This window comes from Psychrobacter sp. Sarcosine-02u-2 (assembly GCF_002836335.1).
Lineage (GTDB): Bacteria > Pseudomonadota > Gammaproteobacteria > Pseudomonadales > Moraxellaceae > Psychrobacter > Psychrobacter faecalis.
Map to the genome: position 1 here is coordinate 1 of NZ_PJBX01000158.1, position 57671 is coordinate 57671.

Below are 57671 nucleotides of genomic sequence, written 5' to 3' on the forward strand. Positions count from 1 at the left end.
CCACTTCTTCATAGTTTTTTTGGATCAAATCATACGCATTCGTTGGATTGATAATAGGAATAACAGGGATAATATATTCAAAGAATTTACTTCTCTCAGTATCAGTAAACATATCGTCTTTAATAGCATATAAGAAAACCACTCTATCTTCACAATACTTGTTTATCATAGAGTTGAGTTCGCGCAGCCTTACAAAAATTTCGTTATTATTGAACCGATCTAAATCTTCAATGAAGACAACATTTTTTCCAGTAGCTTCAAAAAAATATAAAATTTCATCTAAATGATCGTTAAGAATAGACTTTTCTTTTTCATTCTTTATATTAAATTCTGAGTTATGAAAGTTAAGCTTAATCTCAGATAATTCAAAAGAGACACTTAATAACTTATATAACAATAATATAAAGCATATCAAAAAGCACCAAAATGCTAATTTTGGTAGCCAATTAGGTAGGGAGTATATAGCTTCAATATAATCAACCTTATCAAAAAACACTAATCCACTTATAATTAGTATTATTACTAGCAAGGCTGTAACCTTATTCGTTAAAGCATTACCAGTAATTCGTTTAAATCTTGATAAGGGAATTTTATTTTGAGGTACAGCATAAAAGAACTGTTGTAGTATGCTTCTTTCTATAAGCTGAATCTGCTCAGGCGTTAACTCCTCTTCTATTTTCATATCACTGTTTTTTTCATCAGTAGTATTTGAGTCTTTGTCGTCTGAAAAAGTATCTTTATTGATCTGAAAAGAAGAAAGAGAAATATCTAAAAAATCCCATTGGCTATTTTCTTTATATTTTTTCTTAAAGGTATTTAAAATACTACTTTTTCCTGAACCATATATTCCTGTTACAGCTATATTGAAGACACTTTCTTCATTCAGTGCAGATATTAGTCTATTCTCATATTTTTCATAGCTCTCTTTTTCCTCTCCTTGATCTAGATTATTTAGAGGTGATAGAGAATGAACTTGATGCTCATTCTCTACTTTAGAATTATTGATTTTTTCTAATTTTATTCTATGGTTAAGTATTATTTTTTCCACTAATTGAATATCCTTTTTCAGGGTTTGCTATAGAATTTCAAAGAAAGGTTTAATTTCACTGCGTTACAAACTTAGCTTTACAAAAATACTAAGTCTAAACCCCACCCCTAAACGCCGCATAAACCCGATTTAATCCCTCACGCAACAGCGCCTCAGGACAAGCCACATTAATACGCATTTTCAAATGCCCCTCACGGCCATATTTAATCCCTGCATTGAGCTCAACTTTAGCAGCTCGCAGCTTGTTATACAGCGTCTGATTATCATCGCCGTACGCCGAGCAATCCAGCCAAATTAAATACGAGGCTTCTGGGCGCATAATCTTAATATCGGGCAAATGCTGCTTTAAAAAGCTAATGGTTAACTCTATATTGGCTTCAATATAATTAAGCGCCTGCTCAAGCCATTCATCGCCCTCTTCATAAGCGCTACGCATCACTTCATAAGCAAATAAATTGAGCTCATACTCGTCATTTAACTGCTGCTGCTGACTGATTTTTTTTATTAACGCATCGTCTTTAGCAAATATCATCGAGCCTTTAATACCTGCTACGTTAAAGGTTTTGGTCATCGAGGTTAGGCTGACCACTTTATGCTCGTAGCCTTTTGCGAGGGTTAAAAGAGGTGTAAAAGTATAACCACTCAAGGTTAAATCTTGATGAATCTCATCACTAACAATCGCCACATCATGCTTTTTGCAAAGTGCCAGTAACGCTTCAAGCTCCTGCCTCGTCCACACGCGCCCGCCCGGATTGTGCGGATTGCATAATAAATATAACTTAACCTTATGCTCGATTATCTTGGTTTCGATATCAGCCAAATCTAACTGATATTTACCGTCGACTTCTTTTAACGCTGACATCACAAGCGCGCGACCATTTTGCTCGACCTTGGTCATAAAAGGCGTATAAATGGGGTCATTAACCAGTACCGCATCGCCTACTTCAGTAAATACGTTCATCATCAGCGCTAAACTTGGCACGACGCCCGGCGAGAACAAGATATTTTCTTTATCTAGCTGTAAATTATAACGACTGCCATGCCAGCCAATAATCGCCTCGTACAATGCCTCAGTCGGCTTGGTATAGCCCAATATGCCATGCTGCGCGACTTGCTCAATCGCGTTTAAGATAGGCTGGGCGGCCTTAAAGTCCATGTCCGCGACCCACAGCGGGATGGTATCATCGCTATAATGCCATTTGACTGACCCTGTATCACGTCTATCTATTATTTCATCAAAATTGTATTGCACCATCAGTCTCCTAAAGCATAGATCTTTGAATTATTAACGCCCCTTAAACTCAGCCTCCCTTCTCTCTACCATCGCCATCGCACCCTCTTTCGCATCTTCTGAATGAAATAAATGTGGCAAATAGCTATGAATATTAGCCAATGCGGCGGCAGTTCCACTACGACTGACATCTTGTGCTGAGGACAGTAACCCTTGTACGCCAAGTGGTGCAGCTTTGCAAATCTCTTGCGCAATAGTCATTGCCCGCTCGTATTCTTCGCCATTCGGCACTACTTCACTGACCAGATTCAGCCTATCAGCGGTTTGCGCGTCAAAGGCTTTACCAGTCAGCAAATACGGCATGGCTTTTTGCCAACCTGCTGCCTGTATGAAACGTACCGTTGCACCGCCAAACGGCATGATACCGCGCTGTACCTCCATTTGTGCAAAGTTGCAGTTATCACTTGCGATGACCACATCACTGTTTAGCATCAGTTCAATGCCCGCGGTAAAGCACGTGCCTTTTACCGCAACGACGACAGGTTTGCTGCGTAATTTACCACCGATACCCCACGGGTCAATCTCATTATCATTAAAATCAAACGCACCTTTATCCCATTTATCCTGTAACTCCATTAAATCAAGCCCGGCGGTAAAGTGCTCGCCATGGGCAAATATGAGCGCACAGCGTAAGTTATCGTCACTTTCATAACACGTCAGTGCTTCGGATAACTGCTGAATCATATGACTATCAAAGGCGTTGCGTTTATCGGCGCGATTGAGCCCAATCAGGCAGATATAGCCGTCTGTTTCATAGGTGATGCGGTTATCGCTGCTGTGATTATTACTTTCCGTTGTCATATTTTTATCCTTTTAAAGGTATTATTGTCATCTGCTGCGCTTATAAAATAGCCGCTTTATGTTCATTTGGCTTAGTTTCAATATAGACACCCCTATGCTATAACGCAAGGACAGATATAAGCGCACAGGCAGATTGCTATTTTTTATTCGCTATAGGTAATTCGGTCGCAATGGATAAACAGATAGAGGGACGCGAAATCTGCTAAACTGGGTGATTATATTCAAACATTGCAGTCCGAAACTATGACCAGTAAGCCCATCACCAATACATCAAACGTCCGTAGAGCAAGTGCTAATAATCATCGCAACCGCTCACCTGAGACCGCCAAAAAACTCGGCAAGCTACATCCGCGCAATCCGCACCAAGGTCGCTATGACTTTGCGCTATTAACCCGTGCCCTGCCTGAATTGGCCAAGCACACCATCACCAACCCGAATGGCGAGCCGACCATTAACTTCTCTGATAGTGAAGCGGTACGCGTCCTGAATCAGGCGTTACTCGCTCATTATTATGGTGTTAAATTTTGGGATATTCCAGAAGGCTATCTCTGCCCGCCGATACCGGGTCGCGCAGATTACATCCATTATATTGCCGACTTATTGGCGCAAACCACGCACGTTAATGACGACAATACACCGCCGACTGGTAAAGAAATTCACGCCCTTGATATTGGTACCGGTGCCAGTGCCATTTATCCAATTATCGGTAGCCAAAGCTATGGCTGGCGTTTTACCGCGAGTGATATCGACCCTATTTCGGTCAATACCGCCGCGCTTATTTGCGAGTCTAACCCGAAGCTAAAAAGCGCCGTTAAAGTAAAGCTGCAACCTGAGCCTAAATTTATCTTTAAAAACATCATCGGTCGTCAAGATTACTTTGATGTGGTTATTTGCAACCCTCCGTTTCATGCGTCATTAGAAGAAGCGATGCAAGCCAATACCCGCAAGCAACACAACCTACAACGACATCGTGGTAAGAATGAAAACGAGCAAATCAGCCGCCATTCAACCAAGGCTGGAAATGCTGCGCAAAATCTAAACTTTGGCGGTCAGCATAAAGAGCTGTGGAGTGAGGGTGGCGAGATTGCCTTTTTGACCAAGATGATGAAAGAAAGCCAAGATTTTGCCGAGCATGTTGGCTGGTTTACCAGTTTAGTGTCAAAGTCAGAGAACGTGAAACCATTACAACTATTATTAAAACAGCTTGATGTTGCCCAAATGCGCATCATCGAGATGAGCCAAGGCCAAAAGAATACCCGTGTTCTAGCGTGGCGCTTTAATACTGACGAAGCGTAATTAATAAAAAATGACTGTCTAAAAAACATTTATTTAAAGTTTCACGTGAAACAAAAAAACACCGCTTTGATTATCAAAGCGGTGTTTTTTTATAGCGTAAAAGATAAAGGTTAATAAACTAGCTAAAGAACATCACCTTTAAGCCAATGAGTATAAGTACTAGCCCACCAAGCGCTTCCGCCTTATCTTCAAGATGCGTACCTGATTTCTTACCCAAATACACACCAAAGACGCTAAAAATAGCAGTGATAATAGCGATAATTAAACAGGCCAACCACGCATTAAGCGCCAACAAATTCAGCGTAAAGCCAGCTGCCATGGCATCAATACTGGTGGCGATCGCAAGGGTAAACATGGTGCGATGATTGATATTTTTCTTTAGGCTGTCATTTACAGATACTGTCTCACTATTTATATGCAGCGCTTTATCTACCGCCTCTTCTCCATCTCCTAAAAACACTTCATAAAGCATTTTGCTACCAAGACCGATAAGAATAAAACCACCAATCCAAGGTGCAGCCGCAGCCAACCAGCCTAATAAAGCTGCGCCCAATAAATAACCAATCAGTGGCATCACGCCCTGCGCAATACCGAAATACAAACCCGCATAAATCGCCAAACGCAGCACATAATGACGATGCTGTTTTTGTGATTTAGCCCCTAACCCAATCGCAACAGCAAACGCATCCATTGCAAGAGCAATGGCAAGTAATACAACTTCAATCATTTTATTCTTCGCTTATTTCTGCTTATTGTCATAAGTTTCACGTGAAACACTACATCAATCTAATCGTTTACCTTTTCCCAAAAACTACGCTTTTTACCATGCTTGTCTTTAAGGGTAATGACATATTCTTTATGGGTCGCAAGTTCACTGTAAGGCTTAGACGATTTACTAATAACCGTATCAAGTTTGGTTAGACGATCGAAGTAGCGAGCGGCGTGACCATAAGCTTTGCTGCGAGAGCTGTCTAGAATATCGTTAAGTAAAGTGCGATAAATAATAACTTGAAGTAAATCTGTCTTAGTTGGCAAATCTTTTAACATGCTTGTGAGATCTGTATAATGCACATCAGCAAACTGGGAATGACGGGCAACTGCGACCTCATTAGCAAGCTCAATCTCTCCTATTTCTAGCAGTAGCGATGTGGCCATAAATACATTTTCTTGTTGTTCTGCCAGCTCATAAGCTCTTTTTCGCCACTTAGATTGCTGAGAAGGACTGGCCACAGCCATGATAGCTTTTAGCCGCGAAGGGGTTGATTGTAGCTCAAACGCCTCGCCTAGCACCTCCATGAGCGCGTCGGTATCTTTTTGCATGTGATATATGTGACTCAGCCAATCCAAACGTCTGATCTTATCTAATAGACCATCGCTTTGCCACTCTTCATCTAAGTAGTGTAATGCCTTATCAAAAGCTCTTTGATTTAGCAGAAATGTTAGCAACTCTTCTAATCTTCGAGGATGAACCGGTCTAGTCTCTTGCATCTCAAAGAATATGGTTTCAAAAAAACCCACATCACCTAGCGCCCTTGTTAGGTTTTTTATGGCGATCTCAATTACCATTTTTTCATAGTTAATTGAAAAAGCATCATCACTTAAAGGGCTGTTTTGCCTTTCATTGAGCGTATCTTTAATTGCTTTTTTTGTTTGGATATTCTCACGCTCTTGTTGATAATCAGCGATCAATCCACGTATCTCAGTCTCAGATAACAGTTGATCAATATTTTCTAATAAACTATCTTTGGTACCATAATCATTATCGTCAGCCAGCACTTTTACTTTCTTTATCCAAGCTTGACTGAGTATATCGCGCTCATCAACAGGTATGTCTCGCTTTTCTTGCTCATAGCAAGTGCTAGCCACTGCTAGCCAAAATGACGTCAAACTCCTATAAATATCACCGATATAACCGTTGGAATCATCAGCACGTTCTAGGCTAGCATTAGTAGACTCTATAAATAACTCAAGTAACGTCAAGCACTCTCGTGGTTGCTCAGGATAAAGGCTCATTATATCGCTAGCTAAGTGCTGAAGCTCAGTAGCAAATTCACTAGATTCCCAGTAATCTACAAACTTCCTTCGTCTTCTAAGTCCTTTTAGTGTAGTGGTTAACTTTTTTATAAGTTTAGGTTTATTTGATTGTAATAGCAGACGCTCAATTTTTTTATCGAGCATTTTATCTATACCATACACCTCAGAGACAAAATCAATTAAGGTCTTTTTTGATAGTTGTGACAAATACTTCTTTTGTTCTGCGTTTAGCATAGTATTCCCTTCACTACTTTATTGATAATATTTCACATGAAAAAAGCCACCTTGCGAGCAAGATGACTTTATACCAATAAACAATTATATTCAAACTTCAAAACTATAACTTCAAGGACTATAAACTAAAAGCTAAATATCTAAATTAGACACGGTCAGCGCATTCTCTTCAATGAAAATGCGACGTGGCTCGACATGGTCACCCATTAGGCAGGTAAACATATGGTCAGCGGCAATCGCATCTTCAATTGTCACGCGTAACATACGGCGGTTTTCAGGATCCATGGTGGTATCCCAAAGCTGATCAGCGTTCATCTCGCCCAGCCCTTTATAACGCTGAATCGCCAAACCACGACGCGCCTCAAGCATCATTTGTTGCCAGAGATAATCAAAATCGCGTACTGGGATGTCTTTGGTCGTACCTGCGCTTGCTTCACGGCGGATAAAGGCGTCTTCTGCAAGCAAGGTATTCCATTCAGCGGATAAGCGCAGCAGCTTGGTATACTCGCCTGAATTGATAAAGCTGGCATCTAGCAGATAATGATGCGCCAGTTGATGCACATAAACAGTGATACGCGGTAACCACTGCGCTTTGGCAGATAAAGAATCACTGTCATCAGCAGACGTTTCACCTTCCTCAGGTTCCACCACTGCGGTCATACCCAATAAATCAGCAGCGGCAGCATCCATATTCTTTGGTTGCGGCGCATGAATATTGACCAGTTCAATCTCCGGACTTAAATCACTACCAAAGTGCTCAAGCTGCGTTTGTAATGACGTTTTCCACGCTTCCATCGCTGACTTATCATAAGTCATATCGGTGCTAAGCTTCGGCGTATGGGTCAATGCATCCAATAATACCGCTGGATAACGAATCTGCAAACGCGCTTTGATAAGCTGGGTTTGGTTATAATCATTGAGCAAGGTCTCAAGCGCTTGCCCAGTAATAGCAGGCGCATCAGCACTAATATGCAATTTAGTATTATCAATCGTCGAGGATAATAAATACGCTTTTAAGGCTTCATCATCTTTTAAATACAGCTCTTGACGACCTTTTTTTACTTTATAAAGTGGTGGCTGAGCGATATAAATATAACCGCGCTCAATCAATTCTGGCGTTTGACGGAAGAAAAAGGTCAACAGCAGCGTACGAATATGCGAGCCATCGACGTCCGCATCGGTCATGATGATGATTTTATGGTAGCGTACTTTGTCAGGATTATATTCATCCGGACCAATGCCGCAACCAAGCGCGGTAATCAAGTTACCAACTTCAGCAGAAGACAGCATTTTGTCAAAACGAGCACGCTCAACGTTAAGAATCTTACCTTTTAGTGGCAAAATTGCTTGAGTCTTACGGCTACGACCTTGCTTGGCTGAACCACCAGCAGAATCCCCTTCCACAATATAAAGCTCTGACAATGCTGGATCTTTTTCTTGGCAATCCGCCAATTTACCCGGCAGGCCTGCGATATCTAGCGTGGTTTTACGGCGGGTCATCTCGCGGGCTTTACGCGCCGCATCACGCGCACGCGCCGCATCAATGATCTTATTGGCAATTGCTTTACCGGCACTTGGGTTTTCAAGCAAATAGTCGTTAAACTTATCATGCATGGCCGATTCAACGGCAGATTTCACTTCGCTTGAAACCAGCTTATCTTTGGTCTGACTGGAAAACTTAGGATCCGGCACTTTTACCGAGACAATCGCTGTCAAACCTTCACGCGCATCATCACCCGTGGCAACGATTTTCTCTTTCTTAAATAAGTTTTCGCGATCCATATAGCTGTTAAGTCCGCGCGTCAAAGCTGAACGGAAGCCAGATAAATGCGTTCCGCCATCACGCTGCGGGATATTATTGGTAAAACACAATACTTTTTCGTTATAGGTGTCCGTCCACTGTAGCGCCACTTCGACACTGATACCGTCGTCTTGCTCACTAGTGAAATGAAAGACTTCATTGATACCGTCTTTGCCCGCATTAATGTAGCTGACAAATTCAGACAAGCCGCCCTTATGCTCAAACTCATGACGTTTATCGATGCGCTCATCGGTTAGGACAATGCGCACGCCAGAGTTTAAAAATGATAGCTCACGTAAGCGTTTGGCTAAAATATCGTACTCAAAAATGGTACCAGTAAAGACATCGTTACTCGGATAAAAACGGATTTGCGTACCGGTTTTATCGGTCGCTTCCATCTGCTGAATATCGGCATCAGGAACGCCATCGGTATAGGTTTGATGATAATGATAGCCTTCGCGCCAAATATTCATCTCAAGCTTTTTAGACAAAGCGTTTACAACTGAAACCCCAACGCCGTGTAGGCCGCCCGATACTTTATAGCTGTTGTCATCAAACTTACCACCAGCGTGCAGTACAGTCATAATAACCTGCGCTGCCGATACACCCTCTTCTGGATGGATATCCACAGGGACACCGCGACCGTTATCCATGACACTGACCGACTCGTCTTCATGGATAATGATATCAATTTGGTCGCAATGACCAGCCAGCGCCTCATCGATAGAGTTATCCACCACCTCAAAGACCATATGATGCAAGCCGGTACCATCATCGGTATCACCAATATACATACCCGGACGTACGCGCACCGCTTCTAGTCCGCGCAATACACGAATATCTTTGGAGCTATAATCAGAGGGCATTCCTTCAGGGACGGCAGCAGGCGCAGTAATCTCTACAGCGCTGCCGCTCATCAATTGTTCGTGGTCGGTAGGTAATGAATCACTCATGTGCATTCCTTAATCTAGCCATTATCAGCTATATGTCATCTGCTCACCACAATGGCAACGCTCGACGACGTTATCTTAAATTTAACGTTTTATGGTCAAAATATGTAGTTATAGAGTTAGCAAAAGTTTTATCAGAAGTCGCTTAAAAGAAGATAAAACAGTATTAAACAAGTGGACTTAAATACAGCCAATTTCTCAAAGACTGTTTTTAATATACGCTGTCATTTCTTTTACGCTTCATTAAAACAGCTTAGAGATAAGCATATATCTATCAAGCACTTAGAAGCTGAAAATTATCAAGAAACCCTTAAACAATACTGATAAAATTTTATAAGATAACTTGCTGAGAACAGGGCAAAAATAAAGCTCTATTTTAACATTTTTCTGGCGCTAAGTCACTGTTTACTGACAGTTTTCTCGGTATTAAGCAAGTATTTTAGAAAGGCCACTTTTCTACTAAACACATAAGCATAATAATGAAATTTTGCGGAAGATATGAAGCGTGGTTGATAAAAATGAAGCACAAACTTAGCGGATATTGACGAAACTATTTCTAAAAAACGTTTCTATAAAACATCTTTATAAAGACCTTAGGCTTCCTTGTTTCACATGAAACACGTTAGGTTCTGACCAATACTCATTCACCAACGGTAAGATATCTTCGGTTAAGCTAGTCATAAATACCTGACATGGCAGCTGCGCCAATGTCGACAATAGAATTTGTATCGCCCTAGCATCAAGTTCAGCGGTAATATCGTCTAGTAGCACTACTGGCGTGGCTCGCGCCTTATTATGGTCATTTGGCAAAATAACACTGCTATTGTCCTTTTCTATCGCATGGGTAGAAGTGTTTTCATTAAGCAATAACGGCAATTGCGATAAGCGTAGAGCGGTAATTAACAGTTTTTTCTCGCCGCGGGAGAGAACGTTAGCAGCCTGTTCTTTTATAGTCGGTAGTTTGGCCGCGGTGTCTGCTTTTTCTATGGTTTTTGATACTGCTCTCGCACTGCTGTCTGCTTCGTTGTTAGCATGCTCTGATAAATCACTAGAGCGCCAATGTACATGGATATCGGCGCGGTGATTACCTATCCGCGTGTAACCCAGCTGCAAATCCTGCTCCAAACGCTCGTTAAGCTGGATATCTAGCGGGATATTGGTATCGTAGCCAGCGTTATAGCTTAAGCTTAGTTGCTCAGCGTAGGTAGGCAATAGCTGCGTGACACTCTTCGCAAAGTAAGGCTGCCAGTCGCTAAAGACTCGCTCACGATAATGATGAATAAGCGCCGCATGACTAGCAAGCCCTTTGTCCCATGATTTTAATTCAGCAAGCTGCACTTGCGTTAGGTAACGACTCTTTTTTAGCAAACTATTGCGCTGTTTTAGCAAACGTTGATAGGCGATCCATTGCGGATGAAAACCCTGTTTCATGTGAAACACTAGCCAATCTAATAACTGTCTGCGACTGGCACTACCCTGCTCTAACATATCCATCGATGACGGATCTATCAGTAATGTGGGTAGCTGCTCGGTTAAGATGCTTTGGTTATAAACTGTGGTTTGATTTAGCCGTAGAACCGTCGTCGCATCGGCTTGCTTTTGAATAGCTAAGGTACTGCTATCATTGAGTCTAGCATGAACAATTACCGCATCTTGATGGTGCTGAATATAGCGTTTAGGCTGATGATGACGGAAGCTTTTACCTCTTGAAAGCAAAAATATCGCTTCAAGTAACGAGGTTTTGCCACTGCCATTTGCTCCGATAATAACGTTGCAAGCAGCAGTATTTACACTGATTTGGGTCAGATTACGCAAGTGTGAGATCTGTAGACGTTCAATCATAATAGTGACAGCCGCCTATATTACGCTTATTATTTAGCAAGCAAAAGTTTGTTATTTTTCATAAGATCACCAAATTATATACGCATGGGCATAATGACATATTGATGGAAGTCATCATTGAGCTGATTGACCAGTACCGAGGCATTAGATTGGCTCATATGCATTTGCAAATCACCTTGAATCACGCCCAAGACATCTTGCAGGTAGGCGGCGTTAAAGGACAGCTCCATCGGTTCGCCTTGATACTTTGCTTGTATCATCTCGACTGCCTCGTCTTGCTCAGCATTATTAGCACGAACTTCTACCATGCCATCACTGGCAAAATTAAACACCACACCGCGAGATTTCTCATTACTCAAAATCGCCACACGGCGCAACACATCTGTCATTTTTTCTTGGTTAAACAAAGCAAGCTTATCTGTATTACTTGGCATGACACGGCGATAATCCGGGAATTTACCATCGATAAGGCGCGCGGTAAAGGTCACCATTAAGTTATCACTCACCTGCCCTGTACTATCTACATCACCAAAGGGTAAGCTTACTTGTAAGAATTCACGGCCAAAGCTCAATGTCACAGCATTATCTTTATCGCCCAGCATCTTACCAAGCTCAGAAGCCAAACGCTCAAGCTCAATCACCGCTTTACGCGGCAAAATCGCTTGCATATCTAAGTCGCTACTGACATCAATGACACTACGCGCCAACGCCAGTCTATGACCGTCCGTCGCTACGGTGGTTAGCTGCTGCTGTGACACATCAAACAGCATACCGGTCAAATAATAACGCACATCTTGGATAGCCATTGCGAATTGAGTTTTATGAATCAAATCCGTCAAACGGCTACGACTGATGGTTAACGGTGTGATGTTTTCGGGGTTACCCAAGCTTGGATAATCCTCACTAGGTAGTGTACCCAAGGTAAAACGGCTCTTACCACTGGTTAATAGACAGCGCTCATTTTCTTGAGTGGTCAGATTGACCTGCGCTTGCGTGGGCAATGATTTACAGATATCTCTGAGCTTTGTGGCAGGTAAAGTGGTTGTACCTGCTTCAATACAGGCACCAGCAGGCAATTTTAACGTCGATGTCAGCTCTACTTCTAAGTCAGAGGCGGTCAAAATCAGCGCCGCCTCCGACAATTGCAGCTTAATATTGCCCAAGATAACCATGTTGTGGCGCTTATCAGCAGCCTTGGCAATCAAGTTAATGGCTTTTAGTAACGACTCTCGATTAATCGATAATTGCATGCTTAGTTACTCTTGTTTATTAGTTACTCTTATTAAAAGAATTTTGGTGGTGTGTCAAAAAGTATGCTGATTAAAATTTGAACAATTTTGAAGCCTTGAAAAGCCCTATAGAATCAGAGAACTTAGCATAGATTTCTTATTGACTTTTATCGCCAGCATACTTTTTAGAACACCACCAGAATTTTTATACGTTTTTAAATCATAGGATTTTAAAATAATGGCTTAATAATACCTTGTCTACTGATGATAATCCATACAGCTTCTGTCCGCTAAGCATTAAAATAATATAAATCATATCGACTCGTGACAACATTGTGACGCCATAAGCTTCTAACCCGCTTGCAACATTAAGGCAAGCGTTTTGTAATCCTTATCAAACGCGGGGTCAGCGGCGCGTAGCTCATTGACCTTATCACAAGCATGCATCACTGTCGTATGGTCGCGTCCACCAAATGACTGACCAATTTCAGGAAAGCTTTCACTGGTTAATTCGCGTGATAACGCCATCGCTATTTGCCGTGGTCTGGCAATGCTACGCGTACGTTTACGACCCATGATATCTTTGACGCTCACATCATAGTATTCGGCGACCACTTTACGAATATTATCCATATTTACCGCTTGCACGCGCATCGCAACGATGTCTTTTAGGGCGTATTGCACCATCTCAAGTGTAATGGGCGCGCCCGTCAAGTTGGCATTGGCAAACACCTGATTGAGAGCACCTTCTAATCGTCTAACATTAGAAACCACGTTTTGAGCAATGAATAGGGCACACTCTTTAGGCAGGCTCATACCGTACGATGCCGCTTTTCTTTGTAAAATTTGTACTCGAGTATCAATTTCAGGTGGGTCTACTGCAACCGTCAAGCCCCAAGAAAAGCGCGACCTGAAACGCTCGTCAAACTCCGTCATTTGCGATGGATGACGATCTGATGCCAAAATCAGTTGCTTATCACCGCTGGTAAAATCTGCAAATAAGGTCAAAAACTCATTGCTACTTTTTGTTTTGCCCGCTAATACATGAATATCATCTACAATTAATAAATCTACTTTTTTTATTTTCTTTTTAAAATCTTCTATTTTATTATTTCTTAATGAGTAAACTAACTGATTAATAAATTTTTCGGAAGTGAAATAATAAAAACTTAGATTATTTTTTAAATAGCGATGCGCTACAGAATGCATTAAATGCGTTTTTCCCAGACCAGAAGGTCCGTATATAAATAAAGGATTGTGCCGATTTTTTGATTGGCGTTTACCAAGCTCGTAACAGGCCTTATAAGCCAAGTTATTAGACTTACCAGTGACAAAGGTTTCAAAGGTGAAGTCAGGATTCAGATAGCTTAATGATTTGGCATCGGCAGACTCGATCAGTTCTGCATGACGCATATTGGCATCAATATCTGCTCTAGCAATATCATTATGCGTACTTTGAAAATTATAATCAGTAGGGGGAGGGGAGGGCTGGTCTTCTTCAAACAATGAGCCTGACTGGGCCAGATTACTATCAACCATCTCACGGCCAGCATTATCAACACGTACAATAACGGCTTCAATACTACCTTGGCTATGTTTAGCAACCAACTGCTCGATGTCGTGTAAATGATTCTTTTTGATATAGGTTACAAAGTAATCATTAGGAGCAAGAATAATCAAGCTATTGGCTTCTTGATGTGCAGATAACGGTCTCAACCACATCGTAAAGACATTATCTTTAACATGATAACGTAAGTCGTTTAGGCATTTATCCCAAATAGTTGCTGTATCAATCATGAAAAATACTAACCCCATAGTCCAAGGTAATCGGTCAAAAGAACGTCATTTTTATAGTGTAAATCTATCAACTTTAAGCCCCAGAAAGCCTCTTGTCTTAACAAAGATATCTTATGGTCACATGACTCAAAATCATACATCTAGTAGGGCGCTAATCTAACACAAACAGCCTGTGGATAATACCTCGTTTTTTGTGGATAAGACTGTGGATAGTTTTGTGGATAAGTATATATCATGAGTTATCCATATTCCACCCACAGGTTATCCACAACCTTACCCATAGCCTATCGTATTGATAAAAAAGTAAAAAAACAAGTTAACCACAGATAATACGACCCCCAATAACAACAATACTTATATATATTAATAGTTAATTATTATAGAGTTCGATACAAACTGTGGATAAGTTTTAAAAAATTGATTATTAAAATAGTTTTTCTAAAAGATAATTTGGGTCTACTGATATGAGTTTATTTATCTAAATCTCTTAGCTGCAAAACTCTCATTACCGATAAATATAAGAAAACTCACTCTGTTGTAAAATCATCTGTATAAAAACAGAGCAAATTAGTTCGTTGACCAAAATACTATGCGGTGGTATAATCCTCCGCTATTACGAATTTAGTCCATTATTTTGATAGGTGAGTTATGAAACGTACATTCCAACCAAGCGTGATCAAGCGTAAACGTACTCACGGTTTCCGTGCACGTATGGCAACCAAAAAAGGCCGCCAAGTCTTAGCTCGTCGCCGCGCTAAAGGACGTCATCGCCTTACTGTATAATTAATCAGTAGATTGCGATAAGCATGGCCGATAGTGCTTGTTGTGTTTCTATTATTTTATAGATTGCGATCGTCAAGCATCACAACTGTCACTCAGCCATATATTAAAAGCGCCCACATCGGCGCTTTTTTTGTCTCTATACTTTGTTATTCTTTCTACGTTATTATCTCTGCTAGTACTATTAGCTCTTATATTAGGTTGTATTATGCCCAATACCGTTTCAGCGCCCCCTAACGCTCGCTTTACCAAAGCGCAGCGCCTACTCACGCCTTCGTCCTTTCGCAAGGTATTTGACGCGCCTGAGCGTAAGCTTCATCAGAGCCATCTAATGGCGTTTGTGCGCCCCAATACCCATGAGCAGCCTCGAGTCGGTATGGCTATTACCAAACGTAAAGTACCGACGGCTGTCACACGAAATTTAATCAAACGCCATGTTCGTGAGCAATTTCGTATAAAAGCAAGTAATTTAGAAAATAAAGATATTGTATTTATTGTTAAAAAGTCTATGAAAGAATTAAATAACAAAGAAATAATAAATGAAATTAACAATATATTTAAAAAGATAGAAAAAAAATAAAATGAATTACTTATTAAAAACAGTAAATATATTTTTTTATAAGTTATTTTATCATTTTATTGTTTTTTATCAAAAAGTAATCAGTCCTATTTTATCTGCTCGCTGTCGTTATTATCCAACTTGCTCAAATTATGGTAAACAAGCTTTAGCATGGCATGGCGTTTGGTCAGGTGGTTGGCTGTTATTAAAACGTATCAGTAGCTGTCATCCATTAGGCGGACATGGCATTGATTTTGTGCCACTACCTTTATCTTCTTATCATTATCAATATATATCGCCTACGGCGACATCAGCTTATGATAAATCGCAAAGCTGGTATGTTTATAAAGACACTAAGAGCTATGTGGCTCGCCTAAATTATCTAATGAAGTCGATATAAACTCTATTATCGACTAAGCAGTTGTGGATATCTTTCAAGTTACCCCCAAGTTATCCACACGCTTGTATCATTTAGAGCGGTTTTTTAGTAAAATGATGAACATTTTATGTGATTGACTGCTGGTATGACTGCTAAGAAAAGGGTTTGATACTGTGTGGTGGTCATGACACATGCCTGATTTTTCATTCCCTAATTTTTAATCTAGGAAAGGTTTATGCAAAAGATATTTCGGGTGATGATCATCATTGCGATGCTAATCACCGCTTATCTGCTGATTTTAGCATGGCGAGATGATTATGCCGATGCACCAGCTGTAGACGCGGTACCAGAAACGTCAACATCGGTAGGTGCTGATATTCCTGCTACCACTGGCGCAGCAGGTGACATTCCAGCACAAACGCTACCAGTTGATGCGGGCGCTGTGGCAGAGGCACCTGCTACTAATACGGGTCTAATCACGGTCACAACCGATCGCTATGACATTAAAATCAATCCAGAAGGCGGGGATATCGTTTATGCGGCGTTAAAGCAATATGATGCCACACTCAATAGCGAAAAACCTTTTGTGTTGTTAGAAAATAATAGCGGTCGCGTTTATGTGGCGCAGTCTGGTCTTATCGGTCCAAACGGTATTGATACCGCCGAAGGTCGCGCCAAATATAGCCATACTGCCAATAATTATGTGATGGAAAAAGGTCAGCAAACGTTATCAGTGCCGCTTACCTATCAAAAAGATGGTGTAACGGTTACTAAGACCTTTACTTTCACCCAAGATAAATATCCGATTGATATCAGCTATCAAATTCAAAACGCTTCTACCAATCCTTGGCAAGGGCAGATGTTTGCGCAGTTAAAGCGTGACGATAGTAAAGACCCCGGCATGTCTGATAAAGGCGCGCTAAGCATGGCGACGTATTTGGGTGGCGCTTGGGGCACACCTGAAGATCCTTATAATAAATTAAAATTTGGTAAATTTAACGATGGTGAGTTGACTACGACCAGTGATGAAGGTTGGGTTGGTATCGTTCAGCATTACTTCGTTTCTGCTTGGACGCCTGAAAACTTTACGGGTAAGTTCTTTAGCCGCGAAACGGGCAATGACTACTTTATTGGTTTTAACAGCCAACCTGTTAATGTGGCACCAAACAAGCAAATTACCTTGAATGCAACTCTCTATGCTGGTCCAAAAGTACAGTCTGAGCTAAAAGAAGTGGCAGTAGGTCTGAATCAGACCGTCGATTATGGACTGCTCTGGCCAATATCAAAAATATTATTTGCGATTTTGGATGGTATTCATAAAGTTATCGGCAACTGGGGCTGGTCAATTATTCTATTGACGTTGTTGGTTAAAATCGCCTTGATGTGGGTTTCTAATAAAAGCTACTACTCAATGGCGAAAATGCGTGCTATCGCCCCAAGATTGGCGGCATTAAAAGAAGAGCACGGCGACGATCGCATGAAAATGTCGCAAGAAATGATGGCAATTTATAAAGAAGAGAAAGTCAATCCGATGGCGGGTTGTTTACCTATTCTGATGCAAATGCCTATTTTCTTAGCACTGTACTGGGTATTGGTTGAAAGTGTTGAGCTGCGTCATGCGCCTTGGATACTGTGGATTCAAGATTTATCAGCGATGGATCCATGGTTCATTTTACCGCTCTTAATGGGTGCGTCGATGTTTATCCAGCAGCAACTAAATCCGCAGCCCGCTGATCCAATGCAAGCGAAAGTGATGAAGTTTTTACCGATTATTTTCACCGCATTCATGCTGTTCTTCCCAGCAGGTTTGGTACTATACTGGACGGTGAACAACTTATTTAGTATGACCCAGCAGTACATCATCAACCGTAAGGTTGAAGAAGAACAAAAACGTCGTACCGTCAAAGTTCTGGATTAAATAAAGCCTAAATCTATAAAAACCATCGCTACGGCGGTGGTTTTTTTATGTGTTAAGCTTTATTTTTTCTATCCAATATAGTGAGTGAAAAGTAAGATCGATACATCACACACTGCTGATATCAATTTTTTTGCTTGCTGTGCCTACGCAGACAGAGGCTACAAAAAATTGATATCAGCAATACCGTAGCGTTTTTAGGATGTTTTGACTATAGCTACCGACTAAAATAGCTATATAACCATACTTTAGGATTTTAATAATCTACTCGTTGAAGTTTGCTTTGTCAGTACCTGCTAAGCCGTCTATAATGGGGTTTTTGCTTATTGAGAGTGATCGTGGATTCTTTAGAGATGGCACTAGCCGCCGATAATTTGGATGAGTCACCTAAAAATTCTAATATATCTGGCCTTCCGACCATTGCGGCGATTGCTACACCGCTTGGGCGTGGTGGCGTCGGGGTTATTCGTCTGTCAGGCGCGCGTGCTTACGCTATTGCTTGTCAGCTCACTGGTAAGTCGTCTTTCACGCCGCGTATGGCCAGTTTTTGCCGTTTCTATCAGGCTGATGGCACGACCATTGATGAAGGTTTGGTGCTGTACTTTAAAGGTCCGCACTCGTTTACTGGCGAAGATGTGATTGAGCTACAAGGTCATGGTGGCATGATTTTGCAAAATCAGCTGCTAGCGCGGGTGTTTGAATTGGGCGCAAAACAAGCGGGCGCAGGGGAGTTTTCTTACCGTGCTTTTGATAATGACAAATTGGATTTGGTACAAGCAGAAGCCATCGCGGATGCGATTGATGCTACCAGCGCCGCCGCTGCCAGTAGTGCGATTCGCTCACTTAGTGGTGAGTTTTCACAAAAAATTAATCAGCTACTTGAGCAATTGATTCATCTGCGCTTGCACGTCGAAGCGGCGATTGATTTCCCTGATGAAGAAGACGTTGATTTCTTATCTGATGGCGTTATTCAAGATAAGCTTGAACAAACACAAGCCAAAATACAGCAAGTGCTAGCGACTGCCAAGCAAGGTCAGCTATTACGCGACGGTATTCATGTAGTGCTTGCTGGCAGACCAAATGCGGGTAAATCAAGCTTGTTGAATCGCTTAGCAGGGCAAGAGCGTGCTATCGTGACCGACGTTGCTGGGACAACGCGCGATACCTTGCAAGAAACCGTCGTGCTTAACGGCTTGACGCTGCATCTAACCGATACCGCAGGCCTGCGCGAGACTGAAGATACGGTCGAGCGTATCGGTATTGAGCGTGCGCGTACGGCGATTATGCAGGCTGATATGCTGCTGATGGTTTATGACGTGACTCGTGACCTTGAAAGTGACAGCACGCCATTACAACTGGCTGAACAGCTATTTGGTGAGCTACCAGAAACCAAGCGCTTACTTATTATTGCCAATAAAAGCGATTTATTAAACGATAACAGCAGTAAAGAAAGAATCGCTACTTCACAAGCAGAAATAAAAAAACGTGGCTATGAGCAGGTCAATGTTTCATGTGAAACAGGCGCAGGAATTGATGATTTGGTCGAAACTTTATGTGCTAAAGTAGGTTTTCATCCGCCAGAAAATAGCTTAATCGCCCGTACACGTCATATTGATGCGCTGAGACGTACCGCTGATTCCTTAGCAGAAGCACATGAGCAGCTGACAGTGTTTAAAGCAGGTGAGTTGGTGGCAGAAAGCCTACGCCAAGCGCAGCAAAGTTTGGGAGAAATTACGGGTGAATTTAGCGCTGACGATTTATTAGGAAAAATCTTTGGTAGCTTTTGTATTGGCAAATAATGAGTAAAAGGCTGCCTCTTTATCTGCATAGTAAAACTATCATTTTTTAGAAAGTTTAGTCCTATCAATAATTATATTCGCCCTCACTATTAACCTAAGGAAAAGCGTATGCATTGCCCATATTGTAATGCGTCAGATACCAAAGTTATCGACTCACGGCTAGCAGCTGATGGCGCGCAAGTACGGCGCCGCCGCTCATGTAATAGCTGTCAGGAACGCTTTACGACCTTTGAAGTGGTAGAAGTGGTGATGCCGCGTATTATCAAATCAAGTGGCAAAATTGAGCCTTATGACAATGATAAATTGCGCCGCTCGATTTTATTACCGCTACAAAAACGCCCGATTACCATCGATGAGCAAGAAGCCATGATTAGTCGTATCGAAAAGCGCGTACGCCAAATGGGTGAGCGCGAGGTAAGCAGTAAGGTTTTGGGTGAGATTATTATGAGTGAGCTTAAAACGCTCGATGATGTCGCTTATGTACGTTTTGCCAGTGTCTATCGTGATTTTCAAGATATCGACGCTTTTCATCAAGAAATTGCCAATATTCGCCCAAATGAAAAGTAGATAAACTTACCTAAAAGTTAGACTATAAGCCTGTCTTGCTACTGAGTAAATCTTCTAATTTAAACGGCTTAAAATATTAAGTACGTATAAAAACCATTTTCCAAACTCTATTAAGTACGCCTTTATGTCGAACTCGAAACATTCTCAAGACGCCAAAGACCGCTATTTTATGATGCTTGCCATTGAGCAGGCGAAGCATGGTCTGTATACCACGCGTCCCAATCCGTCGGTCGGCTGTGTGATTGTGCAAGCAGATGAAGTAGTCGGCCAAGGCTTTCATCCGAAAGCAGGGCAGCCGCATGCTGAGGTGTTCGCCTTAAAAGATGCGGGCACACGCGCGATTGGTGCGACCGCTTATGTTACTTTAGAGCCTTGTAGTCATACTGGGCGTACACCGCCCTGTGCCTTGGGTCTTATCAAAGCTGGAGTGGAGCGTGTTGTCATTGCTGGTCTCGACCCCAATCCACAGGTGGCTGGTCGCGGTGTGAAACTTTTAGAACAAGCAGGCATTGCTGTTACCGTCGGCGTGCTAGCTGCGCAAGCAGAAGCTTTAAATAAGGGCTTTTTAAAGGCGATGCGTAGCCAAATGCCTTATGTCAGGCTTAAAATTGCCACCAGTCTTGATGGCCGTACAGCGATGGCGTCTGGAGAGTCGAAGTGGATCACGGGCACTGCGGCGCGCGAAGATGTACAGAAACTGCGAGCGCAAAGCGGCGCTATTATCACAGGCAGTGAAACGGTCATCGTTGATAATCCGCAGTTAAATGTACGCTCTAGTCAACTAGGTATTAATCCTGAACAAGTACCACAACCTAAAATAGTGATACTCGATAGACGAGGGCGATTAGAACACGATTCACAGTCTGACTATCAGCTATGCCAGAGTCCAGAAACTTTTTATTGGCGAGAAGAAAGTTTAATTGAGTTATTAAAGAACTTAGTGAGTGAACATCACTGTTATGACGTCTTAGTAGAGGCGGGCGCAAGCGTTGCAGGAAGCTTTTTACAACAGCAACTGGTGGATGAGCTCATTGTTTATCAAGCACCTTGCTTATTAGGCACACAAGCACGGCCTATGGTTGCTATCAATCCATTATCGTTAGCGCAGCAGCTACGTTTTGATATCCACGGTCATGAGCAGCTTGGTACTGATCTTAAGCTTACCTTATTACCTGTATAGTCGGCGTTATAAATGCCTTGTCTTTCAATATTTTATCCACAAGATTAAACCTATATACAACTTATGTGGATAAGTGGAATAGTTTGATAAAGGTTTCACATGAAACTGTGTATAACTTTGTTTCACATGAAACTTGCTAGTAATTGTTAATAATATTTTAAAGTTATAATGTATTTAAAATCAGTTACTTACATGTATTATTCAAGTGTAGTGAATAATTATTAAAAGACAGATTTATTGTGGATAACTCTTTAGAAACCAAGTTTCTCCTACTATTATTCCTTATGTCAGCGCCAGTTATCCACAGTTTATCCCCTGAGTTTTTTTATTCTCGCTAATCTTACAGTAAGTGCGATAAGTAGATTAAAGACTAGTAGTGATTATCGTTGTTAATTTTGAATGAAATAATAGGCTCAAATAATATATGCTGCCTTTAACGGCCATAAAAAATACCAAGAGGTTAATATGTTTACTGGAATTATAGAAAGTATTGGCAAAGTAAAGTCTATGCAGCCAACGGGCGGTGATATCCGCTTGACCATAGAATCTGATGGCTTAGATTTTAGCGATGTGAAACTAGGCGACTCGATTGCTTCAAATGGCATTTGCTTAACGGTGGTGGAGTTTGGTAGTAATTATTACTCTGTTGATGTTTCACGTGAAACTATCGCTCGTACAGCGCTGGCAGATTTAAAGCTCGGTTATGCGGTGAACTTAGAAAAGGCTATGTTACCCACCACGCGCTTTGGTGGGCATATCGTCGCCGGTCACGTTGATGGGGTAGGCGTGGTTAGCAAATTGCAAAAGGATGCGCGCTCACTTTATATTGAAATTGAGATACCGCACGAGTTGGCACATTATACGGCGACCAAAGGCTCTATTACTCTTGATGGTATCAGTCTCACCACCAATTTAGTCCGCGATAATATCGTTTCGCTCAATATCATTCCGCATACCGCGCAAGTCACCAATATTGCCCAGCATTGGCTGATAGGTAGTAAAGTTAATGTTGAGGTCGATATTGTGGCGCGCTATTTAGAGCGTTTACTAAACAAATCGCAAGCAGATACTGCACATGCTAGCAGCCCACAAAGTACGATTACTGAGGCGTTTTTAGCTGAGAATGGTTTTATGAAATAAGGGTTAAATAGCCAAAATCATAACCAAGCTGTTATAAAAGACTGATTGTGCAAACGCTTATTGGTTTTTAATCAGCGTTTGCAAAACAGTTTGTAGCTTATTTTTATTAATAGGCTTGGCCAAAAACTCATCCATGCCCACTTGTAAACAGGCGATTTTATCTTCTTCGCTATTATTTGCTGTTAGCGCAACGATTGGAATATCATCGCCTTGTGCGCGAATCGCTTGGGTCGCTTGCAGTCCATCCATCACGGGCATCCGGCAGTCCATCAAAATAAGCGCAATTTCCTGACGCTGCGCTTGCAATTTGTCTAACGCCTGCTGCCCATCCTCTGCCACGATACTGCGATAACCGATTTTTTCTAATATTTTGCAAGCTATTTTTTGATTGGTTGGGCTGTCTTCTACCACTAAAATCAGTGGCGCTAACGTTTCATGAGCGGCATCATCTGCGCCTAACGGGCTACTGCTTTGCTGATTGTTTTCTTGGCTAGTTGTTTGCGGTAACAGTGTTTGTCTAACGGGTAGAGTTAATCGCAGTAATTCAGAGAGTAATAATGCCACATCGAGTGGTTTGTTTAAAAAACCGTCACATTGATCCAATAACATAGAGGGAATACGGCGCTCAGCTTTCATACTGACCAATATTTTTGGCAGCGCAGTATTAGACAGTAAGCTATTTAGAGCCTGCTGTTTATCGATATCTATGCGTGCTTTATCTTCTGATTTCTCCAATTTATTTTCAGCGTCTATATTTTTATGATCAATGTTTATTTGAGGTGATAACGCGAGCGTGATGTCTTCATAATATTCGTAATCTAAGAGCAAAATAGGGGCAAGTTTTTGCGCATCTTGCGCCAGTTTATTATTTATTTGCTCAAGCGCCACTCTATCTATAGAAGTGGAAATAGTCGCTGGGATAGATAAATAAGCGCACAAATCGCCTAAATGCTTGGCTCGCAACGGTTGTTTAATGACGGCAATAAGATGAATATAAGTCAATTGCGGATTAAAGTGGTAAATAGGCTGATAGGCTGGTCGCCTACAAGGCAAATACAGGTTAAAAGTACTGCCTTTATTAAGCGTGCTTTTTATCTCAATAAAACCGCCTAATAGTTTAGCGAAGCTATTAACGTCATTTAATCCGAGCCCTTTTATGGCGCTGTTTTTGTGTGCGTAGTTAATAGGGCGGTTTTTGATGTGAATACTATTTTGGCTGTTGCTTTCATTAAAATACGTCAGCAGTTGGTGCTGCTTTGCGATATCGATGCCTGTGCCGCTGTCTTTTATACTAAACCGAATCCAGTCGTGCGATGGGTGAGTGATAGTGGTTGATTTATCTAGATTGCCGTGATTCGTATCATGGCTGTTATTAGATATGTGCTCTTTATCTACCTCGCCTATACTGGTGCTTTTGATATCAGCTATGTCCGCATTGGTCACCGCGTCGATGGTAAGTGACACATAGCCAGAATTGGTAAATTTAATCGCATTATCTAATAGATTACGTAGGATTTGCCGCAAGCGCCTATAATCGGTATCGATACAGCGCGGGCTGTCAGGCGCAAAAAAATACAAGAGCTCAAGTCCTTGCTGCCTTAAGCTTTCTACCATCGATTGACTGACTTGTTGACCAAGCTTATAAATATCCACTGCTTCAATAGATAGACGGGATGTACGAACCTCTATCTCTCCTATATCTAACATGTCATTCAACATAGTCAGCATAGAGTGACTGGTTTGAGTCAAAGTCGTAACGATTTGATGTTGCTTAGCGCTCAGATTATCGGGATTGATAGGCTCTAACGTGTCAATCATGGCTTCTAACGGCAGGCGTAAATGATGTCCCATCGTCGATTTAAGTGCTTCAAACTCATCAAGCTGACGTTGTAGTTGACGATTTTGTTGCTCTAAATGCGCGGTTTGTTCGACAAGCTCATGGATGTTATTGAGTAAAACGGTAAAACCATGCACCTGCCCGTGTTCGCCAAACCAAGGCGTGATATGCAACTGATAAGCTTTTTTATTGTGCAAACCATAAACCAGTAGCGTGCGCGTGACTCGCAAATCTGCCAGTTTTTGTAGCAGGGCTTGGGTTGATTGGTCTTTAGTAAAGAAAAAATTGGTCAGTTGATAGTTGCTATCGCTGTGAAAGGTGGTGTCAAATACTTGCTCAAAGCGTTGATTAAAAAAGCTGATTTGACCATGTCTCATAATCATCAGCATTGGCAAGGGCGCATGATCGACCAATCGCTCTAAGCGATGCTTTAGGGTGGTAATGCGCCGATGGTTGCTGTGCAGCTGATAACTGATACGGCTCAGCGCGTGACCCAAACGCAAAAATTCATCTGTGGTTTTCTTTTCGATAAACGGCGGTGTGACATAGCCATCCTTAGCATGGCTACTTAACTCATCGGTATAAATGAGCAGTTGTTCCCAGTTGGCACGCCGCTTTAGAGTATAGAGTAAGGCCATAGCAAATAGTAAGATGGCTGTCATCAATGGCAACCAATAGCGATACGACATCCAATTGATATCAAGCGGTTCATGCCGCAGTATCAGGTACACTTTATGACCACTTTCAAGTTCAATGGTGCCGACCAAATTACGATTGTTTAGCTCATAAGCACTATGATGATTGCTATGAGAAGATAATGCGTTAATGACGTTGGGAAAGGTAATGCCAGTAAATTCTCGTTCATTAGGACGGGTACGTCGGTGAATATAGGTTTGCCCAGAAGGCATCATAAAAATCAGCTGATAGCTCATATCCTTTAAAAAAGGCTTTTGTAATATCTTTTTAATTGCTAAGTTTGTAGGGTTTGAGAGCTGGGTTATCTCGTGCTGTAAATTATAAAAGCTTTGGATACTGTGCTGCTCATTATGCTGTCTCATCTCATAAAACATGGTGCCGTAATACACTGCCAACATCGCTAATAATGTCAGTGTATAAAAAATCAGCAGTCGTTGTAGAGACTTAAATTGTTGCATAAAAGCAGGACCCTAAATCGGCGGTAAGTCGGTATGTCTTAATATGAAGTCAAAACTACGCTTAATAACTATTATAAAGATAAAACGCCTGATTAATAGCGCTTGATTGCTGCTATTACAATCATGGCACAACGCTACAAACTCACCTATAATAGGCAAATTAACCATAAATACTGCCTGACTATGACCACACCTGCTGCACAATCTGATTTATCTATTAACGCCACTCAACCTCAGCAAAACGTTGCTATCAAAGTGCCGCCGGCTGCTAAACCGCTGCGAGTGGTATTTGCTGGCACCCCAGAGTTTGCAGCGACTAGCCTTGAGGCGCTTATCGAGCAGCAAGAAGCGCTGAATATAGATATCGTTGCCGTTTATACCCAGCCCGACCGCAAAGCGGGTCGCGGACAAAAACTGGCGGCGTCGGCGGTCAAACAAGTCGCTTTGGCAAATGACATTGTGGTTGAACAGCCTGCTACCTTTAAAAAATCCAGCACCGAAGGCATGGCAGCACGTGAGAATTTACGTACTTATCAGCCAGATGTCATGATTGTCGCCGCTTATGGGCTTATTTTACCGATTGGCGTCTTAACCACGCCGACTTATGGTTGTCTTAATATTCATGCTTCGCTGTTGCCGCGTTGGCGCGGTGCTGCGCCCATTCACCGTGCTTTATTGGCTGGCGATAGTGAGACTGGTATCACCATTATGCAGATGGATAAAGGTTTGGATACGGGTGACATGCTTTATAAAGTCAGCGCACCTATCGAAGCTGATGATACGGCCGCCAGCCTACATGATAAGATGGCAACACTTGGCGCGGCAGCTATTACTACCGTATTAAAAGACTTGGCGCATTATCAGGCACAAGCGGTTGCTCAAGATAATAGCAAAGCCAATTATGCGGAAAAATTGGTTAAAACCGAAGGCGAAATCGACTGGACGCAGTCTGCTACACAGATTGAACGCCAGATTCGTGGGTTGACTCCTTGGCCTGGTGCCTATACCTTTTTAGCAGGACAGCGCGTCAAAATTTTGGCCAGTCTGCCTGTAAACCCATCACAGCAAACGGTTAAGCCTGCGGGTACTGTTATCAGTGTTGGACGCAAAGCGATACTGGTCGCTTGCGGCAAAGACACTACTAGCGAACCACAAAGCAATGAATACTCAGCGACGACTTTGGCGATTACTCACTTACAATTTGCAGGTGGTAAGCCGATGAGCGCTGAGCAAATTTGCCATGGTAATCAATTAAACGATGGTGATCAGTTTATGGCAGAAGTAAAGTAACTTACTTATGCTTAATGTATTTAATAACAAGCAATCTAACTTTTATCAGACGATCTCGATCAGACGTCAAGGAAATTCAACTTAATGAGACAAACCAGCACTGCACCAAGAAATAATAAGCTCAAACCGTCAAGCAACCTTATTATGAATGGTAGCGTCCGTGTCCGGGTGATTCGCACTTTAGTGGCCATTCAAAATGGTCAATCACTTGCCAGCGTCCTTGACCCGTTACTCAACAGTCTGCACGACGGCGATAAAGGCTTTGCCCATGCCTTACTGCTAACAACATTGCGCCAGTGGTACGCGCTGGCACGTTTGCTCGATACGCTAGCGGACAATCCTATCGATGAGGTTGAGGTTCGGACTACTATTCAAGTGGGTTTAACGCAATTGCTGTATTTAGAAGTGGCGGACCACGCAGCAATTCATGAAACGGTTGAAGCGGCAAAAGAGATTGATTTTTCCCATGCAACAGGTTTGATTAACGCTATCTTGCGTAAAGTCGCTAAGAATCCTAGCAAATTTCGTAAAAAATGTGATAAAAAGCACAGTCTGCCGAACTGGCTTGCCTATCAGCTTAAGCAAGACTGGAGCGAGCAGTATGATGAGCTGATGCAAGGTTTGCGCCAAGCAGCACCAATGTTTTTACGCGTCAATTCGGTGGTTAGTTCAGTAGAGGATTATCAGCAAGCACTCGATGGGGCAGAGATTGGTGCAGATATCGTTGAGCTAACGACTGATTTTAAGATAGCGAACTCGTCAGAGTCTGCCGCTGCTACAACGCTATCAACCAAAGGTCTCCGGCTGCATCAAACTACCGCAGTCAATGCCTTACCGCAATTTGCTGAAGGGGCTGTTAGCGTACAAGATATGCACGCTCAGCTTGCAGCACCGATTATCCATAAAGCTTTGATGAATAAGGTAAGCGCTGATAAGTCCGATGCTGATTCAGATAGTAGCAACAATAATGAACTACATATCCTAGATGCTTGCGCTGCCCCTGGCGGTAAATTGGCGCATTGGTTAGAGTTCATAAGCGCTAATGACGAATTATCGTTGTTTCACGTGAAACAAGATGATGCAGAAGCGACACCAGTAATTACTGATATCAAGGTAACGGCTATCGATAACGAAGCGCCGCGTATTGAGCGTATTCGTGAGAACTTACAGCGCTTGAACCTAAGTCAGCACGACTTGCAGCAAGCAGAGAAAAGTGTCGAACTGAATATCATCTGTGCGGATGCCACCAGATGGCAGCATGGGAAAAATAAAAAAGCGACTACCAATGAGCCGGTATTTGATGCAATATTACTCGATTCCCCTTGTACCGCGACTGGCGTGATTCGTCGTCATCCTGATATCAGTATCTTACGTACCGAAGAAGACGTTGAGCAAACGGCACTCTTACAAGCGGATATCTTGCACAATCTATGGCCACAACTTAAAGTTGGTGGTTATCTGTTATACGTCACTTGCTCCATCCTAAAGCAAGAGAACGTCGAGCAAATGCAGGATTTTATGACTCACTATAGTAATGTAGAAGCCATTAAATTTAGCGACGATTGCAGTTGGGGTATAGAACAAGCGATTGGTCGCCAGTGCTTGCCGATTGATAGCGAGAGCGGCGACGGTTTTTATTATGCCTTGCTGCAAAAAACTGCTGAATAAACTGTTTTAATTAATCATCTCATTGTAGACAGGACAATCTAATGAAATATATCAGTACCCGTGGTCAGACAGCGCCGATGGAATTTAGTGATGTGTTATTGATGGGGCTTGCGCCTGACGGCGGTTTGATGCTGCCTGAGCAGTATCCAAATATTGATAATGCGACGCTTACCGAGTGGCGCTCGCTTAGCTATCCACAGTTGGCGCTGGCGATTATGCAGCGCTTTGCTACTGATATTCCTGTGGCTGATTTACAAGATATCATTGAGCGTACTTATACCGCTGAGATATTTGGTTCTGATGAGATTGTTCCTGTCCGTAAGCTTGAAGGCAATTTATATATTTTAGGATTATCGAACGGTCCGACGTTGGCGTTTAAAGACGTTGCCATGCAGTTTTTGGGTAATGCTTTTGAATATGTGCTTAAAAGAAAAGACGCACGTATTACCATCATTGGCGCCACCAGTGGCGATACAGGTAGTGCGGCAGAATATGCCCTGCGCGGTAAAGACAATATCGAAGTCTTTATGCTGTCACCGCATGGCAAAATGAGCGAATTCCAGCGCGCGCAAATGTATAGCTTAACCGATGCTAATATCCATAATATCGCCATTGACGGTATGTTTGATGATTGCCAAGATATCGTCAAAGCGCTACAACAAGATGCTGAATTTAAAGCCGCTTATAACCTCGGAACCGTCAATTCTATCAACTGGGGGCGGATATTGGCGCAAATCGTTTATTACTTTAAAGCCTATTTTGCCGTTACTACGAGCAACGATGAAAAAGTCAGCTTCAGCGTCCCATCAGGTAACTTTGGTAACATTTGCGCCGGTCATATTGCTCGTGAAATGGGACTGCCAGTTGACCGTCTAATCGTTGCGACCAATGAAAACGATGTGCTTAACGATTTCTTTAATCAAGGGGCCTATCAGCCGCGTCCGACTGATAAGACTTACGTCACCTCAAGTCCGTCGATGGACATCTCTAAAGCTTCCAACTTTGAGCGCTTTGTTTATCTGCTACTCGACAAAGACAGTGCCCGTGTCAGTGAATTATTTGAAGGAGTGAAATCTGGCCAAGGGTTTGATTTGTCTGATTTGCTGCAAGCGGTCAATACCCGTTATGGCTTTGCTGCGGGCAAGTCCACCCATAGCGACCGCTTGCAAACTATTAAGGTACTTTATGAGCAGCATGGTGAGCTAGTCGATCCGCACACGGCTGACGGTATTAAAGTCGCTAAAGAATTACAGCGTGAGGGAGAAGTGATTGTTTGTGCCGAAACAGCATTACCGGTGAAATTTGCCGATACTATTTTTGAGGCGGTTGGAGAGATAGAAATTGCGCGTCCTGCGCATACCGATGGCTTAGAAGCCTTACCGCAGCAAGTGGTGGTATTAGATAATAATGCTGAATTGGTCGCTGAGCAAATTCGTCAGCATGTGACACCAAACCCAGCTTAGGCAGCTTATTTTTATTAACCGCTTATCAAAATTAATATCCAGTTATCAATAACTAAATTTAGGTTACGCCATTGTAATAAAATGTTTATGATTGTGTTATGGTATATATAATTGTAATATTGAAAACGGCGTCGGTAAGTCATTATTAGGCTAGGCGATTTTTACAACTAAACCTGTCAATCATACTGAATAGCTGCTTTATAGACATTATATTAGCGGTATGTATTGTGGATATAACAATGAAGATGAGCTTAAAGAAGATAGCAAACGCACTATTACTGACGACATTTAGTGGTGCAATGCTGCTGACCACTGACCACTGACCACTGACCACTGCCCACGCCAATAATCCACCGCCTACTATTAAGGCTGATGCGCCCAATCGCTATATCGTCAAAAAAGGCGATACCTTATGGGATATATCAGGGCGTTATCTAGACAGTCCTTGGCGCTGGAAAGAGATTTGGGCAACCAACAAGCAAATTAAAAATCCCAACCTTATTTATCCTAACGACGTTCTTATCCTCTGCGTGATTCAAGGTAAAACCTTGGTCGGGGTCGATACCGGCGAAGGTTGCGCAGGGGTTGAAAAACAATTGACTGGTAATGTGGTTGCCAGCTCAGTCACGGTGACCTCTACCGCTAATAGTATTCCCCCTATTCCATGGTCTGCTATTCAGCATTGGCTCGACAAGACCATCATTGTTAATCCAGCAGATTTTAATACCACCCCATACATTTTAGCCTCAAAAAAAGGCAATTTGATTACCGCTAGTGGCGATAAGGTCTATGCCAAAGGCGTACCACTTATCGTTGGCCAGCGTTACGGTATTTACCGTGAAGGCGAAAAGTATGTCGAGCCTAAAACACAAAAAACTATCGGCTTAGAAGTCACTCAAGTCGCTACTGGTCTGGTGACGTCTACCGAAACCAATGGCGTGACCAGCTTGCAGCTTATCGACAGCTATGGCAAAGAAGTGCGTGAAGGCGACCGTGTTTTTGTGGAGCTAAATAATTCAATACCGCCAGTATTTTATCCAACGCCAGCAACCGTTAATCGCGGCGGTATGATTGTTCGCGTGATGGATTCTATTAGCTCAGCGGCTAAGGGCAGCGTCGTTGCTATCAATTTGGGCAGCGCACACGGTGCCAAACCTGGTGATGTATTGACCGTTTTTCAAAAAGGCGCGGTCATACGCGATATCAAGGATAATGACACGCCAGTACGTTTACCAAGCGAGCCTACCGGTATGGTAATGGTATTTAATACCTTTGATAATATTAGCTATGCGTATGTACTTGATTCTGAGCTACCGCTCAATGTCGGTGATCAGCTGTTACCACCGCCGTATCTATAATAAGTGCAACATCTCTAATGAGTACAATGCTTATTCCTTGATCTAAAAGTTTAACTTAAACTAAATGAGCTAGATGATTATGACTGCAGTCACTTCTCTTTTATCCGCTGAGCAGCGTGCCGTTTTGGCGCTGTGGACTGAAGTGAATGCGTCATTATCAGCGTATCATAAACTCATCTCTAATTTTGGTACGGCAGGGCTTGCTTGGGACGCTAAAGTAGAGGCATGGCGTCAATTGGGCATTCACAGTACCCATCTTAAGCGTCATGAGCAGCCAGAACAAACGCTCACTACTATCGATAAAATCCAGCAAGCATTGTTAGCCGGAAAATATGGTCTGTTATTTGCTGACCAGCCTGACTACCCAGCGCAGTTGCTAGAAATATATGACCCACCACCTGTGTTGTTTTATCGCGGCAATAAAGCGCGTTTGCAGCAAGCGCAAATCGCCATCGTTGGTAGTCGCAAACCCACCGCCCATGCGAAAAAAATCACCTTTGACATGGCGCAATACTTAGCGCAATCTGGTTATATTATCACTAGCGGTCTTGCGCTGGGTGTCGATAAGCGTGCCCATTTAGGTGCTTTAGCTCAGTCTGATACCGAATATCAAGGCCGTACGGTTGGCGTGATGGGGACGGGAATTGATGTCAATTACCCCAATCATCATGATAAATTATTTAGTCAGATTATTGACCAAGGCGGCTGCATTATTAGTGAGCTACTACCGCACACGCAGCCGCACAAACACACTTTTCCGCGCCGTAATCGTCTAGTTGCAGGACTTAGCCTCGCGACCATTGTCACTGAAGCGACCATTCAAAGCGGTTCATTGATTACTGCGCGCCTAACCTCCGAGCAAGGTAAACAAGTTTTCGCCATTCCAAGCCATATTGATAATAGTAATGCCGAAGGCTGCCATCATTTAATACGTGAAGGCGCAACGTTGATTTATCATCCGCAGCATGTCCTTGAAGATATTAATAATCAGTTGGACTATAGAGCGCATACCTATCAGCCGTCATCTAATGCAGAGTCTAGTATTGAGCAAGTAACTCTTAGTCAAAGTTCCAATTCTCTAAATACAGAGAAACTCTCTACCAAAACTATTAATCAATCGCCACAATCTAGTCTCAAACCTTCTTCCCATACTAGTGTCATTCCTGAGCATTTAGCGCCCATTTATGAGCAACTTGATTGGCATGGGCAGGATTTAGATGCGTTGTTAAATACTACTGATATGTCGGCAGCACAATTGATTGGGCAACTTATGGAGCTGGAGTTGTTAGGGGTCATTAGTGTACAAGGTGGGCGTTATTTGCGCGTCTAATGTTTATTGAAAGCTAGCGTGATTTTAAGAAACTTTTAAACCTGCTGTTTTACCCGTCGTTTAAGTTGTATTATATCTCCTCATACTTTCCTTTCTTATTCCGCTATGTCTACATCTAAAGCTCTTATCACCGATTCTGTCATCGAAGCTGCGCATTGGCTACAACAAGGACAGCTGCTTGCTTATCCAACTGAAAGCGTTTGGGGTATCGGCTGTGACCCCTTCAATCAACAAGCGGTAGAGCAGCTTTTGGCCATCAAACAACGACCGTTAGAGAAGGGTATGATTGTGGTCACCGATAGTGTCAGTCGACTTAAGATGTTGTTAAATAGTCTTAATGAAGATCAACGCCAGCAAGTGTTAGTCAGTTGGCGTAACGATACTGATTCCGACGTCAATAGCAAGCAGGCGCATACGTGGTTATTACCGTTATCAGAAAACTTACCCGTTTCTATCCCTGCGTGGATAACTGGCGCTCATCATAGTGTGGCGGTGCGGGTGATTGACCATCCTTTGGTGCAGCAGCTGTGCCGTCAAGTGGTTTCCGTCCATAATCCCTATGGCTTTGTCGTTTCGACCAGCTGTAACCCGTCCGGTCAGCCGCCTGCTTTAACGCTCTCACAAGCACAGGCTTATTTTTCTAATAGCGATGAGCAAGTTGGCTATCTAAAGGGCGAGACGCTTGGTTATCAGCTCCCTAGCCAAATCAGCGATGCTCGAACGGGTCAAGTGATTCGTTAGTAACCATTTAAAAGCTAATATTTTATGTATTAGTAGTTCAGTCCTCTATTTATACCCAATCTTACTTTACGCCTTATACCTACAATTCATCTCTTGTTTTTGTAGATGGTTTTTTGTCACACTGAGAAAAAGGCAAGACAACTATAGTCAAAACATCCTAAAAACGCTACGGTATTGCTGATATCAATTTTTTGTAGCCTCTGTCTGCGTAGGCACAGCAAGCAAAAAAATTGATATCAGCAGTGTGTGATGTATCGATCTTACTTTTCACTCACTATATAAGGATAAAAAGCGATGGATATTCTAATCAGTGGTGGCTCCGGATTTTTAGGACGCGCGTTTAGTGAAGCAATCATTAAGCGCTATCAAAAGGATGATAAAAAAGTGCAGATTACGTGGCTGACGCGCGATAGTAAGCAGGCGCATCCTAATGATATTAAAATGATGACCTATGATGAGCTGGTGAAGTCAGATAAAAGCTTTGATGTTATTTTGAATCTAGCAGGCGCAGGGATTGCTGATAAACGTTGGAGTGACGCGCGTAAAGAGCAATTGCTTGCCAGCCGTATCAAACCTACTGAGGCGATACTGGATTTTATTGCGCGTAGTAGTAGCAAACCTAAGCTACTGGTTAGCGGTTCAGCGATTGGCTGGTATGGTCCTCAAGGTGATAAGTCTTTGACAGAAAGCAGTGGTTTTAACGCTGATTTTTCGCATAAACTCTGTGACGAATGGGAGCAGTTGGCGCTAAAGGCTACCGATTACGGTGTCCCTGTGGCTATCGTACGCACTGGTGTGGTTATCCATCCTAAGGGTGGTATGGTCAATAAGTTATTAACGCCGTTTAAAATGGGTGTCGGTGGTCAATTGGGTGACGGTAAGCAAATTATGAGCTGGATCAGTCGTACCGATTGGGTAAGAGCGGTGATATTTATCATTGAGCAACATCTTACTAGTCAGAAACAGCAAGTAAATAGTATTGACAATACTCTAACAACAGCAAACGCTACGCCAGCGCTGGTTTATAACTTGACCGCGCCCAATCCTGTGACCAATCATACTTTTACTAAGACGCTTGGCACATGGCTACATCGTCCGACATTTTTTACTTTACCAGCATTTTTATTAAAGCTGATGTTTGGCGAGATGTCGACCTTGTTGATTGATGGGCAAAAAGTATTGCCACAAGCGCTACTGGGCGCAGGTTTTGAATTTGAACACTTAACTTTAGAGCAAGCATTGGAGCAGCAAGGGTGAGTTTTTAGAGATATGTTTCATGTGAAACAATGGGTTTAAAACAACGTTTTTAAAGCATTGATTTAAAAATAGCGTTAAATTACTAAGTACTTTATATTTCTAGTTCTATAAAGTTTCAATAAACCATCATGCTGTCTACAACAGGTAAGAATATTGGCGTACTATAAGCCCGTCTTTGTCTGATTCAATTTTATTATGTGGCCTTTTATCATTCTTACCCAGCTGCTCGCCCTGATGAGTAGCGTGATATTTTACTGGTTCTTTCAACCAAAACAGCGCTTAGCTAAAGCTGGTTTGTTTTTAAGTATTTTTATTATCAACAATGCTTTTCTGCTCTACGGCTTGAGTGAATTTTGGCACGAGCGCTTTCATGTCTATCTGGTTGTCGGTATTTTACAAGGCTTTATGTTTTATGCTGCATTAATAACTGCGGTTATTGCCTTGGTATATGTTTATATTCTTAAGCAAAAACTCCGGCCAAAACTTATACGCGCCGTTGCAGCGACAATTTATATTGGCATTGTAGGTTTGGCGGTATTTAATGCCTATTCACCTGTCGTCCATCGTCTAAACGTCACGACAGATAAGCCGCTTAAGCGGCCGCTGCAAATTGCTTTGGTGTCTGATACGCATTTGGGTAGATGGTTTGGCAATCGGCAGATTGATAAGATGGTAAAGCTGATCGATGCCCAAAATCCTAACGTCGTGGTCATCGCAGGCGACGTTATGAATGATTCGACCGACGCTTATGATAAAACCAATATGCATGCGCACTTATCAAAACTGACAGCGCCGCTCGGTGTTTATGCCACTTTGGGAAATCATGATTATTCTGGTAATGAAGTGGCAATTGCCAAGGCTGTTGAACGCGCAGGAATACAGGTAATTGACAATAAAAGCGTTTGGTTAGACGATTCAGTGTTGCTAATAGGGCGTTCAGATGAGACAGATCCCGCACGTCCTGCTGCGACAGATTTGCTTAGTGAAGTAAGGACGGATAAACCAGTAATATTTTTAGAGCACAGCCCTGCTGACTTGGAGCAAATAAAAGGTTTGCCGATTGATTTACACCTGTCAGGGCATACGCATGGTGGGCAGATATTTCCTTTAACGGTATTGCTAAAGTGGTTTACGCCGCTGGTTTATGGGGCAAAGTACAGTGAGGGCACGCAGTTTTTGGTGACTTCTGGCTATGGTATTGGTGCAGTACCGTTTCGGCTTGGCACGCGCTCTGAGATATGGATGATTACCTTACAGTCGGCGCAGTAGTAGTTATCCTCGCGGTCACAAGTATTGAAAAAGCAGGCGCTATAATCCGCTAATTTATAAATACCGCCACTACCCAGCAAACGCTTTATTAAAATATTATCTCGCTAGGAATTTTCATGCGCTACGCATTTATTATCACTATTATTGTCCTGCTGCAGCTGTTTAGTTTTGGCGCAGCGTGCAGTCTAGAATGGTGGCTACAGCCTTGGAGCTCGCCTTTATTAATACAGGTGACTTGGCTTGCTGTCTTTGCGATTACCAATATTCTTTTGCTGCTTAGCGTCACAAAATCATTTGCCAATAGCTATCGCTGGATAAGTGCTTGGATGATGGTGATGCACTTTATGCTACTAACCGCGCTATTGAGCAGTATATTGTATGGTGGTTTTTGGCTTTTACATGCTTTGGGTATTCCTACTTTTTATGATACAGGCGTAATTAGTATTGGCTTACGCATTTTTGCCCTAGTTTTCTTTATAGGCCTATTTAGCTATACGCTGTATAACGCTTACGTGCCGGCGGTGCGCGAGCTGTCTGTCAAGATTAATAAGCCGCTAAATTACTCTCTGCGTGTTGCGGTAGCCAGTGATTTGCATTTGGGCCGTTTATTTGGCAACAAATCTATCGAACGGCTCAATGACATTGTGCAGCGCTATGAAGCAGACATATTGCTGATGCCAGGCGATATTATGGATGACAACACTGAGGCGTTTTCTCAATACCATATGGCAGAAGATTTGGTGAAGCTGGTAAGCAGTCTGCGCTACGGTGTCTATGCGACGTTAGGTAATCACGATTTGTACGGTCACGAGCAGCCAATTAGTGAAGCTTTACAAGCTGCTGGCGTGCAGTTGCTCAACGATGAAGCGACTTGTCTGTCGCATCAAGGCCAGCCGGTTTGGCTTGTTGGACGTTTTGATAATCATAAACGGCAGAGGGTAGCGACGGCCGAACTGCTCGAACAAGTGAATACTACTGAGCCAGTGATTTTATTAGATCACCGACCGAGCGATATTATGGCGCATAGTCAATTACCGATTGATTTACAGGTTTCAGGACATACCCATAACGGGCAAATATTTCCGGCTAACTTTATTGTAAAGGCCATCAATCGTTTGGGTTATGGCTACGAAAAAATCGGTAAAGGTCACTTTGTGGTATCGTCAGGTTATGGGTTTTGGGGCATACCTTTTCGTTTAGGCTCACGTTCTGAAGTTTGGCTCATTACGTTAAACGGTCAGCCCAATTCATAAAAACTATCTTTATCATATTAATGTCCTTGACGATTTAGTTGTCATAAGTCCTTAATTGCCCATTAAACGCCAACCTCACTTTTTAGTGATAACGGCTATTCTATTTCTTAGGCTGCTAATAAATTTTGTGTACTTATAATGTCACGTACAAAACCAGCAAAGCCATGGATAATATGATTGGTTTCCTGCTCAAGTCCTTGGTGCACGCTCATAAAATGAATAAAGCCGTGCGGCGCACCGTAGACCGTATAAGTTTGGACAGCTCTACCATAATCTTCTAACTGCTTGGCATACGCAAACGCCTCATCACGTAAGACATCCAATTCTGCTGCAACGACATAGGTCGGGCAAATTTGTCGATTGTCACCGAGCATAGGCGACGTCAAGATATGTTGACGTGGCAGCGGACTATTTTCTAAACAGGCCGCATCAAAAACCGCCACATCGGCGTGATCGAGCAATAACCCTTCGCCGTATAGCTCCCAGCTTGGATAATCATTTTCGATATCTGTCACAGGGTATAAAGGCATTTGTGCCAGTGGCTGCGGCAGGCGCTGTAATATCTCAAACGTTTTTTGCCCATCAATCCCTAAGTCTTGCCATGCTTTTGCAGACGGCGTGATGACTTGTTGCGCAATCATGGTTGATAAGCCGCCGCCTGCACTATCTCCTGCCAAAACAATACGTGACGCTAGTGCCCCGAATGATTGGCAATTATCCGCTAACCAAGCATAAGCGGCAATACAATCTCTTAACCCCGTAGGCGCAGGATGTTCAGGCGCTAGGCGATAATCGACACTGATCACTGGCCATCCTGTTCGCTCACAGACAGCATGACAAAACTCGTGATGGGTGTTGATGTCGCCAATACAAAAGCCACCGCCATGGAAAAATAGCATGACGGTTTCATCAGGATTGCGTTTGGCTTTCTTTTTAAAACTAAAGCCTGCTGCGTTTACTTGCTTTTGATAACAACGAACCAGCATATCGCCATCATCCGCATTGGCAATCGTCTTATCTTCCCAATTGACGCTAGGCTCATTTTTCTTGGTAAAAGGTTTTATCGTGTCGAATAAGGATGAGCTTGCCTGCTGCCAAACTCTTGGCGTTTGCATAGCAACAGCATCAGTAGCAAAGCGTTTCCGCAGCTCGCCCATCTCTGAGAGCTGTAAAGGAGTTTTAAGCTTACTATTCACCGCCAGAATCAAGCGCAGGTGCGCATCAACATGTTCATATTGCTTAGCCGTTGGTCCATCTAGATAACCAACCAAGCTGTCTAATACTGTTTCTGGCAAGAGACCGATACTTTTCATTGCATAGTGCAGTAAATGGGGCTGATAAGTCGTCAGCAAATTGTGATGCAGTACTTTATCTCTAATAGATAGGGGCTCGCTATCAATGCAGGATTGCCTATCGTCAGTGCTTATTTGCAAAGTATTTATCTGTAATGGCTCTTTTTCAACATTCTCTAAGGAGTTATTTGGTGAGTTAACAGATGAATGCTTACGTTTTTCTTGAGCTAAAGACGTAAGGTTTAGTGTCCTTACTGCTTTATTAAGTAAGGTGTTGACTGATAATGTCGCTGAATAAGGCATAACACCTCCCATAAATGATAAGTTATATTTGTAATTATCATAAGATAGGCAAAAATAAAGTTGAGTATTCTTTGGTAATAGTGTGCAGGCTAATAGTAATTTATCTGGCTTAACTGACGTTTTTTTGTAGGTTTTGTTAGTGAAATGAATTACTTATTGACGACAAGCGTAAAGGGAGTAAGGTTATTTTAGAGGAGGCAAACGTTTTAATTATCACCATACCGTTATCATGGATTAAGGCAGTATTTATAACCAGCGATAAAAATTCTACACAGTAGGCTTGAAATTTACCCTCATCACCTTTATTAATCAGCTATCAGAAGGTAGTTAAAAGTTATTGCTAACCATAGGTGATTTATAAAATCACGGTTTGGCTAATGGTCGATTATTTCATTATCTGGCCAATTTATGGTGTTGTTTTCTAGTCCATCATTATTCAGTTAATAGCCTTATTCATAATTATATAAAGGAGCCATCATGAACGAGCAGAATAATAATCACGAAAATATTGATCAAAACGTGCCACACGACAACGTTTCGCATGACAATGTTGAGCACGATGATAGTATCTTAAAAGAAACGCTAGAAGAGTTTAATCCACAGCAAAACTCAGGGGAAGAAAGCACTATCGAAAACGATATCGATTTAGATACTTTTAAAGCGCGTATCGCTGAGCTAGAAGGTGAAGTCAAGCAAGCGAAAGAAGGGACAGCGCGCGCCAATGCTGAAGCTTACAATGCGCAAAAACGTATGGAGCAAGAAGCCGATAAGAGCAAAAAATTTGCCCTGCAAAAATTTGCCAAAGAGCTATTAGAAGTGGTCGATAATTTAGAGCGTGCTATCGAAAATGCTCAAGCAGATGATCCTGTCATCGAAGGCGTCAGATTGACGCATAAAGCATTATTAGATGTGTTAAACAAAAACGGCGTAGAAGTGGTTGAGCCACAAGGCGAGAAATTTAACGCTGATTTGCATGAAGCAGTTGGTATTGATCCAGAAGCTGAAGCCGATACTGTGGGTACAGTACTGCAAAAGGGCTATAGTCTGAACGGTCGTTTGCTGCGCCCTGCAATGGTTCGCGTCGGTCAGTAGATTCTGCTAGCTTAATCATCTAAAGGTTAATATTTTAAATAATAAGTCTTTAACCATGCTAAACCTTACTATTAATAAGGGTTTACACAAAAAATCACATAAAAGATATTTTTTGCCGGTTAAATGACTTGAAATAATACAGCCTCAAACCTATATAGAACAACAAGTGACCGTCTGGTATCTGCCAGATTCGGTCTGATGAGATAAATAGCTTATTTAAAAAATAAATTAGGAGCAATTAATTATGGGTAAAGTAATTGGTATTGACTTGGGTACAACGAACTCATGTGTCGCAGTGATGGAAGGTGATAAAGTTAAAATCATCGAAAATGCTGAAGGTACACGTACCACACCATCGATTGTCGCTTATAAAGACGACGAAATCTTGGTCGGTCAGTCAGCAAAGCGTCAAGCAGTGACCAACCCAAACAACACTTTATTTGCCATTAAACGTCTGATTGGTCGTCGTTTTGATGACAAAGTGGTGCAAAAAGACATCGGTATGGTGCCTTATAAAATCGCTAAAGCCGATAACGGTGATGCATGGGTTGAAATTAACGGTAAAAAATTAGCGCCACCACAGGTTTCTGCTGAAATCTTGAAAAAAATGAAAAAAACAGCGGAAGACTATCTTGGTGAAAGCGTCACCGAAGCTGTTGTAACAGTACCTGCGTACTTTAATGACTCACAGCGTCAAGCAACCAAAGATGCCGGTAAAATCGCTGGTCTTGATGTAAAGCGTATTATTAACGAGCCAACCGCTGCCGCACTTGCTTACGGTATGGATAAAAAGCAAGGCGATAGCACCGTTGCCGTTTATGACTTGGGTGGTGGTACTTTTGACGTATCAATCATCGAAATCGCTGACGTTGATGGCGAGCAGCAGTTTGAAGTATTAGCGACCAATGGTGATACATTCCTTGGCGGTGAAGACTTTGACTCAGCGTTGATTGATTATCTGGTTGATGAGTTCAAAAAAGACCAAGACGTCAACCTAAAAGGTGACTCGCTGGCGATGCAGCGTCTAAAAGAAGCCGCTGAAAAAGCAAAAATCGAGCTATCAAGTGCCCAAAGCACTGAAGTCAACCTACCATATATCACTGCCGATAGCAGTGGTCCTAAGCATTTGGTTGTCACTATCAGCCGCTCAAAACTTGAGAGCTTAACGGAAGATTTAGTACAACGCACGATGGGTCCGTGTAAAACTGCGCTTGAAGATGCTGGTCTAAAAGTTGGCGATGTTGATGACGTCATCTTAGTTGGTGGTCAGACTCGTATGCCATTAGTACAGCAAAAAGTACAAGAATTCTTCGGTCAAGAGCCACGTAAAGATGTGAACCCTGACGAAGCGGTTGCCGCTGGTGCTGCGATTCAAGGTGCGGTATTGTCTGGTGACAAAACTGACGTCCTATTGCTTGACGTAACACCATTGACGCTCGGTATCGAAACCATGGGCGGTGTCATGACGCCAATCATTGAGAAAAACACCATGATTCCGACTAAGAAATCACAAGTTTTCTCAACGGCGGAAGACAACCAGCCAGCCGTAACGATTCAGGTGTATCAAGGTGAGCGTAAAATCGCTAACCAAAACAAACAGCTTGGTCGTTTTGACTTGACGGATATTCCACCAGCGCCACGTGGCCTGCCGCAAATCGAAGTTACCTTTGACATTAACGCTGACGGTATCATGAACATCTCAGCGAAAGACAAAGGTACTGGTAAAGCGCAAAGTATCCAGATTAAAGCGGATTCTGGTTTGTCGGATGAAGAAGTCGAACAAATGGTGCGTGATGCGGAAGCGAACGCTGCTGAAGATGAGAAATTTGCTAACCTTGCGCAGGTACGTAACGAAGCAGATGGTCGTATTCATGCGGTACAAAAAGCGCTAAAAGAAGCTGGCGATAAAGTCACTGAAGATGAAAAATCAACAGTAGAAACTGCCATCTCTGAGCTTGAAGCGGCTGCTAAAGAAGATGATCATGATGACATCAAAGCCAAACTTGAAGCGCTAGACAATGCTTTCTTACCAATCAGCCAGAAGATTTATGCTGACAGCGGTGCTGGTCCAGAAGGTATGGATCCAAGCCAGTTCCAACAAGGCGCTGAAAATGCTGGTAACAATAACCAAGCGGATGACGATGTCGTCGATGCTGAGTTTACTGAAGTTGACGAAGATAAAAAATAAGCTTAATTAAAGCTTAAATCGACGTTGATTTCATAATAAAAGGCGTATCTTTCGGGATACGCCTTTTTAATGTTGAATCTCAGTCGTTGTTAATGAGTAGGGAATATTACTCAAAATAGGTGATTGTAACAAAAGATTTCATATCTAGCCCTTTGTAACCCAAGGGCCGACAAACACTTGCAAAAGTTAACTTTCTTACCATTAAACACTGACAGAGTTTTTGACACGGTTTGTTACTATGTATACATCGTTAGCAAACAAGGCGATATGGCTAAAAAGCCCACATAAATAAATAACTTGTTTGTCCAAATTGATTTTAAGGAGCTACATATGAAAACTCTACAAAAAACTCTACTAGCCCTAGCTGCAGGTTCTTTACTAAGCGTAGGTGCACAAGCAGCCGTAGCATATGGTAATGGTTATACTGGTCAGCCATACGTTGGTGTAAAAGTCGGTCAGTTTGACGTAGACGTAGATGGTGCTGATGATCCAACTGCTTATGGCGTATACGGTGGTTACAACTTTGATCCTAACTTCGGTATTGAAGCTGAATATGTAGGTTCAGATGATGCTGATTATCGTGGCGGCGATATCGATGCCAAGACTTACGGCGCTTACGGTACTTACCGTTATGCATTCCCTAACACTGGTTTATATGCTAAAGGTAAACTAGGTGTTGCAAAAACTAAAGTAGAAGGTGACTTCACTCGTAACATCGGTGGTACTGAGATAAGAACTGAAACTTACTCAGATAGTGATACTAGTCTAGCTGGTGGTGTTGGTCTTGGTTACTCAGTCAATCCTGACTTCAGCGTTGAAGCAGAATATGACAAACTAGGTAGCGATGCGGATCTTATGACTATCGGCGCTCATCTTAAATTCTAATTAATTGAACATTAAGTTCTATATTAATGAAAGAGTTAGATGATAAGCAAAATAAAAAACGATCACTTAGGTGGTCGTTTTTTTATGCCTATAACTTTTAAGGCGCTGTTTGATAACAAAATGTGCTACATTGAAAGCTAGAATGATAAAGATAGGGAATGAGCAATTATGGAGATGCTTTGGATGCTTGAACCGTGGCACTGGCTGGTATTAGGCTTTGTATTGCTAATCATTGAGATGTTTGTACCGACGTTTGCCAGCCTGTGGTTTGGCGGAGCGGCTATCATCGTGGCTGCTCTTTCGTGGTTGCTACCCATTTCTGTATCGTTGCAAATCATTATTTGGTTGGTACTTTCGGCTATCTTTTTATTGGCTTGGTTTAAATTTATCAAACCATTATCTGTCGATCGCACCAAAGCGGGGTTGGGCGGTAGTGTCATCATCGGTGAAACTGGTATGATTATCGTCGCGCCGCAGTTAGAGCGCGCAGGCGTTGTACGCTTTAGTGTACCTATCGTCGGGGCTGCTGAGTGGATGTGCCGTACGAGCGGTGAGCAAGTTGCCGTCGGCGATCGCGTGATAGTGACAGATATCGTAGGTAATGAGCTGATTGTCAGTAGTATGCAAGCGCAAGCAGTTATTAATAAAAATAGTTAGGCATAATAATAGAGGTGCAACATGGAAAGTTTTAGTATTGTCATGATCGTTTTGATTGCATTGGTCGTGTTTACGGTGTTCAAAGGCGTGCGCATTGTTCCTCAAGGGTATAAATGGGTGGTGCAGAGACTTGGTAAATATAGCCAAACCCTAGAGCCAGGATTAAATTTAATCATTCCTTATGTCGACGACGTGGCTTATAAAGTCACGACCAAAGATATCGTCCTTGATATTCCTTCGCAAGAAGTCATTACCCGAGACAACGTGGTCATTATCGCCAATGCCGTTGCTTATATTAATATCGTGCGCCCCGATAAAGCGGTTTATGGTATCGAAGATTATGAATACGGTATTCGAAATTTGGTACAGACGTCTTTGCGTTCAATTATTGGTGAGATGGATTTAGACAGCGCCTTGTCAAGCCGTGATGAAATCAAAACCAAGCTCAAATATGCTATCTCAGAAGATATTGCCGATTGGGGTATTACCCTAAAAACGGTAGAAATCCAAGATATCAATCCCTCGCAAACCATGCAAGCCTCGATGGAAGAGCAGGCGGCGGCAGAGCGCTTACGCCGTGCTACCGTCACCCGTGCTGACGGGCAAAAGCAAGCGGCTATCTTAGAGGCAGATGGTCGCCTAGAAGCGTCACGCCGTGATGCTGAAGCGCAAGTGGTATTGGCGAAAGGCTCAGAAGAATCTATTCGTTTGATTACTGCCGCAATGGGCGACGAAGAAATGCCGATTGTCTATTTACTTGGCGAGCAATATATCAAATCGATTCGTCAGTTAGCCGAATCTGATAACGCAAAAATGGTGGTATTACCGGCTGACATTCTAAGTACCATAAAAGGTATGGTAGGTGATAAGCTTAAGGTTTAACTAAGTATGCTTTAGGCGTATTTAAATTTGTTAGAAAAATAGTCAGTGAGCGTTTTACGTGCTGACTATTTTTTTAACTTTTAATTGATAGCTAATCAACTTTTTAGCGTGCATTACTCTATTTTTAATAACAATAATAATTCAAGGAAAATAATAATGGCTAACGAAGATATCAATAATAAAATGACGGCTATAAATGAATTTGTGCAAGGTAGCCCGTTGCCTTATAGCGTACTTGATGCGTCGCATATCAATGCCGCTTATCCTGAGCAGAAATTAGAGATTCGAGGCGGCGGCTACGGCTCAGATGCAGCGGCGCATCCAACCAATGCCAATCAATTTTATGCCCTGACCGACCGTGGTCCTAATGTCGACTTTGACGGAATTGCCGGTAAAGGTAAGCAGTTTCTTGTGCCAAATTATACGCCGTCTATTGGGTTGTTTGAATTGCAAGCTGACAGCAAAATTATCAAAGTAAAAGAAATAATTCTAAAAGATAACAATGGCAATCCTATCTCAGGACTACCAAACCCCAAGGCTTTTGGCGGCACCAATGAAGTACCTTACGATGTCCATGGTCAACCGATGACAGTCAACCCGCAATTGCCTTTTGATGCGGTAAGTAATCCGATCAAAACTGATATCAATGGTTTAGACCCTGAAGGGCTCGCAGCGCTGCAAGATGGCAGCTTTTGGGTCAGTGATGAGTACGGTCCGCACCTTGTGCATTACGATGCCAATGGCGTAGAGATTGCGCGTATCAATGCGTTTGCCAATGATGAGCGTAATAATGTGATGGTTGATGCTAAGCCAATCTTGTTACCGACGGAATTTAGCAAACGTCGTGCCAATCGTGGCATGGAGGCGTTAACCATTACGCCTGACCAAACGACGCTGGTCGGTATCATGGAGTCCTCTATGGACAATCCTGATAAGTCAGGGCGACTGTCTTCTTTAGTACGTATGGTAACGATTAACTTAGTTTCAGGACAAATAGCGCAGTATTTATATCGATTGGATAACGCAGCGCATGTGACCTCTGGTATTGTGGCGCTTAATGACCATGAGTTTTATCTCATTGAGCATGATCGCAAATTCCCGCTCCAAGATAAGTCAGCACAAAAACTCATTTATAAAATTAATATCGCGCGAGCAACAGATATTGCAACCATTGCAAATGATGAAAGTGTTAAACAGAATGATAGACTGGGTTTGACAGTGAATGGGCAAACACTTGAGCAGCTGATTGCCGCTGACGAAGAAAATTGGCAAATCCTTGAAAATATAAACATCACGCCTGTTAAAAAGACCTTGGTCGTCGATGTGCTGGCGAGCTTAGATTACCCGCATGATAAGCTTGAGGGCTTATGGTTACGGCAAGATGGTTCTCTGGGTTTACTCAATGATGATGATTTTGCGATGACAGATACCGATATAATCAATCCAAAAAGCAGCGTCGAGCAAAAGTATCTCGATAAACAAAAAACCATTGAAGATGCCAATCGCCTATATATTGTTATGCCGACTGAATAGAGTAGATTGGTTTTTTTATCAATACTTATCGTATTACAGCCAATAAAAAGACCTCGCATTAGCGAAGTCTTTTTTATTAATAACGTATAAAAAAGTTTTAAATTACTTTAGAGAAGCGATTTTTATGTTTTTTATCTAAATACTCATCGAACACCATGGCGACATTACGCCCTAATAGACGACCTTTTGGCAGGACGCGAATACCAGCGGCATCCATGTCAATCAAGCGATCCTCTTGCATCGCGCCCAATTGCTGAATTTCATCGATAAAATAAGTAATGGCATCGATACCGAATTTCTGATTAACGTCTCTAAAATCGATATAATCATGACAGAGTAAATTCATAATCACGTATTCACGCAGACGATCTTTAATCGAGGTTTTAATCACATTGACCGCTGGCATGATCGCTGGATTATCACGCGCCGCATCGATATTTTCTTTATATACCTGCAAATCCGTATGGTTTTGCAAAATATAGCTGCTATTGGCGTTAGAGATTTGGCTGATTGACGACACGCCAAAGCCTAATAAATCGCAATCGCCCATGATGGTATAACCTTGAAAATTACGATGTAACTTGCCTTCGCGCTGGGCGATAGCAAGCTCATCGTCAGGTTTGGCAAAATGGTCGATACCGATATATTGATAACCGGCCTCGCTCAAGGTATTGATAGTGTTACCAAGCATGGTAAGCTTGGCAGCTGGCGTCGGTAAATCTTCCTCTTTAATTTGGCGTTGCGATTTAAATCGCTCAGGCAAATGGGCGTAATTGAATACCGATAAACGATCGGGTGACATCTCGATAACACGGCGTACGGTCTTGTCTAGAGTCGTTGGCGTTTGATGCGGTAAGCCGTAAATCAAATCGACGTTGGTAGAATGGAAGCCCAATCTACGCGCTTCAGCAAGCACATTCTCAATCAGTTCAGCAGAGTTGATACGGTTGACGGCGATTTGTACTTTTTCGTCTAAGTCTTGTACGCCTAGACTGACGCGGTTAAAACCAAGGTTACGCAGTACCGTTAGTGTCTCGTCGCCAAGCTCACGCGGATCGATTTCAATAGAGTAATCGCCTTGATCTTCTGGCAAAAATTCAAACTGGGTTTGCAAAAACTCCCAAAGTTTTATCAACTCATTATCTTGTAAAAACGTTGGTGTACCGCCACCGAAATGCAGCTGCTTAACCAGTGGTTTTTCACGATCGGCTGGCGTCTTTAATAAGCTACGTTTGTGCTTAATTTCTGCCATTAAATATTCTAAATAATCGCCAGCGTCGCTGTTCTTTTTGGTGATAATTTTATTACAAGCACAGTAGTAGCAAAGGTGACGACAAAACGGAATATGGAAATACAGCGATAAGGGCGCATCGGCTTCGCGCTCTTGCAAAATCTTAGTCTCCAGCCCCTCAGGCATAGGTGAGAATTCTAACGCGGTCGGGTAGGAGGTGTAACGCGGTCCAGAGCGATTGTATTTATTGATAATCTCTTCATCGAATGCCGGCAGCTGCTTACTGGTAATGCTGCCACGAGTACTGGCATAGGGATTGGGCATCTCAACCACAGGACGTGCAGTAGTAGGCTGCTCGTCGGCATGAGCGAAAGATTTTTGGTCGCTATTGATATCGGCTGGTTCTGACATGCGAGATTCCTCGGTTTAACTGTATAAATCGCCACTTAAGTAATAAGTAGTATAACAAATCAATAGTTATAGTGGCATGGACGGTAAGTTTTCGTATATACCCATAAAGTTGTATTGCTATCTGCAATAAAAAAAGACTTCAGGATTGCCCTAAAGTCTTTTTATTATAATCAATAATTTAGCTAGAATTATTCTCTCAATTTGATCACTTCACCAACCGCTTGTTTAGATATTTCGCTCTTACTAAATGGCAGACGAATCCACTCTTTATCTGAATAACGGCGCGTCTGATCACGATGATAAGGGCGCGTTGTATCTCCTGCTTGTGAGTAGGCAAGCAGCGCCTCTACAACAGGACCTTTACTATCAAAGGTCACTGACTGCATATAGGTTGGGCCATTGGTCACTGGACCATAAGTGCCATCGCTGTTTTGACTTGAGCTTGCGACATTGAAGACGCCTTCACCACCAAAACCACCATGCATAGGAATCTTTTCATTGTTCTTGCCTGCATCAATAACGAACTGCAAGCTTCCTAATGGCGCATCAAGCGCAATAGTTCTATCATTAAAATATTTGGTGGTGTATCAGAAAGTATGCTGAGGAAATAAAAGGAGGAGTGACAGCCAGAGCAAGATGATATATTTGAGGTTATGAAGACACAAATACAGATCAATTGCCCCGACTGTCACAGTCTTAGTCTAAAGAAAAATGGTATAAAAAGCTATGGTAAGCAGAACTACCAATGTAAGAACTGCAAACGACAATTCATTGGCGACCATGCTTTAACCTACCAAGGCTGTCACTCTAAAATAGAAGACATCATACGGCTAATGACGGTTAGAGGTTGCGGCGTCAGAGACATAGCCGTTATAGCCTCTATTAGTATTGGTAAAGTCCTTAGCACCATAGGCTCATCGGTCTATAAGATTACACCTAAAAAGCGCTATTATGAACGCTTAGAGGTTGATGAATTCTGGACTTACGTGTATCGCAAAAAGCGTAAAGTTTGGCTTATTTATGCTTATGATCGCGTTACTAATGAGATTGTTGCTTATGTTTGGGGCAAACGTGACCTGAAAACAGCTAAGAAGCTAAGAGCTCGTCTCAAGCAGCTGAAAGTCAGCTATGGCTCTATCAGTATGGATAACTGGGACAGTTTTATAACCGCCTTTAAATTTGACCACAAACGAGTTGGCAAATCTCATACGGTAGGCATTGAAGGTAATAACTGTCGCCTTAGACACCGATTGCGACGAGCGGTTAGAAAGACTTGTTGCTTCTCAAAAAAGCTTGATAATCACTTTAAAGTATTCGATCTGGTGTTCTTTTATGTCAATTATGGCTACGTCTGATGACAGCATACTTTTTAGAACACCACCTTATATTTAACCGACACTTTACTATACTTAATCCCAAGCATACCTTTAATGCTCGCTTAGACACACTGACGTTTTATAAAAGGATTCTTCCATTAATGAAAGCCAAACTGCCTTTTGCTCATACTTATTGGTTTCCGCTTGCCGCGTTGTATTCCGCTTTAACGCTACCTTTATCAGTGGGTGGTCAGCTCGGCTGGTTTACGGTTCCTGCAGGCTTGCAGTACGCCTGGGGTCACGGTCATGAAATGATTTTTGGTTTTGCTTTACTGGTGATTGCAGGTTACCTTGCTGGCCCGCAACCAAAAACCTATATCTTTAGTGTGATTGGTTTGTGGCTGGCGGCTCGAGTGAGCTTTTGGGTTGCGCCGATTAGTATGATTACAGCGATAATTGATATCGCTTTTGTTGGGACGTTAGTATGGAAGCTTTCGCCTATTTTTTTGCGAACGGCTAAAAAATGGCGAAACAAATCGGCAGGCTTTGTGCTGATAGGCTTAGGTATTGCTGCGCTTGGTTTTCATATGGTTATGCAAAGCGATCAGTCAGATGACTTGAGTCTGAGGTTGTTATTAGAAACGGTATTATTGTTAAGTATCTTAATGTTTTATATGGGAGGTCGAATAATAGCGCCAGCGTTAGCAGGGCATTTTCAGAGTCAAAATCGGTTCTTAAAAGATCGTGTGCAGCCTAGGTTTGAAGGCAGTATTTTAATTTTACTATTTTTAGTATTGGTATTAAATCTACTGCCTTTTGCTTGGGTAAAATTCACTATAGCAGCAATTTTACTTAGTAGTGCACTGCTTTGTGTGGTTCGAGTGCTGCGCTGGCGACCGTGGTGGAGCTATGGGCGTGCTGATTTATTGGCCATGCTATTAGGATACAGCTGGATTATCGTAGGCTGGGTATGCATTGCTTTAAGTCTGTTAACGGCCAATTTTCCGATTACCAAGGCTTTGCACGCGATTACTATAGGGGCACTTGGAACGCTCACCTTCACAGTGATGTCGCGAACTCGATCACACCGAGTATTGCGTGACACGAACGCCAAGCCTTTTGTCTTTGTCTTAGCCTTGTTGATAACGGCCGCCGCATTATTGAGGCTTAATCCCATTTGGCTAGGGTATTCTCAAAGTATTCTGTTAGCGGCTTGCTGCTGGAGTTTTGCTTTTATAGGGTTATTTGCTTGGTTAATGCGTCTTAATAAAATAGAGAAAAAAGTGAAACGGCAACGACAATTAATGCAGGATAAGTAGGCGCTTAGATAAAGTGTTAATTATCATATTAGTCTATTTATCACTGTCGATGACGAGAATTACAGCGTCACTTTAACTACAATATCAAATCCCTATCAAAAACGTTAGACGCCCAATAGTTCTAATAAGCCAGAAAACTCATCAAACGCAAAGTTTGGCTTACTATCACGAATATCGACACCATAGTTATAACCATATGAGAGCCCAATGGTATCCACGCCCGCATTTTTCCCCGCTAAAATATCATTGATCGAATCACCAATCATAAAAGCGTCAATAGGCGCAAACCCAAGCGACTCGCAAGCGTGTAATAACGGCGCGGGATCTGGCTTTTTAGTCGGTAAGCTATCGCCGCCAATCACTTCGCTAAATAGCGGCGTCCAGCCCATATGATCTAGTATTTTAGGAACAAAACGAATCGGCTTATTAGTCACCAGTGCCAAGGTATAGCCTGCGTTTTTAAGCTGATGCAAACCTGCGCTCACATCAGGATAAGCCGTGGTTTTTTGACAATCAAGGGCGCCATAAGCGGCAAAAAAAATACGAAGCGCTTCTTCTACCGCCTCGTTGTCTAGGCTGTCATCAACAATCACCTGACCTAATAGCGCCCGCTCAACCAATACACGCGCGCCATTACCAATCCAGCCTTTAATGGTATCGAGCGGGAAGGGAGATCGACCTAGTTGCTCAAGCATTAGATTGGTGGCATCCGCCAAATCAGGTACGCTGTCAATCAGCGTGCCATCAAAATCAAAGATAAGAAGCGGTTTTTGTTGTGAAGTAAGTTGCGCTGTAATAGGCGCTGGGGCAGAGTTGTTGGACATCATAAAAGCTCTTATTATTAAGTTCAGATAAAGCGTAGCACAATCAAGCGCCTGAGGTCATTGTGATTCATGGTTGTCATTTTTATAACCGATTATTTGACGTCTTTATAGCGTGCGCGATGTTCTGCTTTCATTTTGAGATACATGTCATTTTCGCGGCATTTATCCCAAGTTTGCTTAAAAATACGCGCTGATTCTGCTTTGATGGGATCTTCAACTTGCCGTGGTAGCTCTTCACGGCCATGAGCGCCGCTTTGGCCTTTTTTATCGTCAGGGACGGGTCCTTTGTATTTCTTGCCCCCTTTGTGGTTGGCGTAGCGGCGGGCGCGAGTATAGCCCATTTGGATAAATTTGCGCGCCATATCGGCACCAACAAAGTCATCGGCAGCGAGATAATCTAAAAAAATCTGATAAATAATCTCGCTACTTTCTTTTGCAATATCAGGCGTCGCAAAGCGCCAATGTGGCAATATCTCCGACTTATAAGGTTCGACCAATAACACCCCCTGCTCACCGCGACCGACGCGATAAAGCTCGGGCTGCGCGCGCAAGTCTAGGTTTTTATAATCCAAATCATAATCAAACTCTCTCATGGTTTTACCCTTTTACTTTGCATCAATCGTTTTAGTATAGAGAGAGTTTACCCTTTAAAAACAGCCTAAAAGTGTTATGAATTAGTGCGACTATCAGTTGTAGTGGATAGCTATCCTTGTAATTTTTATTAAATTTTAACCATAAAAAAAGCCCCAAACAGTAATGTTTGGGGCTTTTTGGAATGCTTAAACGAATGGTGGCTCGAGGCAGGTTCGAACTGCCGACACACGGATTTTCAATCCGTTGCTCTACCGACTGAGCTATCGAGCCGTCTTCGTTGAGGCGCTATTAAACTAAATATAGGCGTTACTGTCAAGTGATTTTTGCATAATAAGTGAGAAAAGCCCATAAATAATCGAATATAAGTCAAAACTAAGCTTTTAACCTCGTATTTAATCCTTAACGCGCAGGAGCTCATACTCGCTCATAATACGATGAATATCAGCGTCAACAGGGACAAACTGGCGTACGCCTTTTTTCACTTCAGCATCATAAACCAGTTTGATAAACTTTGCATCGATAGCGCGACCACGATTTTGGCTGTGTACCGTAAGATATTGAAGACGTTTGGCATCGGTTTGTCCGTCATCAAAGCAAGCAACCGCGGCGATAGGCTTATCATTAAACATGCCGACATACAAAGTTTGACCACGCTTAAAACCTTGCTCAACGAGGTTTAATACCTCTGCACCACTTGGCTGATTGTCATCGCTGTCATATAGGGCATGCAGACGCTCTGATAACTCATTCTCACGCGCAGGGTTTTTAATCAGGGGCGCATCTAAGCTATTGATGGCGATCGCTTCTAAAGGCATAATCGGTTCCTATAAGTGTTTACCACGTCGTAACATCGGGTGTAGCGTTGAAGGGTCAGCGCGGGTGATGATTGATAATACTGAACGCACTATTTTAGCAGAATAGGGCGATTTTGTGCGTGGATTACTGCTTGGTCGTGGCAGTAAATGCTAGGGTTTGCTATGATGAGGATAGACAAGGGTTTATACGCCAAAAACCTAATATTTATACCTTTCTGAATAAGTTTTTTAAGCAAATATTGAACCTATTTTTAGCTTAATTTTCTATATTTTTATTCATTGTTTTAAACGCTAGTAAGAATGCTTTGGGCGATTTTTCGCCCTATTTTATTGACCGCTTTTCATTTATAGAGAGTAGCCATGACAGCCAATTCTACCGAACAAAATCAAAATTCTGCTCAAAATCTTTTCGGTCATGCCGCACGTACGGCGACCGTTACGCGTAATACTGCTGAAACGCAAGTCACTTGTACGGTAAACCTTGATGGTACCGGTCAAGGCACTGTCGATACTGGCGTGCCGTTTCTAGACCATATGATTGACCAAATTAAGCGTCATGGTCTGTTTGACTTAGATATCAAATGTACCGGCGACACCTTTATCGATGATCACCACAGTGTTGAAGATACTGGCATCACGCTTGGACAAGCGTTCAATAAAGCATTGGGTGATAAAAAAGGCATCCGTCGCTATGGGCATTTTTATGCGCCACTCGATGAGTCATTGACGCGCGCGGTGGTTGATTTGTCAGGCCGTCCAGGACTTCATATGGACATTCCGTTTACCCGCTCGCACGTTGGTAACTTCGATGTCGATTTGTTTAGTGAATTTTTTTACGGCTTCGTCAATCATTCATGGATGACGGTGCATTTAGACAACCTCAAAGGTAAAAACAGCCATCACCAAATTGAATCTACCTTTAAGGCGTTTGCCCGTGCGCTGCGTATGGCTTGCGAATATGATGAGCGTGCGCTGAATACCTTGCCATCGACCAAAGAGGCTTTTTAGATGAGTCGAACCACAAAAATTGCATTATTAGATTATGGCATGGGGAATTTGCACTCGGCCAGCAAGGCGTTAGCAGCGGTCGGGGCAGAGGTTTCTATTACCAATGACCCAAAAGTGGTCGCGGCGGCTGATAAAATTTTCTTCCCAGGTGTCGGTGCGATGCGCGATTGTATCGCTGGCATGCAGGATGCAGGTATTGACGAGGTCATACGTCAGGCGATATTTAATAAGCCTGTCATGGCCATCTGTGTGGGCATGCAGGCGTTGTTTAAGCAGTCCGCTGAGAATGGTGGTACAAAGTGCTTGGGCATCCTAGATGGCAGCGTAGAAGCGTTTGACCCTACTTGGAAAGATGAGCAGGGGGTTACCATTAAGGTGCCGCACATGGGCTGGAATACTATTAACGGTATGGATTTTGCTCATCCGCTGTGGAATGGTATCGAGGACAACGCGCATTTTTACTTTGTACATAGCTATTACTGCGCGCCTAGCGACAATGCACAAGTGGCGGCCGTTTGTGATTATGGTCAGCCGTTTTGTGCCAGTATTCTGCAAGACAATTTATTTGCCACCCAATTCCATCCAGAAAAAAGCCACACCGCGGGCTTACAGCTGTTAAAGAACTTTGTCGATTGGGATATTTAATAACTATACTTTAAATATTTCTTCAATAATAATATTTCTTCAATAATAATATTTCTTCAATAAGAAGGTAGATTAGCAAATGCTTAATCTACCTTTTTTATTCTCAATGTATAATTGGCTGTTTTTCATTTATACTCAGTTACTTTTTACCTCTTTTACACGGAATAAAATCGTGGATTTTTATCTCTTTAAAAACGGTGTCGTTGATGCTACTGGCTTAGACAAAGACGCCTTACATATCTATGTGGGCATTGGCGTCTACCTATTAAGTTTACTTTTTCTACGTCCAATTTTTAAAAAATACAGCGTTAGAGCCTTTGTCGCTTTGATTTTGGTGACCGCCATCGCTCTATTGGGTGAATATTTGGACAATCGCCAGACGCTTACCGAACTTGGTGTGGTAGGGTTAAAAGCAGCAGAGATAAAAGCCAGTATCCATGATATCGTGAATACCTGTCTGCTTTCTTATATTATCTACGGCCTTACCGTATGGACAAAGACATTTCAATCAATCAATACCGTCAAACCTATGATTAAACGGCAGAAAAAAACGGACTATTGCTAAGTCCGTTTTTTATTGTTTATAAGCTCATTGCTTTGCGCTTTTTACTTTAAGGCTTTTTACTCTGATGCTTTTTTAAAATGCCAAATTTAAGCAACTCACCATTTACAAAGCTTACGAAAGTCAAAAAACTCTGGTCTATTTAATGCGTTATGAGTTTGCTACCTTACAATCAGAAAGGTAGCGACAGGCAATTATTCTATCTTTCCTAACTATCAATCCAACATAAGCAATAATAAAATAGGAAAAGTTATGAATATCTCAGACCTTAATATCAGTGACATAGTAGACAAAGCCAAAGACACCTTAGGTTTAGAGCCGCAAGAAACCGAAGATGGCGCTTATACCCCTTCTAAAGCTTCGCTTAAATTGGCAGCGCCTAACAAAACCAACTACGATCATAGCGAGTACGAAGCGCCATATACGGGCAACAAAAAAATCCTGATGGTCTGCACCGAGCAGCAGTACATGACCATGGCAAATGATAAGAAGTTTAAGACTGGCAATCATCCGGTTGAGATGATGGTGCCGTTGCTGCATTTTAAAAAAGCAGGGTTTACGGTAGATGTTTTTACCCCAACCGGGGAGGCTGTCAAAGTCGAGCAGTGGGCAATGCCAGAGGACGATGACGACGTCAAAAAAATCTACGCGGAATATGAGTCTAAGCTTAAAAGTCCAAAAAGTATCGCGGATTTTGTCAAAAATGACATGGCAAATAGCGAGGATTACGCAGCAATCTTTATCCCCGGTGGGCATGGGGCAATGCTGGGTTTGCCTGAAGATTATAACCTTGGCGAGTTGCTACGTTGGGGTTATGACAAGGATTTATTTACCTTAGCCATTTGTCATGGACCGGCGGCTTTATTGGCGGCCAATTTAGAAAGTCCTGATAGCTCTGATAAACCTGATAGCGCTGACAATACTAATAGCGCCGATAAAGACGATAACGCCAAACGCGACTTTATTTTTAAAGGTTATAAAATGGTAGCGTTCCCGACAGCTATGGACAAGCAAATGCCAAAAATTGGTTATTTGCCCGGTACGATGCCTTGGTACTTTGGCGAAAAGCTAGAAGATTTGGGCGTTACGATTACCAATAAACTGGCGACAGGACATACCCATCAAGACAGAAAGCTGATCTCAGGCGATGGACCCTTGGCGGCTAATGACTTTGGTAAAATGAGTACTGAAGCTTTGTTAAAAGCGCTGCGCTAAACCGTTTGGATTCAGCCATAGCACAAAAAAAACGGACTATTTATAAGTCCGTTTTTTACTTTAAGAAGGTAATCTAAGTTGGATAACCCCGAACAGGAGCTATAGGATAAAAGATAAATAAATGATCCATTTTTCTTGTTCTACATTTATCCAAAAATTCTATTAATACATCTTCGTTTTCTAAAAATTCATCAAGCTGTTCAGAAGAGATTTCATAATATTCTTCAAACTCAACATACCTCTGATTTGGCGGACTAACTGGAAAAGATAAGTAATATTTATTGGTAGTGGTTTCTTTACCGAGCGAGTATCTTTTTTCTCTACTGATTTTTACATTTTCAAATTCGTAACGCATAGAAACCTCACGCGAAGTCATATTACCAAGTCAGCCTATCTTTCATCATAAATACCACGCACCACTTCACCAATCACTCGAATACCATCAATCAGCGTTTGCTCATCGGCAGCGATACTCATACGAATACACTCATGGGCATGTTTATAATCGCTGACATCGACACCGGGGAAGAAATATTCACTTGGTACAATAATCGTGCCTTTGTCTTTGAGAATCTCATACAGCTCAGTGGTGCTAATCGGCAAGTCTTTAAACCATAACCATAAAAATATCGCGCCCTCCGGCTTATGAATCATTAATGGATAATCACCCAGCGCTTCTTTTAACAGCTTGACCGCTAATGTCGCTTGCTGTTGATAAAAGGGTTTAATCTCATTATCCGCTAACTGCTTGATACGGTCATCGTTCACCAATGGCGTGGCAATCGCTGCGCCAAAACGTGTCGGCGCTAGATTGACTACCGCATTCATCGCGCTGACCGCTTCTATGACTTTCGCATCGGCAACGATAATGCCGGTACGCATACCGGGCAAGCCAATTTTAGACAGGCTAAAGCATAAAATCGTATTATTATCCCAGTTTAGATGCGCGTCAGAATAGATGATATTCGGGAAGGGCATACCGTAGGCGTTATCGATGATTAGCGGTATATCATAACGCTTGGCAAGCTCGGATAAATGTGCCATTTCTTCATCAGTCAACACATTGCCCGTTGGATTGGTCGGACGCGAACAACAAATCGCACCAATGCGACCTTCCTTCAATGCTGGCAGGTTCTCTAACGCGTCAAAATCGACGCGATATTTAAAGAAACCTGCTTCGCCATCGTGAGTGACTTCATCGATATGCGGCAATACAGCAGCAAAATGCTGACCTTCGACATGGACGTCACTATAGCCAATATATTCAGGCGTTAATGGCAGTAGAATTGATTTATCTACCGATTGATTTTCGCCATTATTAAATGCGCCGCCAAATAAATTAAACAAGTAGAAAAAAGCATTCTGCGAGCCATTGGTCAAAGCGATATTTTCTGCCGTCAAATTCCAATCATAATGACGATTAAAGAAGCTAACTAAGGCATCGATAAAGCCTGCATCGCCCTGCGGATTGGAGTAATTTGCCATACTAATAATCGCGCTACTATTGGCTTCACCATCATCGTTATCATTACCAAGCGCTTTATAAGTCTCTAAAAACAGCTCATTAACCGCATCAATCTTGGCAGGGTTACCACCGCCCAGCATATTGATAGGCTGATCGCTTTTTAGCGCATCGC

Annotated in this window: 48 protein-coding genes and 1 tRNA gene (1 of these 49 running past the window's edge); 30 read left to right on the forward strand and 19 right to left on the reverse strand. The window is 42.4% G+C overall.

What is annotated here, in order from left to right; all coding sequences use genetic code 11:
• The 3 genes from CXF58_RS06675 to CXF58_RS06685 all read right to left on the reverse strand — a co-directional run.
• A partial coding sequence (locus CXF58_RS06675) for a YobI family P-loop NTPase (protein ID WP_267284275.1) occupies positions 1 to 1048 on the reverse strand: 1048 nt, incomplete at its 3' end.
• Positions 1049 to 1142: 94 nt separating this feature from the next.
• The gene (locus tag CXF58_RS06680; protein WP_180952541.1) at positions 1143 to 2300 is read right to left on the reverse strand and encodes a MalY/PatB family protein; all 1158 of its coding nucleotides are present in this window, start codon (positions 2298 to 2300) and stop codon (positions 1143 to 1145) included.
• A gap of 33 nt (positions 2301 to 2333) precedes the next feature.
• Complete coding sequence (locus CXF58_RS06685) at positions 2334 to 3140, reverse strand: crotonase/enoyl-CoA hydratase family protein (protein ID WP_102076962.1); 807 nt, start codon at positions 3138 to 3140, stop codon at positions 2334 to 2336.
• A 243-nt stretch (positions 3141 to 3383) separates the two neighbouring features.
• Between CXF58_RS06685 and rlmF the strand changes: the two genes are divergently transcribed.
• Complete coding sequence (gene rlmF, locus CXF58_RS06690; RefSeq protein WP_102076963.1) at positions 3384 to 4436, forward strand: 23S rRNA (adenine(1618)-N(6))-methyltransferase RlmF; 1053 nt, start codon at positions 3384 to 3386, stop codon at positions 4434 to 4436.
• 118 nt (positions 4437 to 4554) lie between these two features.
• Here the strand turns inward: rlmF and CXF58_RS06695 are convergent, their stop codons facing one another.
• From CXF58_RS06695 to dnaA, 6 genes are all read right to left on the reverse strand, one after another.
• Complete coding sequence (locus CXF58_RS06695; protein WP_102076964.1) at positions 4555 to 5163, reverse strand: manganese efflux pump MntP; 609 nt, start codon at positions 5161 to 5163, stop codon at positions 4555 to 4557.
• Positions 5164 to 5222: 59 nt separating this feature from the next.
• Positions 5223 to 6704 (reverse strand): DUF6880 family protein, encoded by a 1482-nt coding sequence (locus CXF58_RS06700; RefSeq protein WP_102076965.1) that lies wholly within the window; start codon positions 6702 to 6704, stop codon positions 5223 to 5225.
• A 132-nt stretch (positions 6705 to 6836) separates the two neighbouring features.
• Positions 6837 to 9371, reverse strand: a complete 2535-nt coding sequence (gyrB, locus tag CXF58_RS06705; RefSeq protein ID WP_227678763.1) for a DNA topoisomerase (ATP-hydrolyzing) subunit B — start codon at positions 9369 to 9371, stop codon at positions 6837 to 6839.
• 666 nt (positions 9372 to 10037) lie between these two features.
• The gene (gene recF, locus CXF58_RS06710; RefSeq protein WP_102076967.1) at positions 10038 to 11297 is read right to left on the reverse strand and encodes a DNA replication/repair protein RecF; all 1260 of its coding nucleotides are present in this window, start codon (positions 11295 to 11297) and stop codon (positions 10038 to 10040) included.
• Positions 11298 to 11371: 74 nt separating this feature from the next.
• Entirely contained in the window at positions 11372 to 12547 is a 1176-nt protein-coding gene (gene dnaN, locus CXF58_RS06715) for a DNA polymerase III subunit beta (protein WP_102076968.1), read from the reverse strand.
• 330 nt (positions 12548 to 12877) lie between these two features.
• Complete coding sequence (gene dnaA / locus CXF58_RS06720; RefSeq protein ID WP_102076969.1) at positions 12878 to 14323, reverse strand: chromosomal replication initiator protein DnaA; 1446 nt, start codon at positions 14321 to 14323, stop codon at positions 12878 to 12880.
• 648 nt (positions 14324 to 14971) lie between these two features.
• On the opposite strand from dnaA, the gene rpmH reads away from it, so the two are divergent.
• From rpmH to CXF58_RS06760, 8 genes are all read left to right on the forward strand, one after another.
• Positions 14972 to 15106 (forward strand): 50S ribosomal protein L34, encoded by a 135-nt coding sequence (gene rpmH, locus CXF58_RS06725; protein WP_007394757.1) that lies wholly within the window; start codon positions 14972 to 14974, stop codon positions 15104 to 15106.
• Between the two features lie 205 nt (positions 15107 to 15311).
• Complete coding sequence (gene rnpA, locus CXF58_RS06730) at positions 15312 to 15683, forward strand: ribonuclease P protein component (RefSeq protein ID WP_102076970.1); 372 nt, start codon at positions 15312 to 15314, stop codon at positions 15681 to 15683.
• A gap of 1 nt (position 15684) precedes the next feature.
• Positions 15685 to 16062 (forward strand): membrane protein insertion efficiency factor YidD, encoded by a 378-nt coding sequence (gene yidD, locus CXF58_RS06735; protein WP_102076971.1) that lies wholly within the window; start codon positions 15685 to 15687, stop codon positions 16060 to 16062.
• Between the two features lie 214 nt (positions 16063 to 16276).
• On the forward strand, positions 16277 to 17959 hold the full coding sequence (gene yidC, locus CXF58_RS06740) for a membrane protein insertase YidC (protein WP_102076972.1): 1683 nt from the start codon (positions 16277 to 16279) through the stop codon (positions 17957 to 17959).
• Between the two features lie 350 nt (positions 17960 to 18309).
• Positions 18310 to 19755 (forward strand): tRNA uridine-5-carboxymethylaminomethyl(34) synthesis GTPase MnmE, encoded by a 1446-nt coding sequence (gene mnmE / locus CXF58_RS06745; protein WP_102076973.1) that lies wholly within the window; start codon positions 18310 to 18312, stop codon positions 19753 to 19755.
• A gap of 108 nt (positions 19756 to 19863) precedes the next feature.
• A complete protein-coding gene (nrdR, locus tag CXF58_RS06750; protein WP_068405041.1) occupies positions 19864 to 20322 on the forward strand; it encodes a transcriptional regulator NrdR in 459 nt (152 codons plus the stop codon).
• A gap of 124 nt (positions 20323 to 20446) precedes the next feature.
• A complete protein-coding gene (gene ribD, locus CXF58_RS06755) occupies positions 20447 to 21502 on the forward strand; it encodes a bifunctional diaminohydroxyphosphoribosylaminopyrimidine deaminase/5-amino-6-(5-phosphoribosylamino)uracil reductase RibD (RefSeq protein WP_102076974.1) in 1056 nt (351 codons plus the stop codon).
• 465 nt (positions 21503 to 21967) lie between these two features.
• Positions 21968 to 22642: a riboflavin synthase gene (locus tag CXF58_RS06760; protein WP_102076975.1), complete on the forward strand. Its 675-nt coding sequence runs from the start codon at positions 21968 to 21970 to the stop codon at positions 22640 to 22642.
• A 57-nt stretch (positions 22643 to 22699) separates the two neighbouring features.
• Here the strand turns inward: CXF58_RS06760 and CXF58_RS06765 are convergent, their stop codons facing one another.
• Complete coding sequence (locus CXF58_RS06765) at positions 22700 to 25633, reverse strand: response regulator (protein ID WP_102076976.1); 2934 nt, start codon at positions 25631 to 25633, stop codon at positions 22700 to 22702.
• Positions 25634 to 25816: 183 nt separating this feature from the next.
• Here CXF58_RS06765 and fmt point away from each other — a divergent pair, with 183 nt between their 5' ends.
• The 9 genes from fmt (at position 25817) to CXF58_RS06810 (ending at position 37262) form a co-directional block, all read left to right on the forward strand.
• Positions 25817 to 26923, forward strand: a complete 1107-nt coding sequence (fmt, locus tag CXF58_RS06770) for a methionyl-tRNA formyltransferase (RefSeq protein WP_102076977.1) — start codon at positions 25817 to 25819, stop codon at positions 26921 to 26923.
• An 84-nt stretch (positions 26924 to 27007) separates the two neighbouring features.
• Positions 27008 to 28591 (forward strand): transcription antitermination factor NusB, encoded by a 1584-nt coding sequence (locus tag CXF58_RS06775; protein ID WP_102076978.1) that lies wholly within the window; start codon positions 27008 to 27010, stop codon positions 28589 to 28591.
• A 41-nt stretch (positions 28592 to 28632) separates the two neighbouring features.
• A complete protein-coding gene (gene thrC / locus CXF58_RS06780; protein ID WP_102076979.1) occupies positions 28633 to 30054 on the forward strand; it encodes a threonine synthase in 1422 nt (473 codons plus the stop codon).
• Positions 30055 to 30380: 326 nt separating this feature from the next.
• The gene (locus CXF58_RS06785; protein WP_416375573.1) at positions 30381 to 31412 is read left to right on the forward strand and encodes a LysM peptidoglycan-binding domain-containing protein; all 1032 of its coding nucleotides are present in this window, start codon (positions 30381 to 30383) and stop codon (positions 31410 to 31412) included.
• 79 nt (positions 31413 to 31491) lie between these two features.
• Positions 31492 to 32742, forward strand: a complete 1251-nt coding sequence (gene dprA, locus CXF58_RS06790; RefSeq protein ID WP_180952543.1) for a DNA-processing protein DprA — start codon at positions 31492 to 31494, stop codon at positions 32740 to 32742.
• 105 nt (positions 32743 to 32847) lie between these two features.
• Entirely contained in the window at positions 32848 to 33483 is a 636-nt protein-coding gene (locus CXF58_RS06795; protein ID WP_102076980.1) for an L-threonylcarbamoyladenylate synthase, read from the forward strand.
• Between the two features lie 294 nt (positions 33484 to 33777).
• Positions 33778 to 34740 carry a TIGR01777 family oxidoreductase gene (locus CXF58_RS06800; protein ID WP_102076981.1) on the forward strand — a complete coding sequence of 321 codons (963 nt, stop codon included), beginning with the start codon at positions 33778 to 33780 and terminating at the stop codon, positions 34738 to 34740.
• Between the two features lie 195 nt (positions 34741 to 34935).
• The gene (locus tag CXF58_RS06805) at positions 34936 to 36009 is read left to right on the forward strand and encodes a metallophosphoesterase (RefSeq protein ID WP_102076982.1); all 1074 of its coding nucleotides are present in this window, start codon (positions 34936 to 34938) and stop codon (positions 36007 to 36009) included.
• A 116-nt stretch (positions 36010 to 36125) separates the two neighbouring features.
• Positions 36126 to 37262, forward strand: a complete 1137-nt coding sequence (locus CXF58_RS06810) for a metallophosphoesterase (RefSeq protein ID WP_102076983.1) — start codon at positions 36126 to 36128, stop codon at positions 37260 to 37262.
• 107 nt (positions 37263 to 37369) lie between these two features.
• Here CXF58_RS06810 and CXF58_RS06815 read toward each other — a convergent pair whose 3' ends face one another.
• Positions 37370 to 38857: an alpha/beta hydrolase gene (locus CXF58_RS06815; RefSeq protein WP_102076984.1), complete on the reverse strand. Its 1488-nt coding sequence runs from the start codon at positions 38855 to 38857 to the stop codon at positions 37370 to 37372.
• A gap of 477 nt (positions 38858 to 39334) precedes the next feature.
• Here CXF58_RS06815 and grpE point away from each other — a divergent pair, with 477 nt between their 5' ends.
• The 6 genes from grpE (at position 39335) to CXF58_RS06845 (ending at position 46094) form a co-directional block, all read left to right on the forward strand.
• On the forward strand, positions 39335 to 39949 hold the full coding sequence (grpE, locus tag CXF58_RS06820) for a nucleotide exchange factor GrpE (RefSeq protein WP_068405014.1): 615 nt from the start codon (positions 39335 to 39337) through the stop codon (positions 39947 to 39949).
• A gap of 244 nt (positions 39950 to 40193) precedes the next feature.
• On the forward strand, positions 40194 to 42137 hold the full coding sequence (gene dnaK, locus CXF58_RS06825) for a molecular chaperone DnaK (RefSeq protein WP_102076985.1): 1944 nt from the start codon (positions 40194 to 40196) through the stop codon (positions 42135 to 42137).
• 330 nt (positions 42138 to 42467) lie between these two features.
• A complete protein-coding gene (locus CXF58_RS06830) occupies positions 42468 to 43022 on the forward strand; it encodes a porin family protein (protein WP_102076986.1) in 555 nt (184 codons plus the stop codon).
• A 168-nt stretch (positions 43023 to 43190) separates the two neighbouring features.
• On the forward strand, positions 43191 to 43679 hold the full coding sequence (locus CXF58_RS06835; RefSeq protein ID WP_225211613.1) for an NfeD family protein: 489 nt from the start codon (positions 43191 to 43193) through the stop codon (positions 43677 to 43679).
• Positions 43680 to 43700: 21 nt separating this feature from the next.
• Positions 43701 to 44561, forward strand: coding sequence for an SPFH domain-containing protein (locus tag CXF58_RS06840; RefSeq protein ID WP_068405008.1), 861 nt, complete (start codon positions 43701 to 43703; stop codon positions 44559 to 44561).
• Positions 44562 to 44717: 156 nt separating this feature from the next.
• Positions 44718 to 46094: an esterase-like activity of phytase family protein gene (locus CXF58_RS06845; protein ID WP_102076987.1), complete on the forward strand. Its 1377-nt coding sequence runs from the start codon at positions 44718 to 44720 to the stop codon at positions 46092 to 46094.
• Positions 46095 to 46191: 97 nt separating this feature from the next.
• Here CXF58_RS06845 and hemN read toward each other — a convergent pair whose 3' ends face one another.
• Complete coding sequence (gene hemN, locus CXF58_RS06850) at positions 46192 to 47736, reverse strand: oxygen-independent coproporphyrinogen III oxidase (protein ID WP_102076988.1); 1545 nt, start codon at positions 47734 to 47736, stop codon at positions 46192 to 46194.
• Positions 47737 to 47924: 188 nt separating this feature from the next.
• Complete coding sequence (locus tag CXF58_RS06855) at positions 47925 to 48266, reverse strand: penicillin acylase family protein (RefSeq protein ID WP_228706558.1); 342 nt, start codon at positions 48264 to 48266, stop codon at positions 47925 to 47927.
• 123 nt (positions 48267 to 48389) lie between these two features.
• Here CXF58_RS06855 and CXF58_RS06860 point away from each other — a divergent pair, with 123 nt between their 5' ends.
• Both CXF58_RS06860 and CXF58_RS06865 read left to right on the forward strand, forming a co-directional pair.
• Positions 48390 to 49091: an IS1 family transposase gene (locus CXF58_RS06860; RefSeq protein ID WP_102076989.1), complete on the forward strand. Its 702-nt coding sequence runs from the start codon at positions 48390 to 48392 to the stop codon at positions 49089 to 49091.
• 122 nt (positions 49092 to 49213) lie between these two features.
• Entirely contained in the window at positions 49214 to 50371 is a 1158-nt protein-coding gene (locus tag CXF58_RS06865; protein WP_180952539.1) for an NnrS family protein, read from the forward strand.
• 104 nt (positions 50372 to 50475) lie between these two features.
• Here CXF58_RS06865 and CXF58_RS06870 read toward each other — a convergent pair whose 3' ends face one another.
• From CXF58_RS06870 to CXF58_RS06885, 4 genes are all read right to left on the reverse strand, one after another.
• Positions 50476 to 51195 (reverse strand): phosphoglycolate phosphatase, encoded by a 720-nt coding sequence (locus CXF58_RS06870; RefSeq protein WP_102076991.1) that lies wholly within the window; start codon positions 51193 to 51195, stop codon positions 50476 to 50478.
• A 92-nt stretch (positions 51196 to 51287) separates the two neighbouring features.
• Positions 51288 to 51788, reverse strand: coding sequence for a DUF4385 domain-containing protein (locus CXF58_RS06875; RefSeq protein WP_102076992.1), 501 nt, complete (start codon positions 51786 to 51788; stop codon positions 51288 to 51290).
• 195 nt (positions 51789 to 51983) lie between these two features.
• Positions 51984 to 52059 (reverse strand) — tRNA-Phe (locus tag CXF58_RS06880).
• A 122-nt stretch (positions 52060 to 52181) separates the two neighbouring features.
• Positions 52182 to 52604 (reverse strand): hypothetical protein, encoded by a 423-nt coding sequence (locus tag CXF58_RS06885; protein ID WP_102076993.1) that lies wholly within the window; start codon positions 52602 to 52604, stop codon positions 52182 to 52184.
• Positions 52605 to 52964: 360 nt separating this feature from the next.
• On the opposite strand from CXF58_RS06885, the gene hisB reads away from it, so the two are divergent.
• From hisB to CXF58_RS06905, 4 genes are all read left to right on the forward strand, one after another.
• The gene (hisB, locus tag CXF58_RS06890; protein ID WP_068404355.1) at positions 52965 to 53612 is read left to right on the forward strand and encodes an imidazoleglycerol-phosphate dehydratase HisB; all 648 of its coding nucleotides are present in this window, start codon (positions 52965 to 52967) and stop codon (positions 53610 to 53612) included.
• On the forward strand, positions 53613 to 54257 hold the full coding sequence (gene hisH, locus CXF58_RS06895; protein ID WP_102076994.1) for an imidazole glycerol phosphate synthase subunit HisH: 645 nt from the start codon (positions 53613 to 53615) through the stop codon (positions 54255 to 54257).
• 172 nt (positions 54258 to 54429) lie between these two features.
• Positions 54430 to 54822, forward strand: a complete 393-nt coding sequence (locus CXF58_RS06900; protein ID WP_068404395.1) for a hypothetical protein — start codon at positions 54430 to 54432, stop codon at positions 54820 to 54822.
• Positions 54823 to 55071: 249 nt separating this feature from the next.
• On the forward strand, positions 55072 to 56034 hold the full coding sequence (locus CXF58_RS06905; RefSeq protein WP_068404359.1) for a DJ-1/PfpI family protein: 963 nt from the start codon (positions 55072 to 55074) through the stop codon (positions 56032 to 56034).
• A 73-nt stretch (positions 56035 to 56107) separates the two neighbouring features.
• Here CXF58_RS06905 and CXF58_RS06910 read toward each other — a convergent pair whose 3' ends face one another.
• Both CXF58_RS06910 and CXF58_RS06915 read right to left on the reverse strand, forming a co-directional pair.
• The gene (locus CXF58_RS06910; protein WP_227514925.1) at positions 56108 to 56410 is read right to left on the reverse strand and encodes a hypothetical protein; all 303 of its coding nucleotides are present in this window, start codon (positions 56408 to 56410) and stop codon (positions 56108 to 56110) included.
• Between the two features lie 14 nt (positions 56411 to 56424).
• Positions 56425 to 57671: the 3' portion of a valine--pyruvate transaminase gene (locus tag CXF58_RS06915; RefSeq protein ID WP_102076995.1), read on the reverse strand. 70 nt of this gene lie beyond the right edge of the window; the window shows 1247 of its 1317 coding nt (coding positions 71–1317); the start codon falls outside the window, past its right edge — the gene reads right to left on this strand; its stop codon occupies positions 56425 to 56427.

What these genes read in the sequence shown, in the direction of transcription:
- CXF58_RS06685 (WP_102076962.1), bottom strand. Translation starts at nt 3,140, where the DNA reads ATGACAACGGAAAGTAATAATCACAGCAGCGATAACCGCATCACCTAT.
- rlmF (WP_102076963.1), top strand. Translation starts at nt 3,384, where the DNA reads ATGACCAGTAAGCCCATCACCAATACATCAAACGTCCGTAGAGCAAGT.
- CXF58_RS06695 (WP_102076964.1), bottom strand. Translation starts at nt 5,163, where the DNA reads ATGATTGAAGTTGTATTACTTGCCATTGCTCTTGCAATGGATGCGTTT.
- CXF58_RS06700 (WP_102076965.1), bottom strand. Translation starts at nt 6,704, where the DNA reads ATGCTAAACGCAGAACAAAAGAAGTATTTGTCACAACTATCAAAAAAG.
- gyrB (WP_227678763.1), bottom strand. Translation starts at nt 9,371, where the DNA reads ATGCCCTCTGATTATAGCTCCAAAGATATTCGTGTATTGCGCGGACTA.
- recF (WP_102076967.1), bottom strand. Translation starts at nt 11,297, where the DNA reads ATGATTGAACGTCTACAGATCTCACACTTGCGTAATCTGACCCAAATC.
- dnaN (WP_102076968.1), bottom strand. Translation starts at nt 12,547, where the DNA reads ATGCAATTATCGATTAATCGAGAGTCGTTACTAAAAGCCATTAACTTG.
- dnaA (WP_102076969.1), bottom strand. Translation starts at nt 14,323, where the DNA reads ATGATTGATACAGCAACTATTTGGGATAAATGCCTAAACGACTTACGT.
- rpmH (WP_007394757.1), top strand. Translation starts at nt 14,972, where the DNA reads ATGAAACGTACATTCCAACCAAGCGTGATCAAGCGTAAACGTACTCAC.
- rnpA (WP_102076970.1), top strand. Translation starts at nt 15,312, where the DNA reads ATGCCCAATACCGTTTCAGCGCCCCCTAACGCTCGCTTTACCAAAGCG.
- yidD (WP_102076971.1), top strand. Translation starts at nt 15,685, where the DNA reads ATGAATTACTTATTAAAAACAGTAAATATATTTTTTTATAAGTTATTT.
- yidC (WP_102076972.1), top strand. Translation starts at nt 16,277, where the DNA reads ATGCAAAAGATATTTCGGGTGATGATCATCATTGCGATGCTAATCACC.
- mnmE (WP_102076973.1), top strand. Translation starts at nt 18,310, where the DNA reads ATGGCACTAGCCGCCGATAATTTGGATGAGTCACCTAAAAATTCTAAT.
- nrdR (WP_068405041.1), top strand. Translation starts at nt 19,864, where the DNA reads ATGCATTGCCCATATTGTAATGCGTCAGATACCAAAGTTATCGACTCA.
- ribD (WP_102076974.1), top strand. Translation starts at nt 20,447, where the DNA reads ATGTCGAACTCGAAACATTCTCAAGACGCCAAAGACCGCTATTTTATG.
- CXF58_RS06760 (WP_102076975.1), top strand. Translation starts at nt 21,968, where the DNA reads ATGTTTACTGGAATTATAGAAAGTATTGGCAAAGTAAAGTCTATGCAG.
- CXF58_RS06765 (WP_102076976.1), bottom strand. Translation starts at nt 25,633, where the DNA reads ATGCAACAATTTAAGTCTCTACAACGACTGCTGATTTTTTATACACTG.
- fmt (WP_102076977.1), top strand. Translation starts at nt 25,817, where the DNA reads ATGACCACACCTGCTGCACAATCTGATTTATCTATTAACGCCACTCAA.
- CXF58_RS06775 (WP_102076978.1), top strand. Translation starts at nt 27,008, where the DNA reads ATGAGACAAACCAGCACTGCACCAAGAAATAATAAGCTCAAACCGTCA.
- thrC (WP_102076979.1), top strand. Translation starts at nt 28,633, where the DNA reads ATGAAATATATCAGTACCCGTGGTCAGACAGCGCCGATGGAATTTAGT.
- dprA (WP_180952543.1), top strand. Translation starts at nt 31,492, where the DNA reads ATGACTGCAGTCACTTCTCTTTTATCCGCTGAGCAGCGTGCCGTTTTG.
- CXF58_RS06795 (WP_102076980.1), top strand. Translation starts at nt 32,848, where the DNA reads ATGTCTACATCTAAAGCTCTTATCACCGATTCTGTCATCGAAGCTGCG.
- CXF58_RS06800 (WP_102076981.1), top strand. Translation starts at nt 33,778, where the DNA reads ATGGATATTCTAATCAGTGGTGGCTCCGGATTTTTAGGACGCGCGTTT.
- CXF58_RS06805 (WP_102076982.1), top strand. Translation starts at nt 34,936, where the DNA reads ATGTGGCCTTTTATCATTCTTACCCAGCTGCTCGCCCTGATGAGTAGC.
- CXF58_RS06810 (WP_102076983.1), top strand. Translation starts at nt 36,126, where the DNA reads ATGCGCTACGCATTTATTATCACTATTATTGTCCTGCTGCAGCTGTTT.
- CXF58_RS06815 (WP_102076984.1), bottom strand. Translation starts at nt 38,857, where the DNA reads ATGCCTTATTCAGCGACATTATCAGTCAACACCTTACTTAATAAAGCA.
- grpE (WP_068405014.1), top strand. Translation starts at nt 39,335, where the DNA reads ATGAACGAGCAGAATAATAATCACGAAAATATTGATCAAAACGTGCCA.
- dnaK (WP_102076985.1), top strand. Translation starts at nt 40,194, where the DNA reads ATGGGTAAAGTAATTGGTATTGACTTGGGTACAACGAACTCATGTGTC.
- CXF58_RS06830 (WP_102076986.1), top strand. Translation starts at nt 42,468, where the DNA reads ATGAAAACTCTACAAAAAACTCTACTAGCCCTAGCTGCAGGTTCTTTA.
- CXF58_RS06835 (WP_225211613.1), top strand. Translation starts at nt 43,191, where the DNA reads ATGGAGATGCTTTGGATGCTTGAACCGTGGCACTGGCTGGTATTAGGC.
- CXF58_RS06840 (WP_068405008.1), top strand. Translation starts at nt 43,701, where the DNA reads ATGGAAAGTTTTAGTATTGTCATGATCGTTTTGATTGCATTGGTCGTG.
- CXF58_RS06845 (WP_102076987.1), top strand. Translation starts at nt 44,718, where the DNA reads ATGGCTAACGAAGATATCAATAATAAAATGACGGCTATAAATGAATTT.
- hemN (WP_102076988.1), bottom strand. Translation starts at nt 47,736, where the DNA reads ATGTCAGAACCAGCCGATATCAATAGCGACCAAAAATCTTTCGCTCAT.
- CXF58_RS06860 (WP_102076989.1), top strand. Translation starts at nt 48,390, where the DNA reads ATGAAGACACAAATACAGATCAATTGCCCCGACTGTCACAGTCTTAGT.
- CXF58_RS06865 (WP_180952539.1), top strand. Translation starts at nt 49,214, where the DNA reads ATGAAAGCCAAACTGCCTTTTGCTCATACTTATTGGTTTCCGCTTGCC.
- CXF58_RS06870 (WP_102076991.1), bottom strand. Translation starts at nt 51,195, where the DNA reads ATGTCCAACAACTCTGCCCCAGCGCCTATTACAGCGCAACTTACTTCA.
- CXF58_RS06875 (WP_102076992.1), bottom strand. Translation starts at nt 51,788, where the DNA reads ATGAGAGAGTTTGATTATGATTTGGATTATAAAAACCTAGACTTGCGC.
- CXF58_RS06885 (WP_102076993.1), bottom strand. Translation starts at nt 52,604, where the DNA reads ATGCCTTTAGAAGCGATCGCCATCAATAGCTTAGATGCGCCCCTGATT.
- hisB (WP_068404355.1), top strand. Translation starts at nt 52,965, where the DNA reads ATGACAGCCAATTCTACCGAACAAAATCAAAATTCTGCTCAAAATCTT.
- hisH (WP_102076994.1), top strand. Translation starts at nt 53,613, where the DNA reads ATGAGTCGAACCACAAAAATTGCATTATTAGATTATGGCATGGGGAAT.
- CXF58_RS06905 (WP_068404359.1), top strand. Translation starts at nt 55,072, where the DNA reads ATGAATATCTCAGACCTTAATATCAGTGACATAGTAGACAAAGCCAAA.
- CXF58_RS06910 (WP_227514925.1), bottom strand. Translation starts at nt 56,410, where the DNA reads ATGACTTCGCGTGAGGTTTCTATGCGTTACGAATTTGAAAATGTAAAA.